Annotated in this window: 38 protein-coding genes (1 of these 38 only partly in view); 14 read left to right on the forward strand and 24 right to left on the reverse strand. The window is 62.9% G+C overall.

What is annotated here, in order from left to right; translation table 11 throughout:
* Both E8E68_RS17815 and E8E68_RS17820 read right to left on the reverse strand, forming a co-directional pair.
* A protein-coding gene (locus tag E8E68_RS17815) for an AMP-binding protein (RefSeq protein ID WP_280343283.1) crosses the window boundary here: on the reverse strand, positions 1-1,147 show its 5' portion. The gene continues 317 nt to the left of window position 1, outside the view; only the first 1,147 of its 1,464 coding nucleotides appear in the window; the start codon lies at positions 1,145-1,147; the stop codon falls past the left edge of the window.
* A complete protein-coding gene (locus E8E68_RS17820) occupies positions 1,137-1,814 on the reverse strand; it encodes a thermostable hemolysin (RefSeq protein ID WP_280343288.1) in 678 nt (225 codons plus the stop codon). The genes E8E68_RS17815 and E8E68_RS17820 overlap by 11 nt, the downstream gene beginning before the upstream one ends.
* Positions 1,815-2,086: 272 nt before the next feature.
* Between E8E68_RS17820 and E8E68_RS17825 the strand changes: the two genes are divergently transcribed.
* The 3 genes from E8E68_RS17825 (at position 2,087) to E8E68_RS17835 (ending at position 6,150) form a co-directional block, all read left to right on the forward strand.
* Complete coding sequence (locus E8E68_RS17825) at positions 2,087-2,392, forward strand: hypothetical protein (protein ID WP_280343291.1); 306 nt, start codon at positions 2,087-2,089, stop codon at positions 2,390-2,392.
* A gap of 280 nt (positions 2,393-2,672) precedes the next feature.
* Positions 2,673-4,430, forward strand: coding sequence for an OPT family oligopeptide transporter (locus tag E8E68_RS17830; RefSeq protein ID WP_280343293.1), 1,758 nt, complete (start codon positions 2,673-2,675; stop codon positions 4,428-4,430).
* A 199-nt stretch (positions 4,431-4,629) separates the two neighbouring features.
* Entirely contained in the window at positions 4,630-6,150 is a 1,521-nt protein-coding gene (locus tag E8E68_RS17835) for an NCS1 family nucleobase:cation symporter-1 (protein ID WP_280343296.1), read from the forward strand.
* Positions 6,151-6,243: 93 nt separating this feature from the next.
* On the opposite strand, the gene E8E68_RS17840 is transcribed toward E8E68_RS17835, so the two are convergent.
* The 3 genes from E8E68_RS17840 to E8E68_RS17850 form a co-directional block, all read right to left on the reverse strand.
* The gene (locus E8E68_RS17840) at positions 6,244-6,681 is read right to left on the reverse strand and encodes a MerR family transcriptional regulator (RefSeq protein ID WP_266029414.1); all 438 of its coding nucleotides are present in this window, start codon (positions 6,679-6,681) and stop codon (positions 6,244-6,246) included.
* Between the two features lie 114 nt (positions 6,682-6,795).
* Entirely contained in the window at positions 6,796-8,019 is a 1,224-nt protein-coding gene (locus E8E68_RS17845) for a M20 aminoacylase family protein (RefSeq protein WP_280343299.1), read from the reverse strand.
* Between the two features lies 1 nt (position 8,020).
* Positions 8,021-9,322, reverse strand: coding sequence for an MFS transporter (locus E8E68_RS17850; protein WP_266029410.1), 1,302 nt, complete (start codon positions 9,320-9,322; stop codon positions 8,021-8,023).
* A 372-nt stretch (positions 9,323-9,694) separates the two neighbouring features.
* On the opposite strand from E8E68_RS17850, the gene E8E68_RS17855 reads away from it, so the two are divergent.
* On the forward strand, positions 9,695-10,825 hold the full coding sequence (locus tag E8E68_RS17855) for a porin (RefSeq protein ID WP_280343304.1): 1,131 nt from the start codon (positions 9,695-9,697) through the stop codon (positions 10,823-10,825).
* Here the strand turns inward: E8E68_RS17855 and E8E68_RS17860 are convergent.
* From E8E68_RS17860 to E8E68_RS17870, 3 genes are all read right to left on the reverse strand, one after another.
* On the reverse strand, positions 10,802-11,740 hold the full coding sequence (locus E8E68_RS17860) for a LysR family transcriptional regulator (RefSeq protein WP_266029406.1): 939 nt from the start codon (positions 11,738-11,740) through the stop codon (positions 10,802-10,804). The two genes, E8E68_RS17855 and E8E68_RS17860, sit on opposite strands and share 24 nt — an antisense overlap.
* 88 nt (positions 11,741-11,828) lie before the next feature.
* Positions 11,829-12,329 carry a peroxiredoxin gene (locus E8E68_RS17865; protein ID WP_266029403.1) on the reverse strand — a complete coding sequence of 167 codons (501 nt, stop codon included), beginning with the start codon at positions 12,327-12,329 and terminating at the stop codon, positions 11,829-11,831.
* A gap of 103 nt (positions 12,330-12,432) precedes the next feature.
* The gene (locus E8E68_RS17870; protein ID WP_177410701.1) at positions 12,433-12,573 is read right to left on the reverse strand and encodes a hypothetical protein; all 141 of its coding nucleotides are present in this window, start codon (positions 12,571-12,573) and stop codon (positions 12,433-12,435) included.
* A gap of 396 nt (positions 12,574-12,969) precedes the next feature.
* Here E8E68_RS17870 and E8E68_RS17875 point away from each other — a divergent pair, with 396 nt between their 5' ends.
* The gene (locus tag E8E68_RS17875; RefSeq protein ID WP_280343308.1) at positions 12,970-13,953 is read left to right on the forward strand and encodes a DUF1852 domain-containing protein; all 984 of its coding nucleotides are present in this window, start codon (positions 12,970-12,972) and stop codon (positions 13,951-13,953) included.
* A gap of 26 nt (positions 13,954-13,979) precedes the next feature.
* Complete coding sequence (locus tag E8E68_RS17880; protein ID WP_266029399.1) at positions 13,980-15,014, forward strand: methionine synthase; 1,035 nt, start codon at positions 13,980-13,982, stop codon at positions 15,012-15,014.
* Between the two features lie 113 nt (positions 15,015-15,127).
* On the opposite strand, the gene E8E68_RS17885 is transcribed toward E8E68_RS17880, so the two are convergent.
* From E8E68_RS17885 to pedF, 11 genes are all read right to left on the reverse strand, one after another.
* Entirely contained in the window at positions 15,128-15,742 is a 615-nt protein-coding gene (locus tag E8E68_RS17885) for a hypothetical protein (RefSeq protein WP_280343392.1), read from the reverse strand.
* A gap of 559 nt (positions 15,743-16,301) precedes the next feature.
* Positions 16,302-17,966, reverse strand: a complete 1,665-nt coding sequence (locus tag E8E68_RS17890) for a NahK/ErcS family hybrid sensor histidine kinase/response regulator (protein WP_280343311.1) — start codon at positions 17,964-17,966, stop codon at positions 16,302-16,304.
* Positions 17,950-19,113, reverse strand: coding sequence for an alcohol dehydrogenase-like regulatory protein ErcA (gene ercA / locus E8E68_RS17895; protein ID WP_266029395.1), 1,164 nt, complete (start codon positions 19,111-19,113; stop codon positions 17,950-17,952). Before ercA ends, E8E68_RS17890 begins: the two co-directional genes overlap by 17 nt.
* An 89-nt stretch (positions 19,114-19,202) precedes the next feature.
* Entirely contained in the window at positions 19,203-19,475 is a 273-nt protein-coding gene (gene pqqD, locus E8E68_RS17900; protein WP_266029393.1) for a pyrroloquinoline quinone biosynthesis peptide chaperone PqqD, read from the reverse strand.
* A gap of 51 nt (positions 19,476-19,526) precedes the next feature.
* Positions 19,527-19,598 (reverse strand): pyrroloquinoline quinone precursor peptide PqqA, encoded by a 72-nt coding sequence (pqqA, locus tag E8E68_RS17905; protein WP_003243383.1) that lies wholly within the window; start codon positions 19,596-19,598, stop codon positions 19,527-19,529.
* A 231-nt stretch (positions 19,599-19,829) separates the two neighbouring features.
* Positions 19,830-21,350 (reverse strand): aldehyde dehydrogenase family protein, encoded by a 1,521-nt coding sequence (locus tag E8E68_RS17910; RefSeq protein WP_266029391.1) that lies wholly within the window; start codon positions 21,348-21,350, stop codon positions 19,830-19,832.
* A 126-nt stretch (positions 21,351-21,476) separates the two neighbouring features.
* Positions 21,477-23,264 (reverse strand): PQQ-dependent alcohol dehydrogenase PedH, encoded by a 1,788-nt coding sequence (gene pedH, locus E8E68_RS17915; protein ID WP_266029388.1) that lies wholly within the window; start codon positions 23,262-23,264, stop codon positions 21,477-21,479.
* A gap of 133 nt (positions 23,265-23,397) precedes the next feature.
* Positions 23,398-24,330, reverse strand: coding sequence for a quinoprotein relay system zinc metallohydrolase 1 (locus E8E68_RS17920; protein WP_266029386.1), 933 nt, complete (start codon positions 24,328-24,330; stop codon positions 23,398-23,400).
* Between the two features lie 40 nt (positions 24,331-24,370).
* Positions 24,371-25,138 (reverse strand): quinoprotein dehydrogenase-associated SoxYZ-like carrier, encoded by a 768-nt coding sequence (locus E8E68_RS17925; protein WP_280343318.1) that lies wholly within the window; start codon positions 25,136-25,138, stop codon positions 24,371-24,373.
* A 21-nt stretch (positions 25,139-25,159) separates the two neighbouring features.
* The gene (locus tag E8E68_RS17930) at positions 25,160-26,035 is read right to left on the reverse strand and encodes a transporter substrate-binding domain-containing protein (RefSeq protein WP_280343320.1); all 876 of its coding nucleotides are present in this window, start codon (positions 26,033-26,035) and stop codon (positions 25,160-25,162) included.
* Between the two features lie 5 nt (positions 26,036-26,040).
* Complete coding sequence (gene pedF, locus E8E68_RS17935; RefSeq protein WP_266029651.1) at positions 26,041-26,502, reverse strand: cytochrome c-550 PedF; 462 nt, start codon at positions 26,500-26,502, stop codon at positions 26,041-26,043.
* A 254-nt stretch (positions 26,503-26,756) separates the two neighbouring features.
* Here pedF and exaA point away from each other — a divergent pair, with 254 nt between their 5' ends.
* On the forward strand, positions 26,757-28,652 hold the full coding sequence (gene exaA, locus E8E68_RS17940; RefSeq protein WP_266029381.1) for a quinoprotein ethanol dehydrogenase: 1,896 nt from the start codon (positions 26,757-26,759) through the stop codon (positions 28,650-28,652).
* 66 nt (positions 28,653-28,718) lie between these two features.
* Positions 28,719-29,378, forward strand: coding sequence for a pentapeptide repeat-containing protein (locus E8E68_RS17945; RefSeq protein WP_280343323.1), 660 nt, complete (start codon positions 28,719-28,721; stop codon positions 29,376-29,378).
* 102 nt (positions 29,379-29,480) lie between these two features.
* Here E8E68_RS17945 and E8E68_RS17950 read toward each other — a convergent pair whose 3' ends face one another.
* Positions 29,481-30,119 carry a response regulator transcription factor gene (locus tag E8E68_RS17950; protein ID WP_280343327.1) on the reverse strand — a complete coding sequence of 213 codons (639 nt, stop codon included), beginning with the start codon at positions 30,117-30,119 and terminating at the stop codon, positions 29,481-29,483.
* The gene (locus tag E8E68_RS17955) at positions 30,119-31,393 is read right to left on the reverse strand and encodes a histidine kinase (RefSeq protein ID WP_280343329.1); all 1,275 of its coding nucleotides are present in this window, start codon (positions 31,391-31,393) and stop codon (positions 30,119-30,121) included. The genes E8E68_RS17950 and E8E68_RS17955 overlap by 1 nt, the downstream gene beginning before the upstream one ends.
* 150 nt (positions 31,394-31,543) lie before the next feature.
* Here E8E68_RS17955 and E8E68_RS17960 point away from each other — a divergent pair, with 150 nt between their 5' ends.
* The 6 genes from E8E68_RS17960 to E8E68_RS17985 all read left to right on the forward strand — a co-directional run bounded on the left by E8E68_RS17960 (position 31,544) and on the right by E8E68_RS17985 (position 36,735).
* The gene (locus E8E68_RS17960) at positions 31,544-32,737 is read left to right on the forward strand and encodes an ABC transporter substrate-binding protein (RefSeq protein WP_280343332.1); all 1,194 of its coding nucleotides are present in this window, start codon (positions 31,544-31,546) and stop codon (positions 32,735-32,737) included.
* 30 nt (positions 32,738-32,767) lie between these two features.
* Positions 32,768-33,757, forward strand: a complete 990-nt coding sequence (locus E8E68_RS17965; protein ID WP_266029372.1) for a YVTN family beta-propeller repeat protein — start codon at positions 32,768-32,770, stop codon at positions 33,755-33,757.
* Positions 33,754-34,494, forward strand: a complete 741-nt coding sequence (locus E8E68_RS17970) for an ABC transporter ATP-binding protein (RefSeq protein ID WP_280343336.1) — start codon at positions 33,754-33,756, stop codon at positions 34,492-34,494. The genes E8E68_RS17965 and E8E68_RS17970 overlap by 4 nt, the downstream gene beginning before the upstream one ends.
* On the forward strand, positions 34,491-35,282 hold the full coding sequence (locus E8E68_RS17975; RefSeq protein WP_280343338.1) for an ABC transporter permease: 792 nt from the start codon (positions 34,491-34,493) through the stop codon (positions 35,280-35,282). The genes E8E68_RS17970 and E8E68_RS17975 overlap by 4 nt, the downstream gene beginning before the upstream one ends.
* A gap of 168 nt (positions 35,283-35,450) precedes the next feature.
* Positions 35,451-36,011 (forward strand): PQQ-dependent catabolism-associated CXXCW motif protein, encoded by a 561-nt coding sequence (locus E8E68_RS17980; RefSeq protein WP_266029366.1) that lies wholly within the window; start codon positions 35,451-35,453, stop codon positions 36,009-36,011.
* Positions 36,012-36,069: 58 nt separating this feature from the next.
* The gene (locus tag E8E68_RS17985) at positions 36,070-36,735 is read left to right on the forward strand and encodes a response regulator transcription factor (RefSeq protein ID WP_110743084.1); all 666 of its coding nucleotides are present in this window, start codon (positions 36,070-36,072) and stop codon (positions 36,733-36,735) included.
* 45 nt (positions 36,736-36,780) lie between these two features.
* Here E8E68_RS17985 and E8E68_RS17990 read toward each other — a convergent pair whose 3' ends face one another.
* The 3 genes from E8E68_RS17990 to E8E68_RS18000 all read right to left on the reverse strand — a co-directional run bounded on the left by E8E68_RS17990 (position 36,781) and on the right by E8E68_RS18000 (position 41,139).
* Positions 36,781-38,679: a NahK/ErcS family hybrid sensor histidine kinase/response regulator gene (locus E8E68_RS17990; RefSeq protein WP_280343342.1), complete on the reverse strand. Its 1,899-nt coding sequence runs from the start codon at positions 38,677-38,679 to the stop codon at positions 36,781-36,783.
* Complete coding sequence (nosP, locus tag E8E68_RS17995) at positions 38,648-39,811, reverse strand: nitric oxide-sensing protein NosP (protein ID WP_266029361.1); 1,164 nt, start codon at positions 39,809-39,811, stop codon at positions 38,648-38,650. The genes E8E68_RS17990 and nosP overlap by 32 nt, the downstream gene beginning before the upstream one ends.
* 140 nt (positions 39,812-39,951) lie before the next feature.
* A complete protein-coding gene (locus E8E68_RS18000; RefSeq protein WP_280343346.1) occupies positions 39,952-41,139 on the reverse strand; it encodes a porin in 1,188 nt (395 codons plus the stop codon).
* Positions 41,140-41,590 lie beyond the last annotated feature (451 nt).

Raw genomic sequence — 41,590 nt, forward strand, 5'->3', positions numbered from 1 at the left:
GCCCGAAGCTGGTGATGAACTGGTGTTTCTTGCGCCCGTTCAGGTGCAGGTAGCCTTCATCATCGAAGAAACCCAGGTCGCCGGTGGCCCACCAGGCCTCCCTGGTCGGCGTCTCCCCCAGGTAGCCAAGCAGCAGGGAGCCGGCAACCAGCACCTCGCCATCCTCGGCAATGCGTACCTGCACATGGGGCAATGGCCGGCCAACGCTGCCTCGGCGCAGCGCACCGGGGCGGTTGAGCGACACCACCGAGGCACACTCCGACAGCCCATACCCTTCGAACACTGGCAAGCCGATGGCCTCGGCCCGCGCCAGCAGGCTGGGTGCCACCCGTGCGCCGCCCACCGCGACAAAACGCAGCGGGCCGACGCGCGTCAGCCCACGCTCGATCGCCGTCACCAGGCCCAACAGCAGCTGTGGAACCAGAATCAGGCTGTGCGCGCCGCTGAGCGCGATGGCACCCAGCAATCGCTTGAAATCAACCTGGCTGGCACCGCCCATGCCCAGCTGCGCCTGTGGGTAGAGCAACACGCTGGCCCCTGCCATCAAGGCGGCGTAGACACCCAGGTTTTCCAGCAATACGCCCAGCGGGAGCACCGCCAGGTAGCGCTGGGGCTGCGTGGGCCGGCTGGCCAGTTCCAGTTCATGGGCAACCCGCAGCACGGCATCCGCGCCCAGGCATACGCCTTTGGGGCTGCCCGTGCTGCCGGAGGTGTAGGTGATCTTGGCGGTACCTTGAGGCAGCGTGGCAGGGGGCTGTACTGCGCGGGCCCAGAAACCGTCCTGTTCGACAAAGCCCAGTTGGCTGAGCATGCCCTCCCAGGTCTGCGGGCAAAGCACCAGGCTGGCGCCACTCTGTTCGATGCAATGCTGCACCTGGGCTGTGCTGAAGAATGCTGGCACGGTCACGCAGGCGCGCCCCGAGACCAGGGCCGCCAAGTCCCAGAACAGCAGTTCGGGGCCGTTATCCAGCCCCAATAGCAACACGCCGGCCGGTCGTTGGCTCAACACCTCGGCACGCTGCCAAACCTCAGCCAGCAGTTGCTTGTAGCTGTAGCGGGCCGTGGCCCCTTCTATCGCCGGGGCGTCGCCCCGCTCACGCCCGTGCGCCAGCAACACCTGCCGGAAATGCTCAAGTTCATGCGGCATGCCCGGCCTCCTCGTCCAACGCCGGAAAGCCAAGGCGGCGGAACGCACCTGCGGTGCGCAGCAGGTCGAAGCCGTGATGGATTTCGCCAACGAACACTTGCGGATGTTGGGCGTAATAGCTGCCCCACTGCTCTGCAGGTTCGCCCAGGCGTGCCGGGTCGGCCTGCGCGAGCAAGGTGGGTACCAGCCCCAGGCGCTGGAAGCTGTTGATCAACGTAGAGGCACCGGTGAACGCCACCCACTGCAGCCCTCGCCTGGCAAGCAACCACGTCACGGCCGTTATCATGATGCGCGCGCTGCCAGCACTGAGTGACGCCAGGTTGCCCACCTCGACCATGCATTCACGTCCCAAGGGCTGGCTGGTGATGTGCGAAATTGCACTCTCCAGTGGCACGTCCAGGTAGCGCTCGAGAAACAGCGGGCCGCTGCTGGCGGGGCGTATTCCCGCTGCGGCAATCAGTTGGCCGTGGCTGTCCCGCAGGGCCAGCAACTCGGGCAGGTAGTGATGGACATCGGCATGGTGCACATCAGCGAAACAGCGGTGAATGAAGTGCTCGAGCTCATCACGGCCGGGCTCGCCCTGCAGGTGCAGGGACAGACAGGCGTGATGCTCCGCGTGGGTGCCAATGGGCAATGGGAGCAGGCTGCTCCACAGGGTATGGGTCATGAAACTCCCCCCGACTGGGTTAGTGAGGGTGAGTATCGGAGGCAAGTCTGAAGGGAATCTGAAGTTGCCTGAAAAAGTCGGTGTCGGCTCGCGAAGCGAATGACACCGTTGCGCAGGCCCGGTGTTGGCCTGGGTTTTCAGCCACTAAAGGTTTGCACCCTGTTACTTAAAGCGCCTCGTCCGAAAAACCCTAAACTTTTGCAGCGCCCGGAAATTTTCCCAAGTCACAACTGAACACAGACCTTCCTGTGTTTGACTTGAGGTAAGCGATCATGGCGAACAATCAAGACAAAGGCGGCCATCAAGGCGGTGCCGGCAAACCTGACATGGGCCAAGCCGGCCAGCAAGGAGGCCATGGATCGGGCGGTGCCGACGCTGGCAAGCACCAAGGCGGCCAGCAAACCGGGCAACGGCCTGAAGACAAGATGAACAAGGACTGGGACGCGTCCCAGGACAAAGGTCGCCAGGGTGGCCAGTCGGGCGACAATAGCCGCGACACGCAAACGGCTGACAAGACAGGCTCGATGGGCGGCAAGCAGGCCCGCGATGATCAGCAGGACATGGACAAGAACCGCTGATTGCATTGACTGAGCAGCCTTGCTGCGAAAGGGTCGTGACTGGCAAAGCACCGCTTTAGCCTTAGCGCCCACCGCTTTGCAGCACACGGCTGCTCCTGCCGCAGAACCTTGCCGGCCCTATCGTATGCTGGGGCCGGCCCTCCCCGCACTCATCCCGCGTCCCGCGTCCAAAGACAGCTGCATCCAGGCGCTATAACCGAAGTCGCTGCCGAAGCAGCACGGAACCTTCGTGGCTGTCAGTGCTCAGTTGTGCAAAGTGCTTGCGACACAAAGGATTGCCATGGAACACGTTGCATCCACTGCCCTCCCCGAAGTTCGCGTCGAACGGGAACTGAGCCCGCGAGCGGTGCTGACCGGCGCGGTACTGGGCATTTTGCTAACGCCGTCGAATGTCTATGCAGGGCTGAAGATCGGCTGGTCCTTCAACATGTCGATCATCGCCCTGCTGGTGGGCTTCGCGCTGTGGCAGAGCCTCGCTGGGCGCAGCAAGCACCGGCCCACATGGTCGCTGCATGAAAGCAACATCAACCAGACCGTGGCCTCGGCCGCAGCCTCCATCGTTTCCGGCGGGCTGGTGGCGCCGATCCCGGCCTATACCCTGCTCACCGGTCATCAGCTGGATCCGCTGCCGATGATGGCCTGGGTTTTCTCGGTGAGCTTCCTGGGCATCTGGATCGCCTGGTATCTGCGCCCCGCCTTGCTCAACGACCATGACCTGAAGTTCCCCGAGGGCATGGCGACCCTGGAAACGCTGCAGCAGATCTACCATCACGGCCAGGAGGCCATGACGCGGATCAAGGTGCTGTGCAGCGCCGCGTTGTTGTCAGGGCTGGTGAAATGGGTAGACGGTTTCGCCTGGGCAATACCCCGTTGGGCACCCACACCCATGCTTGAGCGCCTGACCTTTACTGTCGACCCCTCGCTGATGCTCATCGGCTTTGGCGGCATTATCGGTATCCGCGTGGGCCTGACATTGCTGCTGGGGGCCGCGCTGGCGTGGGGTGGGTTGGCACCGTGGCTGATCGATCATGCCCTGGTAGTACTGGCGCCCAACGCCAGCGGCCCGCAGTTCGCGGTACTGGTGGAATGGCTGTTGTGGCCGGGGGTCAGCCTGATGGTGTGTGCGACCCTGACAGCGCTTGCGCTGCGTCTGCTGCAAGTGACCCGCCGACCGCCCCACGACCGACGGGCTAACCAGGCACCACGGGCCAGGGGCCGGTGGTCACCGTGGCCGGCGTCGGGGTTGCTGGTTGCCAGCGCACTGGTAGTGAGCTTGCAGGTGCTGCTGTTCGGGATCGATGGGTGGATGGCGTTGTTGAGCATTCCGCTGGCGGTGTGCCTTGCCGTGGTCGCCGCACGCGTGGTCGGGGCCACCGGCATCGCGCCGATCGGCGCTATCGGCAAACTGTCGCAGCTGGGCTTCGGCCTGGTCGCCCCGGGCCAGGTAGCAATCAACCTGATGAGCGCCAACACCGCAGGCGGCGCGGCCGGGCAGTCCACCGACCTGATGAACGACTTCAAGGTCGGCCAGGCGATCGGCGCCACGCCACACAAACAGCTGATTGCACAGTGCATCGGGATTTTCATCGGCAGCGTGGTCGGCGTGCTGGTCTACCTCGTGCTGATACCCGACCCAAAGGCCCTGCTGCTCACCGAGCAATGGCCCGCGCCGGCGGTGGCGACCTGGAAAGCAGTGGCCGAAACCCTGACTCAGGGGCTTGGTGCACTGGCGCCCGAACTGCGCTGGGCCATTGCCGCCGGCAGTGCGGTGGGCGTCGTACTGGGCGCGCTGGACAGCCTGCTGCCGCGGCGCGCGGCGCGTTGGCTGCCAAGTACGGCCGCACTGGGCCTGGCGTTCATTCTGCCCGCGTCGATCAGCCTGATGATGGGCCTGGGCGCAGTCCTTACCTGGCTGGTCAGCTGCCGCTGGCCGAGTATCGCCGAGCGGTTTGCGATTACAGCGGCCGCTGGGCTGATTGCCGGTGAGAGCATCATGGGGGTCGGGGCATCGTTCTGGGAAATGCTGCGCGCGCTCTAGGGGTGCATCGTGCGGATGCAGCGGGTAACAACCGCGCACTGAAATGTGCACAAAATTCCCAGCCCCACCCTCATCAAGCCTTGCAGAAGCGGGCAGCAAAGCCAGACAGCCATGAAAACCGCCGAAATCCAAGGTTGGTACGAATCTTGTTTGTATACAAATACCAAGAATAAAAGTACACAACCATCATGGAGTTCCGATGGCGTCGATTTCGCGTTCCGATGTTAGCCAGCTTGATGTTCGCCCCGCCGATGAGGCCGAGGCCGCTCAGCTGGCGTTAAGCCCGCGCCTGTACAGCGCCGACCTGGCCCCAACCCGCGCGGCCAATCGAACCTGGGGCCGCTACAGCCTGTTCGCGCTGTGGACCAACGATGTTCACAACATGGCCAACTACTCCTTCGCCATCGGCCTGTTCGCCCTGGGCATGAGCGGTGCGCAGATCCTTGCCGCCTTTGCCCTCGGTGCGCTGGTGATCTATGGCTTGATGAACCTTTCTGGCTACATGGGCCAGAAAACCGGCCTGCCCTACCCGGTCATGTGCCGGATCAGCTTCGGCATCCATGGTGCACAGATCCCGGCACTGATCCGCGCGGTGATCGCCATCGCCTGGTTCGGCATCCAGACCTACCTCGCCTCGGTCGTATTGCGTGTCCTGCTCACCGCCATCGCGCCAGACCTCGCGGCGTACGATCAGAACTCGATCCTCGGCCTGTCGACACTGGGCTGGGTCACATTCCTCGGCATCTGGTGCGTGCAAGTGGCGATCTTCGCCTACGGCATGGAAATGGTCCGCCGCTTCGAATCCTTCGCCGGGCCTATCATCCTGGTCGCCTTCGCCGGTTTGGCAGGCTGGATGTACTGGCGCAGCGGCCTGTCGATTTCCTGGTCCAGCGGCAACGCCCCGAGTGGCGCTGCCATGTGGCTGAAGGTGTTCGGTGCAGCTGCGCTGTGGGTTTCGCTGTACGGCACCATGATCCTCAACTTCTGCGACTTCACCCGCAACTGCCCGGACCGCCGCACCATCAGCGTGGGCAACTTCTGGGGCCTGCCGGTGAACATGCTCGGGTTCGCGCTGATTGCCGTGGCACTGGCCGGCGCGCAGTTCAGCATCGACGGCAGGCTGGTACAGGGCCCGACCGAGATCGTCGCGGCCATTCCCAGCACCGCCGGGCTGGTGCTGGCGTGCCTGGCGTTCCTGATCGTCACCGTGGCGGTGAATATCATGGCCAACTTCGTTGCTCCGGCCTACGTGCTCACCAACCTGGCCCCGAACCTGCTCAACTTCCGCCGCGCCGGCCTGCTCAGTGCGTCCATTGCGGTACTGATCCTGCCTTGGCACCTGTACAACAGCCCGTCGGTGATCGTGTACTTCCTCGGCGGCCTGGGTGCCCTGCTCGGCCCGCTGTACGGCATCATCGTCACCGACTACTACCTGGTACGCCGCAGCCGGGTGAACCTGCCGCAGCTGTATAGCGAAAGCAAGCAGGCCACCTACCATTACAACGGTGGGGTCAACTTGCGCGCCGTAGCGGCATTCATCCCGGCGGCGCTGATCGCCATCGTGCTGGCGCTGGTACCGGCGTTCGAAACGCTGTCACAGTTCTCCTGGTTCTTCGGCGCCGGCCTGGGCGGCCTGATCCATTACGCCCTGGCCAACCGCAACGCCGGCTACCTCGAGGTCAGTGGCGAAAGCATTGCGGTGGAAAGCGCGCACCACTGAGGGGGCATCATGCGCCAGCCGCGTCTCTGCTGGCGCGGTGGCTGCCACCGGCTGTGCGTGGCCGCGCATAGGCGGCCTCGGGCCAAGCCGTGTTCATTTCCCGATAGCGTTGGGCTTGTGCGAGACAAGCCCTTCGCGCAGGCGGCCAAGCACACGTTGGCTGTTGTCCCCGCAGGGCATGTCGGCGGGCTTGTTTTCAATGCCGTCGATCACCATCAGCAACTGCGCCTTGTTGCGCGCCAGGCGTACCTGCAACGCCTCGATTTCCTCGACCTTGCGCTTCAGCCCGGACAGCAGCTGTTCATGGCGCCAACCGTTAGCGCTCATCGGCAGCAGGTGCCGGATCTCGTCCAGGGAAAACCCTGCAGCCTGGGCGCTGGTGATCATCTCCAGGGTCCACAGCGCATCCTCTGAATAGTCGCGGTAGCCGTTGGCCTTGCGTTCGACCGATTGAATCAGCCCGCTGGCCTCATAGAAACGGATTCGCGATGGGGCAAGCCCCGTGATTTTAGCTAGCTGTCCAATCCTCATACCGCACCTTCAGGAAGCATCGACCTTGAACCCACTTTAACGCCGCAGGCGCGAACAACCTATCGATTACTCGCGCCCGACGTTCAGGCGATGCTGCAACCTGGGCTGCGATGTCTACGGCTGCGGTGCTGGCTGCCCACGGCCGGACGGGGCCGACTGCAGGTAATCTTCGACCCACTTCACCCAGCAATCGGCACCGATCTTCACCAACGCATCGTTGAAGTCGTAGTGTGGATTATGCACCGAGCACCCATGGAACTCGCCCGTACCGTTGCCCAGCATGAAGTAACAGCCAGGCCGCGCCTGCAGCATGTAGGCGAAGTCCTCGGTGCCCATCACCTTCTTCGGCATCTTGTCCAGCAGCGCACCGTCGGCAAATAACGGCCGCAGGCTCTCACGCAGCCATGCGCTTTCGTGTTCGCTGTTGCACAACGCGGGTGCCAGCTGGGTGAATTCCACATCAATCTGCACGCCAAAGCTTTCGGCGTGGCCTTTGGCCAGGGCTTCGATACGGCTGTTGATTTTCTGCTGGGTCTCAGCCGTATCGGTGCGGACGCTCAGCAGCATGCAGGCTTCGTCGGGGATGATGTTGTAGACGGTACCGGCCTGGATCATGCCGATGCTGATGACCGCATACTCCTCGACGCTGAGGTTGCGCGACTTGATGGTCTGAATGCCACCGATCAGGCTGTTCAACGCCATCACCGGGTCGACCGAGAGCTCCGGCATCGCACCGTGGCCGCCCTTGCCGGTGATGCGCACGCTGACCCGTTCCGAAGACGCCATGGTGGGCCCGGCCTGCACCACGCAGGTACCCACTGGCATGCCGGGCATGTTGTGCAGCGCATACACCGAATCACACGGGAAGCGCTGGAAAAGGTCGTCGTCGATCATCGCCTTGGCCCCGGCCAGGCCCTCTTCGTCCGGCTGGAAGATCAGGTTCAAGGTGCCGTTGAAGTTACGCGTGGCCGCCAGCCGTGCGGCAGCGGCCAGCAAAATAGCGGTGTGCCCGTCATGACCACAGGCATGCATGCGGCCGGGGATCTTGCTGGCATGCGCGAAGGGGTTCTTTTCACTCATGGGCAGGGCGTCCATGTCGGCACGCAAGCCGATGCTGCGCGGGCTGTCGCCCACTTTAAGCACCCCGACTACACCGTGCCCGCCCACATTGCGATGCACTTCATAGCCCAAGGCCTGCAGCTTCTCGGCGACCAGGGCCGCGGTGTCCGGGGTTTCACCGCCCAACTCGGGCGCTGCGTGGATCTGCCGGCGCAGCATGACGAACTCGTCCAGCTCGGCGATCGGCTGCCGAGGTTGATTGCTCTGCACAATACCCATGTCATTCGCATCCTTTGTTTTCAGGGAAGTAGTTGAGGCAAGCCAGGCTGACAACGCCGCCAGCCACCAGGAACCAGGCCGGGGCCAAGGGAGTGCCCAGCGCCGCGATCAGCCAGGTTGCCACCAGCGGCGAGAAACCGCCGAACAGGGTCACCCCCAGGCTGTAGCTGACCGACGTGCCGAACGAGCGCCGGGCTTTCGGGAAACCCTCCATGATCAGTGCGAAGAACGCACCGGCACCGATGCAGGTCGGCAGGATCAGCAGCGCCACGCACATCATCGCCAGCGCCATGTGCTGCACATGGCCGAGCAGGTAGAACACCGGCAGGGTCAGCACCACCGGGGTGGCAACCGTCCACACCAGCAGGCGTTTGCGCAGCTGGTACTTGTCGGCGAACTTGCCCGCCAGCGGGCAGATGAGCGCCATGCAGCCGCTGCTGATACAGGCAATCGCCATCGCGCTGCCTGGCGGATAGTGCAAGGCTGTGGTCAGGTAGGTGGGCATGTAGAACACGAACAGGTACATGCCGATGGTTGAACTGGCCATAAGGCCGATGCCCTGGGCGATGCGCTTGATCAGTTCGGCGTCCAGCCCCTGTTGTGCCTGGTGTGCCGACGCCGCTTCATGGGTTTCCGGCAGGCGCGTGCGAATGTACCAGCCGACCGGGCCGATCAGCAGGCCGAAGATGAACGGGATCCGCCACCCCCAGCTGTCCAGGGCAGCGGGGTCGAGCAGTTGGCTGAGGGCCAGGCCAAAGCCGGCCCCCACCAAAGCGGCGTAGCCTTGGCTGGCGGCCTGCCAGCTGACGCTCTGGCAGCGTTTGCCGACCGTACTGGACTCCATCAGGAACACCGACGCGGTACCGATTTCCCCCCCGGCAGACATGCCCTGGATAAGCCGCCCGGCCACCAGCAACAGCGTGGCGAAAATGCCGATCTGCGAATACGTGGGGGCAAACGCGATCAATGCGGTACCCAGGGTCATCAGCCCGATGGTCAGGCTCAATGCCGCCTTGCGCCCATGCCGGTCGGCGTAGCGGCCAATGACCATCGCGCCGACCGGGCGCATCAGGAACCCGACACCGAAGGTTGCCAGCGACATCAGCAACGACGCCATCGGCGAGTCGGAGGGGAAGAAATGCTTGCCGATCAGCACAGCGAAAAAGCTGTAGATCGTGAAGTCATACATTTCCAGCGCGTTGCCCAACGAGCAGGCGATCAGGGTCTTGCGGGAGGAAGAGGCTTGCGCGGTCGAATGCGTGCCCGTCTGCAGGATCGGCGGTGCAGGTAGCGGTCTGGTCATTGTTATCTCCGTTGGCAAATCGCGGCATGCAGCGAATATCGGCCAATCAGGCCTTCAACACACTTGCAGTTTCGGCATATGGCTAACCAGTGGTTAATTGACCGATGCGGCCGCTGGCCAATTTGCCCTGAACTGGCGCACGGTTCGCCATGCCTCTGCGGCCTGCCCCGTAATCGCTCACAGATCCACAGCCACAAGGCGCCTTGCGGCAAGCGCGCAGCCTGTCTGGAACAGTCATGGTTGCCAGTCCGATTGCCGCGCAGGCCCCCAATTAACCAAACGGCATGGTCGGGCCAAATAGGCAATCACGCTGCAACGTGGAGTTCACCGACGCTACGGCCACCACATCACCGTGCTGGCCTGGAGTCGTGAATGATTACTCGCACTACGTCGTTGCTGTTGATGATCCAAGGGGCTTGTCTTGCCGCGCAGGCGCAGGCCGAGGGCTTTCCCACCCTAAACCGGATTGCCTCGGGGTTCGGCTATTACGGCGTGGACTACGGGTTCGATGACAAACTGAAGGTCTACGGTACCCTGGATGCCTTTGCCAGCTACCACAATTCGCAGCACCACTCGGGTTTCAAACTGGCCGGCGGCGGCGCCTGGACCAACAAACTCGGCCTCTATGCACGCAAGGCGCTGAACCCCGATACAGCACTGGAACTGGATGTCGAAGAGGGCTTCAACCTCAACGGCGAGGCCCTGGACGGCACCTGGGACAACATAGGCACCCTGCGCCTGGCGACAGTCGCCCTGCGCTCCCGGACCCTGGGCAAGCTGGAGTTCGGCAAGACCTACGGCATGAGCACGCCAACCTACGCTGACCCGTTCCTGGCAACCTACGGCTCGCCCTACACCTACCTGGCCATACCCGCCGCCGGCAAAGGGGCCTATTACCTCGACCTGCGCCCCAAGCACACCCTGGCCTACAGCAGCCCGAATCTCAATGGGTTCAGCCTGGGAACTGCCTTAACCTTCGGCTTCGACGACGTGGCAAGCCAGGGGCGCACCGTACGCGGCGGTGGTGCAAAGCTGCAGTACCGCAACAGCCGGGTGATGCTGCTGGCCTCGTACAACCTGTACTACAGCGACCCGTGGGACGACAACGGCAGGTCACGCCAGACCGCCAACCACTTCAAGAGCCTGTCGGCGTTCTACGACTTCGGCCCGCTGGCTACCAGCCTGACCTGGCAACGCCAGGACGTGGACCAGGCTGGCACGCCCAGCACCACGCTGTACACCTTCGGTGTAATGGCCCCGGTCGGTGAGCTGGACGTGCTACGCCTGGCGCTGATGCAACGCCAGGTCACGGCCGAGGACAAGGACGCATTCGGGGTAATGATCGGCTATGACCACTTCATTACCCCGCGCTGGGCCGTGTATGGCCGGCTGGGCATGATCGCCAACCAGCGGGCATCGTCGGTCACCTACGCCGGCACCCCGTTGGACCAGGTGGGCGACAACCCAACCAACCTCGCGCTAGGCATGTACTACCACTTCTGAGGCGACCGCGCGGGTTTGCCTCAGCACCTGCCCGCGCAAGCTGTGGAACAGCTCCTGGGCAGGTGCCGTGAGGCTGTGGCGGTCTATGCAGACCAGGTTGATCGGATAGTCCGGAATCAACTCCTGCACCGCCATGGCCACGTACTGCGAATCGAGGCCGAAGGTGAACCCCTGGTCTACTGCCAGCTCACTGATGGTCATCAACGACTCGGTATTCTTCAACAGCTTGAGCGCCATCATGATCGACGTGCACTCAACGGTGTTCTGCGGGACCCGCAGGCCGTTGGCTTCGAACAGCTGGTGAAATTGCGAAGCCTGGTCGGACAGCTCGTCCAGGCTGATCCAGTGCCCGTACTGCAAGGTCCGCAGCGATTTGGCGAACTTGTGCTGGTTCGATGCATGGCAGATCACCCGGCCCTTGATACTGCCCAGGGCTTCCCAATCCAGGCTCAGCCGGCTCAGCGGTTGCTGCGAGGTAATGGCAAAGTCCAGGCTGCCGTCGCGCAGGCGCTGCAGGATCTGGCTGGGCCGCAGGTCGGTGATGGTCAACTTCACGCGCGGGTACTTGCGCCGAAAGGCCAGGATGCTTTCATCGACACCGTCCAGCATCGCCGTCAGCGCGGTGACGCCGATCGTAACCGCCCCCAAGGCCGCATCCTGGATGCTTGCGGCTTCGATCTGCAGGCGGCGTATGCTCTCCACCACCAGGTTGGCATGGCGGATCACCCGCTTGCCCTCCTCGGTAAGGGCCATGCCCTTGTGCGAGCGCTGCAACAAGCTAAAGCCTACTTCCCGTTCCAGCTCCTTGATCGAGCGGCTCAGCGCCGGCTGGGTAATGTGCATGAGCTTGGAAGCTTCGAGGATACTGCCTGCGTTATGGATGGCGACCAGCGCCCGGAGTTGGTGAAGTTTCAACCGTCTGTACCTTATTCTTAGCGGGGGCGGTTCGAAATGGGCTTCGGTGGCCCGACACGGCCTGGGTGCAAGGGCCGGGGACGTGGAGCTAGCGCAATGCTGCCAGCAGGCTCGCCGCATCACTGACTTCGAACTTGCCAGGTGCTTCAAGCGCAACGTAAGTGACCACCTGATCGTCGACCACCATCGCATAGCGCAGCGAACGGCGGCCCATACCGCGCGCAGAAAGGTCCTGGAGCAGCCCCAACGCGTCGCTGAAATCGCCATTGCCGTCGCCAATCATGCCCACTGCATCGGCTACCTGCAGGCTGTTGCCCCAGGCGTTCATGACAAAGGCGTCGTTCACCGAGACACAGAGGATTTCGTCAATGCCAGCTGCCGACAACGCTTGCGCCGCAGCGACATAACCGGGGACGTGGCGTTCGGAGCAAGTAGGCGTGAACGCTCCCGGCAAACCGAAAATCAGTACTTTTTTCTGTTTGCACCGCTCGCGGATGGAAAAGGCCCTGGGCCCGATCGCGCAGGCCCCCGCGTCGTTGTTGTACTGGTAAAGGGTGACGTCGGGCAGCTGATCGCCAACTTTGATCATCGCGGTATCCTGGGTAAGTTGATGGCCGAGCGTCACATGATGCCGCAGGTCACCAAGGCAGGTACACAACGCTCTCGCCAGAACCGCTGCACCAGCCTGCAATTCACAGCAGCAGAATCGCCTGGTCATGGTCGATGGCGGGAACAGGCACCTGACCACGGGTAACCGCCAGCCATGCGCGCATGCGCTCGGTATCGAAAATCTGCCCTTCCTCCATCATCACCAGGATGAGCGATTGGGACATTCGGTAACACCCGCATCGGGCACAACGCCGCTCTTCCCATCCAAGGGTGCACTCAACGGATTCCGCCTGCCCTGCACAGATCAGACAACTCATGTAAGCCCCCTTTTATTGTTCTTCCATGGGAGGTGGGTACGAACGCATGAGCCCGTAATGGCTCTCGTTTGACATGAGATATTCATGCCAACTCAAAATTCCCTCCCTTTTATCAGGAAATAATTCGCGAAGGCTTCATGAGGAAAACTAAATGTTTTCTGAATCATCTTCAATTTCATTCATGCACTGACCCTGCCTAGAATAGGCCTCGATCACGGACAACAGACGACCGAGCCTTCAGCCTTGCGCATGCCGCCGCGCAGCAATGAAGCATCTCGGCGCAGGTATCAGGACACCGAACACATGAACGAAGCACCGACATTCATCGTCACGCGCACCCCTTTCGATGAGCACTACCACCCCGGCGAAAACACCCGCATCACCACCAATTTCGCCAACCTGGCGCGGGGTTCGAATCGCCAGGAAAACCTGCGCAACACCCTGAAGATGATCGACAACCGTTTCAACGCCCTGGCGCACTGGGACAATGCCGACAATGATCGCTACAGCGTTGAGCTGGACATCATTTCGGTCGCACTGCATATGGGTGCCGAGCATCACGGTAGCGCCCTGCCGCTGATCGAGATCTTGAAGACCCATATTGTCGACCACAAGACCGACACCCGCCTCGAGGGTATGGTCGGTAACAACTTCTCCTCGTACGTCCGCGACTACGACTTCAGCGTCCTGTTGCTGGAACACAACAAGGGTCGGCCAACTTTCAGCACACCTGAGAACTTTGGCGAGCTGCATGGCAACCTGTTCAAGTGCTTCATCAACTCGCCAACCTACAAGCAGCACTTCAACAAACCACCGGTCATCTGCCTGAGCGTGTCCAGCAGCAGGACCTACCACCGCACCGAAAACCAGCACCCGGTCCTGGGCGCTGAATACCTGCAGGACGCCTACTCGCTGACGGACGACTACTTCAACAAGATGGGCCTGAAGGTGCGCTATTTCATGCCGCCGAACAGTGTGGCGCCATTGGCCTTTTACTTTGCCGGTGACCTGCTGGCCGACTACAGCAACCTTGAGCTGATCAGCACCATCAGCACCATGGATACCTTTCAGAAAATCTATCGCCCCGAGATCTACAACGCCAACTCGGCAGCCGGAAAGTCCTACCAGCCCAGCCTGAAACACCAGGACTATTCCCTCACGCGCATTGTTTACGATCGCGAGGAACGCAGCCGCCTGGCGATCGAACAGGGCAAGTTTGCCCAAGAGCAATTTGTCAAACCGTACCAGGCCACGCTCGAGCAATGGTCCGCTCGATACGCCCGCTGATCACTTCACGTACAAGGTTACCGTTGATGAACACCCTGCTTCCCACCTCCACTGCCGGCAGCTTGCCCAAACCTTCCTGGCTGGCCGAACCGGAAACACTCTGGTCACCCTGGAAGTTGCAGCATGCGCAATTGATCGAAGGCAAACAGGATGCCTTGCGCCTGGCCCTGCAAGAACAACAGCACGCCGGCATCGATATCGTCAGTGACGGCGAGCAGACACGTCAGCATTTCGTCACCACGTTTATCGAGCACCTTGCCGGGGTAGATTTCGCCAAGCGTGAAACAGTCCGAATTCGCGACCGCTACGATGCCAGCGTCCCGACGGTAGTCGGCGCTGTCGCCCGCGAAAAACCGGTGTTTGTCGAAGATGCGCGGTTCCTTCGGCAGCAAACCACCCAGCCGATAAAGTGGGCGCTGCCCGGCCCCATGACCATGATCGACACGTTGTATGACAGCCATTACAAAAGCCGGGAAAAGCTCGCTTGGGAATTCGCCAAGATTCTCAATCAGGAAGCGCTGGAACTGGAAGCGGCCGGCGTCGATATCATCCAGTTCGACGAACCCGCCTTCAATGTGTTCTTTGACGAAGTGAATGACTGGGGCGTGGCTACCCTAGAACGGGCCATTCAAGGCCTCAAGTGCGAAACGGCCGTGCACATCTGTTACGGCTACGGCATCAAGGCCAATACCGACTGGAAAAAGACCTTGGGCTCGGAGTGGCGGCAATACGAAGAGGCCTTCCCCAGGTTGCAGCGATCCAGCATCGACATCATTTCGCTGGAGTGCCACAACTCACAGGTGCCGATGGACCTGCTTGAACTGATTCGTGGCAAGAAAGTCATGGTCGGCGCCATTGACGTCGCCAGCCATGGCATCGAAACACCCGAGGAAGTTGCCCACACCCTGCGCAAGGCCCTGCAGTTTGTCGACGCCGACAAACTCTACCCGTGCACCAACTGCGGCATGGCGCCCCTGCCACGCCGGGTCGCCAGCGGCAAGCTCAAGGCGCTGAGTGCAGGGGCAGCCATCGTCCGCGCAGAGTTGGCGAACCGCCGCTGAAGGCAATGCAGCCACAAGACGTCGGCGGTGCAATTCATCACCCGTCATCAACCACGCTGCGAACCAGGCGACCGGTTCGCAGCGTATGAGCTTTCACGCTTGGGTTCACGCATTCAGCAAGGGATACCCGCCAGCGGCCATGCCGGTGCTTGGGTTTCTTGGGCTTGGGCGCGTTGACGTGCCCACTGGGTCAGGGCTGCCATCAGGGCAAAGCCCAGCAGGATCATGACCGGATAGGCCAGCAACAACTCGGTCAGCGAATACTTCCAGGCCAGCGGCCGGCCAACCCCCAGCATCGCTGCGTACAACCAGGAAACACCCGACAGGGCGCCGGAGAACAGGGCGAACAGGCGCACGCCGATATTCAAGTCGATCAAAGAACCGGCCTTGAGCAAGGCAGGCAAGACATAACGGTGCAACAACAGGCCATTGAACGTCAGCAACAGGACAATAATGACCTTGGCGTGAAGTTTGGGATTGGCAAAATAGTTCATGCCTTTCTCAAGGTAGTCAATACCAATCACGGCAGCGCCGGTCAGCCACAACCCTAACAAAGCATAGGTCACAGACTTCTGTAACCGCGCCATGTGCTGACCGTCATGGCCGGCCTGTTTGTGGCCTTTCAATAAGTCCCTGACCATCTCGGCATCACTGGTAAACACCAGGCCGATGGCAATGCAACAGGCCAACAGATGAACATAAATCACCGACAGCCGCACCAGTTCCATGGATTCTTTTTGCCCGAACAGGCTAATAATTGTATTAAACTCCACGTCGAATTCTCCACGTAATACATCAGCGCCCCATAGCCGTGCGACAGGCGTGCGAACCCCTTGATCGCAGCGGCAAACGCCAAATCATATCGTTAGTTTGAACAGCGGATTGTTTTACCTAGGCGTACAGCGGCTCAACCGGATGAGCCTCGGTTGGGCATGGGCATTACTCCACTTTCAACGGTAAAAAAAAGCCCCATGTGCATCCCTGCGATGCAGATGAGGTTGAACATCCTTTACTTTCTGGGGAGTGTGCAAAGTGCAGTTCCAGCGGAACACACCTGCTGGCAAATAAGAGCCGCCAGCGAGCGAATCGTTCATATTTCATACAGCACCACCGACCAGCGGTATTTAAAGTCGCGTTAGTTAGTTTGCTAACTTCTTGCAAGCTGACCGATTGGGTAATTTTTTGTCGGTAGTTGGATCCAGAACAGGCAGCGACTACAAATTGCTCTAACCCGCTGCATACAGAACGCCGCCCCGGAAAGAACAGCGCCAACCTGCCCCATGGCACTTACCCCAACAGCTGGCTCAACACCGCGCGCAATTTGCCTGGTTTCACCGGTTTGTTCAGTAAGGGTGCGCCAAGTGTCAGCAGGGCCTGTCGGCATTGATCACTGCGATCGGCAGTGATGATGACTGCCGGTATCGGGGTGGCAAAATGCTCGCGTAAATGCCGCACCACCTCGCAACCCACTACGCCGTGATCGAGATGGAAGTCGGCCAGGATCAACTCCGGTGCCCGCCCCTGGAGCGCCTGCATGGCCGCCGCCTGGTCGGTGGCCGTAACCACCTCGCACCCCCACTGCCCCAGCAGCGCACCCATGCTTTGGAGGATGCTCACTTCGTTGTCCAGCACCAGCAGGCGCCGGCCCGGCAGCGGGTTGCCGGCGCTGGGCTGCGGCGCGGCCTGGTGTGCCGCCTGCGGTACTTCTTGGCCAATCGGCACCTCGATGCTGAACATCGAACCACGCCCCGGCCACGAGCGCACTTCGATCCGGTAGCCGAGAATCTTGGCGATCCGCTCGACGATCGCCAGGCCCAGGCCCACGCCCTTGCGGTCCGCCGCACGGCCAACGTCCAACTGGTTGAACTCGAGGAAGATGGCTTGCAACCGGTCCTGCGCAATGCCCCGCCCGGTGTCCCATACCTCCAGGCGCAGGTGTTTGCCGCGGCGCCTGGCGCCTAGCAAGATCCGACCCTGATCGGTGTAACGGCAGGCGTTGCTGAGGAAGTTACGCAAGATGCGCGTCAGCAGCCGCAGGTCAGTGCTGATGGCGTAGTCGCCAATGCGCGCATGCAGCTTCAGGCCTGCCGCGTCGGCCACGGAACGAAACTCCGAAACCAAAGGCGCGTACAGTTCGTCGAGGCGGTACACCGCCACATCCGGCTTGACCGCTGCCTGGTCGAGTCGGGAAATGTCCAGCAGGTCGGTCAGCAAGTCCTCGGCACCCTCCAGGGCCTGGTGGGTACGCTCCACCAATATGTGCTCGGCGTCTGGCAAGGGCCGTTCACGCAAGGTCGAGATCAGCAGGCGGGCGGCATTCAATGGTTGCAGCAGGTCGTGGCTGGCGGCCGCAAGGTATTTGTCCTTGCTGCGGTTGGCGGCTTCGGCGGCATCGCGGGCCTCGAGCAATTCGTCCGTTCGCGCAGCGACCCGTTGCTCCAGTTCGTCATTGAGTTGTTGCAAGCGCTGCTGCGCCTGCTTGCGCTCAGTGATGTCGGCGACAAAGCCTTCCACCAGGCCTTCCTGGCCGGGCTTGAGCAACAGGTTCATCAGCACATCGAGGTAACTGCCGTCCTTGCGCCGCAAGCGGGTTTCATAGCCATGCAGGCTGTGCTCACGGGCGAGTACCGCCGTGATGGCGTGCAGCTCCTGGGCACCGCCATCGAACAAGTGAGCGGCCAGGTCAGTTAGCGAAAACAGCACTTCCTGCGGGTCGTCGTAGCCCAGCATGCGTGCCAGTGCCGGGTTGGCGGCACGCATGCCGTCTTGCAGGCTGGCCTGGAAAATCCCGTGCACGGCGTTTTCGAACAGCCATTTATAGCGGTTGCGCTCGGCCTCCAGTTCATCCAGGCGTGCGGACAGTTCCGGGTAATGGCTTTTGCGCGCCGAGTGATCACCCAGCCCCAGCAGCCCGGCCAGCGCCCGTTGCTGGTCGTCAGAGGGCCTCGCCATAGACCACCTCGACATCCCGCTGGCTGGACGCGCGGGGGTTGGTGAGGATGCACGGGTCATCCATCGCATGTTGCGACAAGAACGGAATATCGGACGTGCGCACCCCATGCAGGCCCAAGGTTTCATGGAAGCCGATGGCATGTTTCAGGGCAATCAGGTGCTCCACCAGGCGCCCGCAGATCTGCCGGTGGTTGAGCCCACGGCAGTCAATGCCGAACACTTCGGCAATTACCTTGAAACGCTCCGGCGCCGAGCTGTAGTTGAACGCCACCACATGCTCCACCAGCACCGCGTTGCACAAGCCATGCGGCAGGTCGAGGAACCCGCCCAGGCTGTGCGACATGGCGTGCACCGCGCCGAGGATCGCGTTGGAAAACGCCAGCCCCGCCTGCATGCTGCCGAGCATGATCTTCTCGCGCAGGGCGATATCGTGGGGGTTGGCGATCATCTCCACCAGGTTGCCATTGATCAGGCGCATGGCTTCCAGCGCATGGGGGTCGGTCAGCGGGCCGTGACCGGTGGACACAAAGGCCTCGATGGCGTGCACCAGCGCATCGATGCCGGTGCACGCCGACAGGAACGGGTCCATGCTCAGGGTGGTTTGCGGGTCGATCAGCGACACGTCCGGCACCACCGCCTTGCTGACGATGGAGAACTTCATGCGTTCCTGCTGGTTGGAAATGATCACGAATTGCGACACATCGGCCGAGGTGCCGGCGGTGGTCGGGATCAGGATCAGCGGCGGGCTCGGCACGCGGATCATGTCCACGCCTTCGAACTCGAGGATGCTACGCCCGTGGGCGACCACGATGCCGATGGCCTTGCCGCAATCCATCGGGCTGCCCCCGCCCACAGCGACGATCACATCGCAGTGGTTCTGCCGATAGATCTCGGCGCCGAGCATCACCTCCTCGACCCGGGGGTTGGGTGATACGGCAGTGTAAAGGCAATAGTCGATACCCTGCCCCTGCAGGCTGGCCTCGACGTCGGCCACCCAGCCAGCAGCGATCACGCCGGGGTCGCTGACTACCAGGACCTTGCGCGCACCAAAGGTCTTGGCGTAGTTGGCAACATTGTGTCGGCAGCCGGCACCAAAGATGATTTCAGGCGAAACGAACTTGCGAAGCGGGCTGAAACTCTGGCTCATCGTAAAGCCTGTTTTTATTGTTCTGGAAGGTAACCGCCAGCGTAAAGCATCCCGCAGCGAAAGCAACCAGACCAAAGCGGGGCAAGCGCTCATTCGATCCACGCCTTGGCGCGGGCCACCTCCAGGAACGCCAGGACGTCCTCGTCAAGGCCGGGTACCCCCGGGAAACGCTGGGCCAGGCGGTCGATGATCATTGCCACGCTACGCTGGCCATCCAGCAGCTCCAGTACCCAGCCGGCACTGGGGTTGAGCTCGATGATGCCGCCGGGGTACAGCAGCACATGACGCGCCTGCAAAGGCTCCCAGTGCAGGCGCAGGCCTTTGCCCAGGGCCAAGGCCTGCTGGCGATCGATCAAGTTCACAGGGGCATCCGGTTTGAAGATCCGGCCATCGCAAGGATGGCCGGAGGGGCATCAGCGATTGGCGAAGTACATCGTCACTTCGAAGCCAATGCGCAGGTCGGTGTAGGCGGGTTTGGTCCACATAGGGGCTAGTCCTCTTCTTGTGCCGGAGGATTCCGGTAGAAGCATTAATGCACGTGGGGGAACTGGGGCGAATGCTACTTTGGAACGAGCTTGCGGGGTGCGATGGTACGGGTAGGCATTGGCGAGTGCCGGCCTCTTCGCGGATGAACCCGAGCCCACAGGTCCTGCGCCGGTTCTGGAACCAACGGTGAACCTGTGGGAGCGGGCGAGCCGCGAAGGCCCCGACCCGGCTTAGAAGAAGCCCAACGGGTTGATGTCGTAGCTCACCAGCAGGTTCTTGGTCTGCTGGTAATGGTCCAGCATCATCTTGTGCGTCTCACGCCCCACACCCGACTTCTTGTAGCCCCCAAACGCGGCATGCGCCGGGTACAGGTGGTAGCAGTTGGTCCATACCCGACCGGCCTTGATCCCACGGCCCATGCGGTAGGCGCGGTTGATGTCGCGGGTCCACAGGCCGGCACCAAGGCCGAATTCACTGTCGTTGGCGATTGCCAGGGCTTCAGCTTCGTCCTTGAAGGTGGTGACGCCCACCACTGGGCCGAAGATTTCTTCCTGGAACACGCGCATCCGGTTGTGGCCCTTCAGCAGGGTCGGCTGGATGTAGTAACCGCTGGACAGGTCGCCCTGCAGGCGCTCGGCAGCCCCGCCGGTCAGCAACTGTGCACCCTCCTCCCGGGCGATCTGCAGGTACGAGAGGATCTTGTCGTACTGCTGCTCCGAAGCTTGCGCCCCGACCATGGTCTCGGTATCCAGCGGGTTGCCGCGGGTGATCCTGGCGATCTTCTTCATCACCTCGGCCATGAACGGTTCGTAGATCGACTCCTGGATCAGCGCCCGCGACGGGCAGGTGCAGACCTCGCCCTGGTTGAAGAACGCCAGCACCAGGCCTTCGGCCGCCTTCTCGATGAACGCAGGCTCGGCCTGCATGATATCTTCGAAGAAAATGTTGGGCGATTTGCCGCCCAGTTCGACGGTGGACGGGATGATGTTCTCGGCTGCGCACTTCATGATGTGCGAGCCCACCGGGGTGGACCCGGTGAAGGCGATCTTGGCAATCCGCTTGCTGGTGGCCAGGGCCTCGCCCGCTTCACGGCCAAAGCCCTGGACAATGTTCAACACGCCTGCCGGCAACAGGTCGGCAATCAGCTCGGCAAACACGGTGATCGACAGCGGCGTCTGTTCAGCTGGCTTGAGCACCACGCAGTTGCCGGCGGCCAGGGCCGGGGCAAGCTTCCAGGCCGCCATCAACAGCGGGAAGTTCCACGGGATGATCTGCCCGACCACACCCAGCGGTTCATGGATGTGATAGGCCACAGTGCCTTCGTTGATCTCGGCAGCCCCTCCCTCCTGCGCGCGAATGCAGCCAGCGAAATAACGAAAGTGATCCGCCGCCAGCGGCACGTCGGCGTTCAGGGTTTCGCGCACGGCCTTGCCGTTGTCCCAGGTTTCGGTAACCGCCAGCACTTCCAGGTTCTGCTCGATGCGGTCGGCGATCTTCAGCAGTACCCGGGCACGGTCCTGCACCGAGGTCTTGCCCCAGGCGTCGGCCGCGGCATGCGCGGCATCCAGCGCACGCTCGATATCCTGGGCGGTAGAACGGGGGAATTCGGCGATCGGCTGGCCATTGACCGGCGAGCTGTTGGTGAAGTACTGGCCAGCCAGCGGCGCCACGAACTCGCCATTGATGAAGTTGCCGTAGCGGGGTTTGAAGGATACGACGGCACCTGGAGTTCCGGGTTGTGCGTAGATCATGCTGAGCCTCTGCGGGTCGATGCCTGTCCCACGACAGGCGATGCTTCAATGGTAGAAAGCCCCGCGTGCCGGGCGAATGCATCGTTGGCAGCGGGGCTCTCGTCATTTGGTAGTAGGGTCTGGGCCTCAGCGCTTGGCGCTTGCGGTGTGCTGCAACTGCTTGGGCAATTTGAAGGTCCAGAGCATGCCGCCTTGGTTGAAGTCCTTCACCCGCTTGGCCACTTCACCGCCCCACAGCGGCACCGCGCCGCCCCAGCCGGACACCACCGAAACATACTGCTCGCCGTCCATTTCCCAGGTTACCGGCGAGCCGAGCACGCCAGAGCCGGTCTGGAATTCCCAGACCTTGTCGCCGGTCTTGGCGTTGAACGCCTGCAAGAAGCCCTCCGGCGTGCCGGTGAACACCAGGTTGCCCTTGGTGGTCAGCACACCGCCCCACAGCGGCGCGTAGTTCTTGTGCCGCCACACTTCCTTGCCGCTGACCGGGTCGATGGCACGCAGCACCCCGATGTAGTCCTCGTTCAGCGGCTTGATGGTGAAGCCGGCCCCCAGGAACGCCGCGCCCTTCTTGTAGGCGATGCCTTCGTTCCAGATGTCCATGCCCCACTCGTTGGACGGCACGTAGAACAGCCCGGTGTCCTTGTTGTAGGCCATCGGCATCCAGTTCTTGGCACCGAGGAAGGCCGGGGCGACGAATACCGAGCTGCCCTTGGCTTCACTCCCCGGCGCGCCCGGGCGGCTGGCTTCGTTGTAGATTGGCCGGCCATCCTTGTCCAGGCCGGTGGCCCAGGTGATCTTGTCGACGAAGGGGAAGCCGCGGATGAACTTGCCGTTGGTGCGGTCCAGCACGTAGAAGAAGCCGTTGCGGTCGGCGGTGGCGGCGGCCTTCACCTCCTTGCCGCCATCTTTGTAGTTGAACGAGATCAGCTCGTTGACGCCGTCGAAGTCCCAGCCATCGTGCGGCGTGCTCTGGAAGTGCCACTTGATGGTGCCGTCATCCGGGTTCAGCGCCAGGCGCGACGAGGAATACAGGTTGTCACCCGGGCGCAGGTGCGAATTCCACGGCGCCGGGTTGCCAGTGCCGAACAGGATCAGGTTGGTTTCCGGGTCGTAGTAGCCGCCCAGCCAAGGCGCGGCGCCGCCGGTCTTCCACAGGTCGCCAGGCCAGGTCTTGCCCGCCTCACCGCCGGAAATCCCGTTCTCGATCGCCTTGCCGTCCTTGTACACATAGCCCATGTGCCCTTCCACGGTCGGCCGCATCCACAGCAGTTCACCGTTCTCCGGGTTGTAGGCCTGGATCTTGCCCACCACGCCGAACTCGCCGCCGGCCACGCCGGTAATCAGCTTGCCATTGACGATCATCGGCGCGGCGCTGATCGAGTAGCCTTCCTTGTGGTCGGCCACCTTCTTGCTCCACACCACCTTGCCGGTGTCCTTGTTCAGTGCCACCAGCTTGGCGTCCAGGGTGCCGAAGAACACCAGGTCGCCGTACAGCGCCACGCCCCGGTTGATCACGTCACAGCACGGGCGGATGTCGTCCGGCAGGCGGGCATCGTACTGCCAGAGTTTCTTGCCGGTGCGGGCGTCCACGGCGAACACCCGCGAATAGGAGCCGGTCAGGTACATCACGCCGTCCTTGACCAGCGGCTGGGCCTGCTGGCCGCGCTGCTTCTCACCACCGAAGGAGAATGCCCAGACCGGCCGCAGCTCCTTGACGTTGTTGCTGTTGAGCATGTCCAGCGGGCTGTAGCGCTGACCCTGCACGCCCAGGCCGTTGGTGACGATCTGCTGCGGGTTCTTCGGGTCCTGGAGGATTTCTTCATTGCTGACGGCGGCGTGGGCCGCGCCGGCCAGCAGCAAGGCGCTGAGCACCAGGCTCTGGGCGAACGCGGGACGACGTGCGGATCGGGTCATGTCGGCTACCTTTGGTTTTTTTGTTGTGTCCGGGAAAATTTCCCGGTGTGCCGAGAATTCTTGGTCGCGGCCTGTTCGCCAACAATTGCCAGGAGTGCGGAGTTTTCTAGTTCCTTGGTACAGGGCAGGCGCGTCAGTGCCTGGCGTCAACGCGCCGGAATTGTTGGCGCTCGTAACGCGGATACAGATGGCTGACACTGCGAATCAGCTCATACCGGGTCAGGCTGACCCCGGCAAACCGCTCGGGGATCGGGCTGCGGATCATCTCGGCCATGTCATCGCCACGCGCAGCGCCCTCACGCAGCAGGCTATCCAGCCAGCCCAGGTAATCGCGCATCTGCGTAAACGGCCGGGTGTCGCTGGCCACCGGGCCATGCCCGGGCACCAGCTGCTTCCAGGGCAGCGCCTGCAAGGTCTCGAGGTCCTTGAGCCAAACGTCCAGCCCCGGGCTGTTGGGCGTCGTCAGGGCACGCTCGTAGAACACCAGGTCGCCAGCGAACAGCACCCCGGTCGATTCATCGAGAATCGCCAGGTCAGCGCCGGTATGCCCACTCAGCCCGAGCAAACGCAGGCGGTGCCCACCGACTTCACGGATACCGGGCTCCACTACCCGGCTCGGCAACACCACCTCGGTGCCCCGCATCCAGTCACCGACCAGGCGGTACATGTTTTCGGCCATGGCATCCCCCTGCTGACGCAGCAACTCAGCGGTACCTGCCAAGGCGCCAATGGGCACATCGGCAAAGGCCTGGTTGCCCAGCGCGTGGTCTGGGTGATGATGGGTCAGCAGCACTTCGAGCACCGGCTTGTCGGTGACGGTGGCAATGGCTTGGCGCAACGCCTCGCCATAGCGCTTCGACGGCCCGCTGTCGATCACCACCACACCCGCGTCGGTAATGATGAACGCGGTGTTGACCACATTGCCGCCATTGGCCTTGGCAAAATTGTCGGTACTGCCTTCCAGCAACCAGGTGCCCTCGGCAATCTGCCGGGGCACCAGCCCGTATTCCAGGTTTGCCTGGGCCGGCAGCCCCAGGCACAGCAGCAACAGCAGGATCCAGCGCATGGCAGGTGCCTCGGGTCGGGTAAAGGGTCAGGCCTGGCGCTCAGGGCAGCGCCGCCTCGAACTGGTTGCCGCTGTTGTCCTGCAACAGCAGCCGGGTTGGCCCGGGGCCCAGGACATCGAAGCCCAGATTGGGGTTTTCGCTGACCGCCGGGTACAGTTCCAGGCTGGCCAGGGGCTGGCCATCGGCGCCTTGCAACTGCGCATGGTTGAGGAAGAATTCGGGAATACCACTGACCAGGCCGTTGTCCATCGGGTGGCTCACCTGCAAGCGCAAGCGGCTGCTATCGCCGCGTCTGTAGCGCCCACCCAGCACCTCGCCGAGGTGTTCCTCCCAGCCGGCTTGGGTGCGCACCACGCTGGGCGCAGTACAGCCGCCGCCGGCAGCATCGATCAGGGTAGAGCCGACATGCCACAGGCCGTCGCGGGTAAGCACGGCCGCGCGCAGCGGCGTGGCCTGCTCGATACGGATACGGATCGACAACCAGGGCAGCACACGCTCGCCGGGCCGAAAGTCGACAATGCGCGGCAACGGGTTGAGCTCCGCCCAGGCGATGATACGCACCACCTCGCCGGTATACGCCCGGGCATCGATCTCCAGCGGCACCTGGCGTGCGTCCTCGGCAAAGGGTGGGGCCAGCAGCTTGACCCGGTCATCGAACACGAACGGTGCCTGGCCGAGCAGTTGCTTATGGTAGAAGTCCCACATCACCGACGGTACCGGGTCCTTGCTGGCACTGGGCTCGCTGGCCAAGGCCTGGGCGGCCCAGGGCATCCAGCACACCAGCAGGACAGTCGCTCGCCAGTTCATCGTCCACTCCTTTGATGAGCACTACCGATACATTTCCGGCGTCTGATAGCGCAGGCCGTAATGGCCATATATCGCCTGCATCCGCCCATCCCGGATCAACGCCTCTAGCGCCTCCTCCACCGCATAGGCCAGTTGCCGGTTGCTCTCATGCACCGCCATGCCGATCTCCCAGGCTTGCTTGCCAAGGTTCGGGTAAGCGTTTTCCGCCAACGCCAGTTGCGGGTCAGCGGCCTGGTGCAGTTGCCAGTCAACTTCACCACGCATCGCCATCACCGCATCCACCTGGCCGGCGTGCATGGCCGCAAAGGCCTGCTGAACGCTGGGGTAATGATGGGTTCTGGCGCTGAGCATGCCGTTGAAAACCGAGGTCAGGTAGAACGACGGCACACTGTCTACCTCGACGCCGATCGGGTGCTGCTGGAACACGGCGACACTGGCCACCGAGGCCAACCGGCGGCGGTCGTAGGCCACTTGCCAGCGCTCTTCCTGATAAGGGCCGAACATCACCACCTGGCCGTTTTCCAGCTCACCCAGTTCGTTGCGCTTCTGTGTGTAGTCGTGGTCGTACGGCACCCGCATCATCAGGTCGGCCAACTGCTGGTGGCGCAGCGGGCTGCCGCGCCAAATGTAATCGCGCAGGTCGTCGTCGAGCTTTTCCCCAGGGGGGGCCCAGATCAATTGCAGGCGCACGCCCATGGCCTCGGCCAGCGCCTGGGCCAGCTCCACATCCACACCACGCGGCTGGCCCTGGTCCTGGAAGCTGTAGGGCGCAAAGTCCTTGTACACCGCCACCTTCAGCTCACCGGCAGCGATGATCGTGTCGTAGTTGCGCACCTGCGCCTGGGCCGCTGCACAGCACAGCAACAGGCCCGTGAACAGCACCGCCATCAGGCGCATGGCCGTCACTCCTCGACGTGCACGCTGTCCAGGTAAGTGCGCACCGCCCACAGGGCTTCCTGGCTCAGGTAATCGGCCATCTTCGGCATGTACACGCGGCCGTCGCGGACCGCGCCGTGGCGCACGCGCTCGACGAACCATTCATCGCCGGCGTCACCGGCATCGAGCAGGCGCAGGTCGGGGGCAATACCGCCAGATTTGGCTTCCAGGCCATGGCAGGCCGCGCAGTTCTGGTTGTAGGCCGAGGCGCCGATCTCCACCGCTTTGTCGTGCTCAGGCGAACTGCGGTAAGGGTTGACCGCTGCCCAGCCGTCACCGTCCAGGCTCACGCCAGCGTCCTTGATCGGGGTCAGGCCCTGGGTCTCCACCGCCTGCGGGACCACATTGCCATGGGCCCAGGCCGTGCCGGTCAACACAGCCCCGGCCAACAGACCTGCAGCAAGCAACACATTGGGTTTTATTGTCATTGTCATGCCCTCACCATTGCACGCAAAGCCTCAACCACAGAGGCCGTGCCGCCATCTTAAAAACACCTCGCAGGCGGCCGAATGCTGCTTTGGTGGCCGGGCGTTACTCCCTTGGTAGTAGGGCTTGTGGCGAACGGCCAAATGAGGTGCCGGCCGGGAACTCTTCCCGGCAAGGGCGGGACATTTTCCCTATCCCGCAAGCGCCACTGCGCCCCACCCTGTGCAGGCCAAAACCTCCATTGGGAACTGCAACCATGACAATAAGATCGCTACCCGCCCTTTCCCCTCTGGCCCTGAGCGTGCGCGTGCTGCTGATGGCCGGTAGCCTGGCCCTGGGCAGCGTGGCAACAGCGGCCACCCCCCCAGCGGCACCTGCCGGCAAGAATGTCACCTGGGAAGACATCGCCAACGACCACCTCACCACCAGCGACGTGCTGCAGTACGGCATGGGCACCAATGCCCAGCGCTGGAGCCCGCTGGCCCAGGTCAATGACAAGAACGTGTTCAAGCTGACCCCGGCCTGGTCGTACTCCTTCGGCGATGAGAAGCAGCGCGGCCAGGAGTCCCAGGCCATCGTCAGCGACGGCGTGGTCTACGTCACCGGCTCGTACTCGCGGGTATTCGCCCTCGATGCCAAGACCGGCAAACGCCTGTGGACCTATAACCACCGCCTGCCCGACAACATTCGTCCGTGCTGTGACGTGGTCAACCGCGGGGCGGCGATCTACGGCGACAAGATCTACTTCGGCACCCTCGACGCGCGGGTCATTGCCCTCGACAAGCGCACCGGCAAAGTGGTGTGGAACAAGAAGTTCGGGGACCACAGCGCCGGCTACACCATGACCGGTGCGCCAGTGCTGATCAAGGACAAGACCAGCGGCAAGGTGCTGCTGATCCACGGCAGCTCCGGTGATGAATTCGGCGTGGTCGGCCAGCTGTTCGCGCGGGACCCGGACACCGGCGAAGAGGTGTGGATGCGGCCCTTCGTCGAGGGCCACATGGGCCGCCTGAACGGCAAGGACAGCACCCCGACCGGCGACGTCAAGGCGCCGTCCTGGCCGGACGACCCGACCACCGAAACCGGTAAGGTCGAAGCCTGGAGCCATGGTGGCGGTGCCCCTTGGCAAAGTGCGAGCTTCGACCCCGAAACCAACACCATCATCGTCGGCGCCGGCAACCCAGGCCCTTGGAATACCTGGGCGCGCACGTCCAAGGACGGCAACCCGCATGACTTCGACAGCCTGTACACCTCTGGCCAGGTCGGTGTCGACCCGAGTACCGGCGAGGTCAAGTGGTTCTACCAGCACACCCCCAACGATGCCTGGGACTTCTCCGGCAACAACGAGCTGGTGCTGTTCGACTACAAGGACAAGGACGGCAAGCTGGTCAAGGCTACCGGCCATGCCGACCGCAACGGTTTCTTCTACGTGGTCGACCGCAACAACGGCAAGCTGCAGAACGCCTTCCCCTTCGTCGACAACATCACCTGGGCCAGTCACATCGATCTGAAGACCGGGCGCCCGGTGGAGAACCCCGGCCAACGCCCAGCCAAGCCGCTGCCGGGGGAAACCAAGGGCAAGCCGGTTGAGGTGTCGCCGCCGTTCCTGGGCGGCAAGAACTGGAACCCCATGGCCTACAGCCAGGATACCGGCCTGTTCTACATCCCCGGCAACCAGTGGAAAGAGGAGTACTGGACCGAGGAAGTGAACTACAAGAAAGGCTCGGCTTACCTGGGCATGGGCTTCCGCATCAAGCGCATGTACGACGACCACGTGGGTACCCTGCGCGCCATGGACCCATCCACCGGCAAGCTGGTGTGGGAACACAAGGAGCACCTGCCGCTATGGGCCGGGGTGCTGGCAACCAAGGGCAACCTGGTGTTCACCGGTACCGGCGATGGCTTCTTCAAGGCCTTCGACGCCAAGACCGGCAAGGAATTGTGGAAGTTCCAGACCGGCAGCGGCATCGTCTCGCCGCCCATCACCTGGGAACAGGACGGCGAGCAGTACATCGGCGTGACCGTGGGCTACGGCGGTGCAGTACCACTGTGGGGCGGCGACATGGCCGAGCTGACCAAACCGGTGGCTCAGGGTGGTTCGTTCTGGGTGTTCAAGATCCCGAGCTGGGACAACCAGACTGCACAGCGTTGACCTGCAGCGGGGAGCGGCCTGCGCCCCTCCCCGTTTCTGACCTTGACCTGCCCAGAGGCTTTCACCATGAATTACCTGCCCTTTACCTTGCTGCTGGCGCTGTCCCCTGCCCTGGCAGTGAACACCGACGACGCCGGCAACGATGCCCCCTTGGTCATCAACGGCTGCGTGATCGCCGAAGCCAGCCAGTGCCCAGGGGCCAACCTGCGCGGCGCCAACCTGGCCAACCAGGACCTGCGCAAGATGAACCTGGCCGGTGCCGACCTGCGTGAGGCCGACCTGCGTCATGCCCAGCTGGACCTGGCAAATCTGGAAAAAGCCCGCCTGCAAGGTGCCAACCTGACCCGCGCCAGCCTGCAACAGAGCAATCTGCGCCTGGCCGACCTGAGCAACAGCAAGCTGGTAGCTATTCAAGGCTGGGGCTTGTTCGCCCAGGGCGCACAGTTTGCAAAGGCGGACTTGCGCGCAGCCTACCTGCAGTTCGCCAGGCTGTCCGGGGCAAAGCTGCAGCAGGCCAACTTGCAGGCGGCGGACCTGGAAATGGCCTGGTTGAGCAAAGCCGATCTGCAAGAGGCCAACCTGGGCGATGCCAACCTGCAGGAGGCCAAGTTTGGCCAGAGCAACTTGGCACGCGCCGATTTGCGCGGGGCGCGGCAGCATTACGGGAACTTTCAGGAGGCCAATATGGAGGGGTGCAGGGGTTGCCCTGAGACCTGGGATAAATGAGTGGGGGGTTCGCCGTGGCAGGTTCAGGGCCTGTGAGATCGAGCACCGCGCGGGCGGCGCTCGATCTCACAGGCCCTGAACCTCCAAAGCCAGGCGCTCACCTCACCCCACCACCCGCACCACTCCCAGGTCAATCCCCAGATGCACCAGCTCGGCATGCGAGCTGACCTGCATCTTGCTCTTGAGCAAGGTCAGGTGGTTGGACACGGTCTTGGCACTGATGCACAACTGCTCGGCAATTACCCGCGCCGGGGTGCCCTTTGCCAGCATCGTGAAGATCTCCAGTTCGCGCTGGGTCATGCGCTGTAACCGCGGGTCACCGGTGCTTTGCTGTGACCTGCAAGCCAGCTGTGTGGCCAGGGGCTGTTCGATGTAGGCATGCCCGGCCAATACCCGCTGCACCGCCTCGATCAGCACCTCAGGCGCCGAGTTCTTGGTCAGGTAGCCCGAAGCCCCCGCCTCCAGCGCCTGGCGCACCAGCGGCAGCTCGTCGTGCATGCTGAAAAACAACACCCGCAACTGCGGAAGGCGCTGGCGCAGGCGACGGGTGGTTTCCAGGCCACTGATACCGGGCAGGCCAAAGTCCATGATCACCAGGTTGGGTACCTGCTCCTGCACCCTGGCCAGCGCTTCTTCACCACTGGCGGCCTCACGCACCTGCACCAATGGCAGCACCGCCCGCAGCAGGCTGGCGTAGCCCTGGCGGACCACGGCGTGGTCATCGACCAACACGATATTCATCACACCTCCTCCGGTATGTTAAGGGCCAGCGCCCAGCCAGCCCCCGGGCGGCTGAAAATGCGTAACTCCCCCCCAAGGCTGCGGGCCCGCTCCGCCATCGAGTGCAGGCCTACCCCTGGACGACGGGGCTGGCAAGCGCCACAGCCATTGTCGCGAATGAACAGGCGCAAGCCCTTGGTACTGCGCTGCAGGCGTACCCGCACCTGGGTGGCACCGGCATGCCGGGCGACGTTGGTCAGCGCCTCCTGCAGCAAGCGGTACAAATGCGTTCTGCTCGCCCCAGGCAGCGCCGGCAGATGCTCACCAACCCGCAGCCGGCATTCGATGCCCTGGCTGGCCTGCCACTGGCTCACCAACAGCCCGAAGGCCTCGGCCAGCGGCATGTAATGCAGCGCCACCGGATACAAGTTGTGCACCAGCGCGCGAAAGCCTTGCTGCAGGCGCTCGCAATTGACTTCAAGGGCGTGCGCCGTCTGTGTCACCCGTTCAGGCTGTTCGGCCACCATACGCAACAGGCACAGCTGGGCACGCATGCCTGCCAGGTATTGCCCCAGATCATCGTGCAGGGTCTGCGCCAACTGGGTACGCTCCTGCTCCTGCACTGCCAGCAGAGCCTGAGTCAGTTGGGCATTGTCGGCCTGGGCCTGCTCCAGGGTTGCGGCCATGCGGTTGAAGTGTTTCGCCAACTGGCGCGCTTCCGGCAAGCCGGCCTCGCGCAGGCGCGCCGTCAATTGTCCGCCCGACACCTGGTGCAAGGCCCCCAGCAGCTCATCCAGCAGGCCCCTGGCCCGCCGCACCGCCCAGCGGATGGTCAACAGGCTCAACAACAATGCCAGCCCACAAACGCCTAGCAGTTGCTGCAGGGAGTCCCAGACTTCATCGATTTCATCCCGCGCATCCACGGCAATCAACACGCGGCGGCCATCAGTCAAGTCCAGCAACCGGCTGCCCTGGTAACGCTCACCGACCAACTGGCGGCCAAGCCAGGCATCCATACCGGCCTCTTGCGGCAGCGTTGGCACCTCACCCGGTGCCACCCAGTGCACACGCACATGGCGCAGGCTCTTGGTCAAACCGGGTTGCAGGCTTGCCGGGTCGCGCTCAGCGGTTTCGCCCAGGTACGCCACCACAGCTTCGGCTGACTGCAACTCACGCTCGACGTCGGCCACTGCCTGGTGCAACAGCACCCCGGCACAAGCCAGCGTCACCAAGGCGAAGCATAACGTGACCCAGAGGTTGACTCGCCACAGGGCCGACAAGTTGACAAGGCGCACAAGCGGTTCTCCTCAGGCCGTTGGGGACCATCGTAAAACTGCGGCCCCTGCACGGAATTACTACCTTGGTACCGGCCGAGCGCTACTTTCTGCATATTTCCCGCTGCCGAAGGGCTTCCTATGCTGGCGCCATCTGCCGTGGAGTGTGTCATGCGCCAGCCAGCCCACCTTGCCCTTACCTGCCTACTGGCCCTGGCCGCCGCTCTGGCTGCGCCCCTGACGCCTGCCGCGCAGGGCCAGCCCGCAGAGACGCTGCAAGTACGCATCGGCTACCTGGGCTATCGCCCCGACCCAGGTCCGCTGCTGTCCAACATCATCCCTGAACCCGGCGATGCCGGGTTGCAAGGCGCCGACCTGGCCATTGTCGACAGCAACAGCACCGGGCGCTTCCTGAAGCAGCAGTTCCAGCTGACCCACGCCAACGTCGACAGCCCCGAGGCGCTGCTGCAGGCGGCCAAGGCCCAGCATGACCAGGGCCTGCGCCTGTTCGTGGTCAACGCCCCGGCCACCAGCCTGCGCGCACTGTCTGCCGCCCTGCCCGACAGCCTGCTGTTCAATGCCGGCAGCCCCGACGACAGCCTGCGCAGCAGCCAGTGCCTGGGCAATGTGCTGCACAGCCTGCCGGGCCGGGCCATGCTCGCCGATGCCCTGGTGCAGTTCCTGGTGCTGCGCAAATGGCAGCGGGCGTTGCTGGTGGTCGGCCAGACGCCAGACGACCAGGCCTACGCCGCCGCCCTGCGCCGCTCGCTGAAACGCTTTGGCGTGCAACTGATCGCGGAAAAGGCCTGGACCTTCGACAACGACCAGCGCCGCAGCGCCCAGGCCGACATGCCGCTGTTCACCCAAACGGCCGAATACGACGTGGTGCTGGTGGCCGACGAGCGCGGCGACTTTGGCGAATACCTGCCCTACCAGACCTGGTACCCGCGCCCGGTGGCCGGCACCCAGGGCCTGACCCCTACCGGCTGGCACAAGACCGTGGAAACCTTCGGCGCGGCACAGCTGCAAAAGCGCTTCGAAGCCCAGGCCGGGCGCTGGATGAACGACCGCGACTTCGCCGCCTGGATGGCCGTGCGCAGTGTCGCCAGCGCGGTCAGCAAGTTGCACCAGGCCCAGCCGCGCGCGGTGCAGCAGCTGTTGCTCAGCGAGCAGTTGCCGCTGGACGGGTTCAAGGGCCGCAAGCTCAGTTACCGCCCGTGGAACGGCGAACTGCGCCAGCCAATCCCGCTGGTGCAGCCACGCGCCCTGGTCAGCACGTCGCCGCAGGAAGGCTTCCTGCACCCCTTCAACGAAATGGACAGCCTGGGCTATGACAAGCCCGAAGTGACCTGCAGCTACCCCTGAGCCGATAACCACAACCATAAGGATTTCGCCATGCGCCGCCCCGTCTTCCCCCGGGCCCTGCTCTACCCCAGCCTGCTCTCGGGCGCCTTGGCGCTGGCCTGCGGGCACGCCGTGGCCGCCACTGCCTGGGTGTCCAACGAAAAGGACAACAGCCTCAGCCTGATCGACATGCAAACCCTGGAGGTCATCCAGACCCTGCCGGTGGGCCAGCGTCCGCGGGGCCTGCTGCTGTCGCATGACAACAAGCTGCTGTACATCTGCGCCAGCGACTCCGACCGGGTGCAGGTGATGGACGTGGCCACGCGCCAGATCATCAAGGAGTTGCCCTCCGGCAAGGACCCCGAGCAGTTCGCCCTGCACCCCAACGACCGCTGGTTGTATGTGTCCAACGAGGACGACGCGCTGGTGACGGTGATCGACACCGTGACCGACAAGGTCCTGGGGCAGATCGATGTGGGCATCGAGCCCGAAGGCATGGCCGTGAGCCCCGATGGCAAGTGGGCGGTGAACACCAGCGAAACCACCAACATGCTGCACTGGATCGACACCAGCACCCAGACCTTGGCCGACAGCACCCTGGTCGACCAGCGCCCGCGCTTCGTCGAGTTCAGCCAGGACGGCTCGAAACTGTGGGCCTCGGCGGAAATCGGTGGCACGGTGACCATCCTCGACGTGGCAACGCGCCAAGTGCTGAAAACCCTGAACTTCCAGATCAAGGGCGTGCACCCGGACAAGGTCCAGCCGGTGGGTATAAAGCTCAGCGCCGATGGCAAATACGCCTTCGTCGCGCTGGGGCCGGCCAACCATGTGGCAGTGATCGATGCCAAGACCTATGAGGTGCTCGACTACCTGCTGGTCGGGCGGCGGGTCTGGCAACTGGCATTCACCCCCGACCAGAGTCGCTTGCTGGCCACCAACGGCGTCAGTGGCGATGTGTCGGTGATCGATGCGCAACACCTCAAGGTGCTCAAGTCAGTGAAAGTCGGGCGCTACCCCTGGGGTGTGGTGGTGACCCCATGAACGCGCTGGAAGTCAGGGACGTCAGTTTTGCCTACGGCCAGCGCGAGGCACTCAGGCAGGTTGGCTTCCGCCTGGCACCTGGGCGTTTCGCCGCGCTGTTGGGCCCCAATGGCGCCGGCAAATCGACCTTGATCGCCCTGCTTACCCGCCTGTACGACCTGCAACAGGGCGACATTGACGTGTGTGGCCATTCTTTGCGCACCAGCCCGCGCCCGGCCCTGCGCCAGCTGGGCGTGGTGTTTCAGCAAAGTACCCTGGACCTGGACCTGAGCGTCGAGCAAAACCTGCGCTACCACGCCGCCCTGCATGGCCTGTCGCGGCGCCAAGGCAGCCAGCGCGTCGAGGCGGAACTGGCTCGCCAAGGCCTTGGCGAACGCCGTCATGATCGCGTGCGCGAGCTGAACATTGGCCATCGCCGCCGGGTGGAAATTGCCCGCGCGCTGCTGCATGAGCCGCGCCTGTTGCTGCTCGACGAAGCCAGCGTCGGCCTTGACCCGGCCAGCCGCCTGGCGCTCAACCAGCACCTGCGGCTGCTGTGCGTCGAGCAGCAATTGAGTGTGCTGTGGGCCACCCACCTGCTGGACGAAGTACAGCCCAGCGACGACCTGCTGATACTCCACCAAGGGCGCCTGGTGGCCAGTGGTACGGCCGATGCGTTGAGCCAGGAGCATGGTGGCGACCTCGACCACGCCTTTGCCCGCCTGACCCGCACGCCTTCAGGAGCCAACGCCCAATGAACGCTTACTGGCAATGTTTCAACGGCATCATGCAGCGCGAATGGCTGCGCTTCGTGTTGCAGCGCACGCGCCTGCTCAGTGCCCTGGTGCGCCCGCTGCTGTGGCTGCTGGTATTCGCCGCCGGGTTTCGCGCAGCGCTGGGCATCGCGATCATCGAGCCCTACGACACGTACATCCCCTACGAGGTGTATATCATTCCCGGCCTGGCCTGCATGATCCTCTTGTTCAACGGTATGCAGGGTTCGTTGTCGATGGTCTATGACCGCGAGATGGGCAGCATGCGGGTGCTCCTGACCAGCCCCTTGCCGCGGCCGTTCCTGCTGGGCAGCAAGTTGCTGGCGACCTCGCTGATTTCCCTGCTACAGGTGTATGCCTTCCTTGCCATTGCCTGGCTGTACGGTGTGCAGCCACCGGCTGCGGGGCTGCTGATGGCCCTGCCGGCATTGCTGCTGGTGGCTTTCATGCTCAGCGCCCTGGGGCTGTTGCTGTCGAACGCCATCCGCCAGCTGGAGAACTTCGCCGGGGTGATGAATTTCGTGATCTTCCCGCTGTTCTTCCTGTCGTCGGCGCTGTACCCGTTGTGGAAGATGCGCGAGGCCAGCGAATGGCTGTACGGGTTGTGCGCAGTAAACCCGTTTACCCACGCCGTCGAGCTGGTGCGCTTTGCCTTGTACGAGCGGCTGAACCTGCTGGCGCTGGCGGTGTGCCTGGGTTTGACCGGGCTGTTCACGCTGCTGGCGATCCTCACCTTCAACCCCCAGCATGCAGCGCTGCGCAAGCCGCGCTGAAAACCTGGCGTGTAACGCGGAGAGTGTGTGGGAGCGGCCTTGGGCGTCTCCATGCCTTCAGGCGCCCGGCCATCTACTACTTTAGTACTGCATTTACTGTCTATCGTCGCATTCACAAAGCACCGCCACTGGCATGTAATGAGTCCATAACAAAAAGGAACAACCTCCATGCCACGTGCCCTGCCCCGGCTGCCACGCCCTTTGCTGGCGGTACTTTCGCTGAGCCTGACGCTAGGCATCGCCCAGGCTGACACGGCGCCGCTGTTCTCCGCCGACGGTTACCGCACCAGCCTCTACCGCAGCCCGACCCCAGCCCAGGTCGAAGGCGGCCAGGTTATCGACACTGCCGCGCTGCAACGCCTGCTGGGCCAGAACCCGCCGCCGGTACTGATCGACGTCTACCGCCGGCAATGGCTGCAGGGCCGCTTCATCGAAGACGAGCCCCACGCCAACCTCCCTGGCAGCCTGTGGCTGGCCAACACCGGCGACGGCGAACTGAGCCCGGCCTGGCAGAACTACTTCGTGCATAACCTGGAAAAAGCCACGGCCGGGCACCCGGAACAACCGGTGGTGTTTTACTGCCGCGCCGATTGCTGGCTGAGCTGGAACGCGGTAAAACGCGCTAAAGCCCTGGGCTATGCCAACCTTTACTGGTACCGAGATGGCCTGGACGCCTGGCAGCAGGCCGAGCTGCCATTGCAGCCGGCGCAACCGGTGCCCTTTCCCTGATTTGCTTGCCTGCAACTGCGTGCCCTGCTCCATCCAATAAAAACAAGGTGAAAAGGCCATGTACAAAATTCTGATTGCCGACGATCACCCCCTGTTTCGTGAAGCCATCCACAATGTCATCAGTGATGGCTTCAAAGGCAGCGAGGTCATGGAAACCGCCGACCTGGACAGCGCCCTGGCCCTGACCCAGGCGCATGACGACCTCGACCTGATCCTGCTCGACCTGAACATGCCCGGCATGCACGGTCTCAATGGCCTGATCACCCTGCGCAACGAAGCGCCGACCACACCTGTGGTGATCGTATCGGCCGAGCAGGAAAAGCAGATCGTGCTGCAGGCCATCACCTACGGCGCCGTGGGTTTCATCACCAAGTCGTCACCGCGCTCGCAGATGATCGAGGCGATCGAGCAGATCCTCAACGGCAATGTCTACCTGCCGCCAGACATCATCCGCGCGCAAAAAAGCAGTACCAGCCGGCGCCATAACGATGCCCCAAGCTTCCCGCCAGAAATGCTCCAGGCCCTGACCCGCAAGCAACTGCTGGTGCTAGAGCGCATGACCAAAGGCGAATCGAATAAACAGATCGCCTACACGCTGGACATCGCCGAAACCACGGTCAAGGCGCATGTGTCGGCGATACTGCGCAAACTCAATGTGCACAACCGGGTGCAGGCCATCCTCAGTGCTGGCGATATCGATTTTGCTGATTATCTACGCCGTTGACCTGTTCCGGCGGCTTCGCGGGTAACCCCGCGAAGCCGCCAAACGCTATGCCACGCCACTGGCCAGCAGATGACTCATCGCCGTCTTGAGTTTCATCGGCCTTACGGGCTTGTGCATCAGCGTGTGACCCAGCTCGCGGATTTGCTGCTTGAGATCGTTGCTGTAGTTGGCAGTGATCATCAGCGCCGGTAGCGGCTGGGCGCGGCGGGCATTGATCCGCGCCACGGCGTCGACACCATTGCAGTCGTTGTCCAGGTGGTAGTCGGCAATCAGCAGGTCGGCCTCGGCGTGGTAGTTGTCCACCTGGCGCGCCAGGTCTTCCTCCGACAGCGCAGTGACCACCCGGCAGCCCCAACCTTCCAGCAAGGTACGCATGCCCGCACAAATCGCCGCATCGTTATCCAGCACCCACACCCGCGCCCCGCGCAAGCGTTCGAGCATCGGCTCGCAGATCGCCGGGCTCGGCTGGGCCTTGGGTGCAGTGGCGCTCAGCGGCACCTCGACAGCGAACACCGAGCCTTTGCCCAGCCATGACCGCACGCGGATCCGGTGGCCGAGGATGCCGGCGATTTTCTCCACGATTGCCAGGCCCAGGCCCAGCCCACGGTCCTGGTCCGGGCGCTGCACATCACCCCGCTTGAACTCCAGGAACATGTCTTCCAGGTGCTCTTCGGCAATGCCGATGCCGCTGTCCCATACTTCAATACGCACGCCACCGCGCTGGCGCCGACACCCCAGCACGACGCGCCCGCTGCGGGTGTAGCGGATGGCATTGCTGAGCAGGTTGCGCAGGATGCGTGCCAGCAGCTGGATGTCACTGCGCACGACGGCAGAACACCCCACAAAATGCAGCGCTAACCCTTCGCTACGCGCCACCTGGGCGTATTCGGCAGCCAGGTTGTCCATCAGTTCGTGGAGGGCAAACGGGGCGACATCGGCCTTGATCACCCCGGCATCGAGCTTGGAAATATCCACCAGGGTACCCAACAGGTTTTCCACATCCTCCAGTGAATTGCTGACATTTCGCACCAGGTGGGCAGCGTTTTGCGGTTCGTCGCGCTCAAGCAATGCACTGGTGAACAGCCGCGCCGCGTTCAGCGGTTGCAGCAAGTCATGGCTGACCGCAGCAAGGAACTTGGTTTTCGACAGGTTGGCCTGCTCGGCCTCGCGCTTGGCCTCGCGCAGACGCGACTCGGCCTGGCTGCGCTCTTCGATCTCGCGCAGCAACTGGTCGTTGAGGCTGGTCAGTTCGGCAGTGCGCTCGCGCACCCGTTGCTCCAGGTGCTGATACGCCTGGTGCAACGCCTGTGCGGTGTTGCGGCGCTCGGTGATGTCGCGGATCAGCACGAAGATACCCACGATTTCGCCACTGGCCAGGCGGTTCGGTACGTAGGAACGCAACATGTAGCGTTCTTGGCCGTTGATATTGGTCTCGGCAAACTCAAACGTTACGCTCTCCCCCGCCAGCGCCCGCGCCACGTAGCCTTCCAGGCGCTGGTAATGCTGCTCGCTGTGGGCCTCGCGCAGGCTCTGGCCCAGCATCACGCCATGCGGCCAGCAATACCACTCTTCGTAAACCTTGTTGGTGAATTCGTAGACCAGATCGGCGTTCAGGTAAGCGATCAGCGCCGGGACGTTGTCGGTAATCAGGCGAATCTGGTGCTGATGGGCCGTCTCGGCCCGCTGCCGGGCCTCGCTGAGCAGGCGGTTGACGGCCTTGAGCTCGGCCATGGCCTGGTTCAACGCATCGGTGCGCTCGCGCACCTGCTCGGCCAGCACCACTGAATGCTGGAACGCGGCGTATGGGTCGTTGCCCCGGGTCACGCCCGATTCGATGCGCTCGATCAGTGCGTCATTGATGCGCTGCAGCTTGTGGTTCTGGTGCTGCAGCCGGGTCAGCTCGGCCTGCAGTTCAGCGACCGACAGGAGGCCGGTTGCGGGCAATGGCGACCCCGGTGAAGGTCTGGTTGATGTGCATGCCATTGAACTGTTCTCCGTAGGTGTTGAAGCCGATCACCCGTTGCTCGCGCAGGAACGCGCCGACCGGCTCCAGGCCGTGGTGGGCTTCCAGTTCCAGCCGCCGCAGGAAACAATCACAACCGATGGTCAGCAGCAACGGTCCGAGACGCTGGTGCAGGCCATCGAACAGCTGGTGCAGGTTCGGCAACAGCGGGCCCGGGGTCATGGCCGTGAGCACGATGCCGTTCTCCACCGCGCAGTAGAAGCTCAAGCTGAGGTCAGGATGCATTTGCTGGATCGCCCGCACGTAGTACTGATCATGAATGCGCACGGCCAGCGGGTGGGCGGCGAACACCCGGTGATCGAGCGCAGCCACGGGTACACCGATGTGGCGGGCATATTCCTCGGCCGCCGGCTCGGCATTCAGTTCGAAAACCCGGCGCTGGGCGCTGTCGGCACCGGTTACCACCAGCTTTTCCTGGCGCGGCAGGATGTGATGCGTGGTGAACACTTCGAAGTCGAGCCAGGTGTTGACCAGCACCACCACGGCTGCGCCGTTGTGAAATGTACCGCCGAAATACACATGGGTGCGGTTCAGGTAGTTGTCGTCACCGGCCGAGCCGCCGAAGTGCGGGATATCGCCCAGTGCTGCGCTGAGTGCGGCAAGCACCATCTCCTCGCGGCTGGACAAGCCATCGAGCAGCGTGAGTGCAAAACTGTGGCCCTTGATTGGCGCCAGGGTATTGCTGCGGCAGGTGCCGACCAGCCGCTCGACCATCTGCTGCGCGTCGATCAGGCTGAATCGCTCCATCTCATCGATCAACGCGGTGGCGATCGAAAAGTGCCGGTGATCGAAGCCCACCGCCGTCACGCAATTGCGGCCGTAGCCCAGCGGGGTGATTTCACCGGCGCTGGTGCAGCCAACCAGGCGTATGCCGCCAAAGTCCTGTTCCAATGCTTCGCCTAAAGCCTGCAAGTCGTACTCGGCGGAGCAGAAGAACAACACGAAACCCAGGTGCGGGTGCAGCAACTGCCGCGCCAGGTCCTGAGCGGCCAGCCGTGCGTCGGTAGCCTGAGACATGGCACTGACCACACCGTCGTTATGAGCCTGCTGCATCGTGGTCTCCGGCACGGGGTGGCTGAGTGTTCAGTTTAAGGAGCGGGTGGCGGGTGACGAATGCTACTTGGGTAGCGGGTGGGCGGTTCCATGGGCGTAAAAGACCGCGTCATTCGGGGCCGCCTTGCGGCCCCGGCCACTTACCAGGTCAACACCGCGCCCACCGCAAAGGTATCGGTGTCTTCGTTCTGCGCACTGGTGTCATGCCCGTCGATGGAAAACTGGTTGTACTCGGCAACCAGTTTCAGGTTGTCGTTGATGTCATGGAACAGCGCCACACCCCGGGTCTCGTAGTCCGCGCCGCTGCCAACCGCACCGTTGCCATCGTCCTTGGTCTTGCCATAGGACAGCGCCACGCGGTTCTTGCCAAACTGGTACGAGCCCTGCAGCAGGTAGCCGTCACTGTCCACATTGCGCAGCACCGGCTCACCCGCGTTGTTGGTGAAGAACGGGTTGATGCCCTTGGCCTGGAACCCCGAGCCGGTCAGCGACCAGCCGCCCATCTTTGCCTGCACCCCGTAACCCACCCCCTTGGAAGTGATCGTTTCTACCGTGGAGTCCGTATTGTCCGAGGTCTGGTAACTGCCGTTGACCCAGCTGTAGATCTGCGCCCCACCCAGGTCGAACTGGTAGGTGATCTCGCTCTCGGTGCGCGGGTTTTCCTGGTAAGCCTTGCCGGTCGGGCTGCTGTCGTTGGTGTCCACCGGGTCCATGATGCCCACCGCCACCCGCAGGCCGTCCATCACCGGCGTGCGGTAGGTGATCTGCGAGGTGGGGAATGGGTACGGATAGCCGCTGCCGATGTTGCCGAACGACACCCCGCCGCCGTCCACCAGCCCCAAGGTGTCGCTGACCTGGCCATAGCCGGCCAGCAGTTCGTCGAGCAGGATGTTGGAACGGGCGAATAGCCCGAAATCCTTGCCGATCAGCACCTCGCCCCATTCGGGGTTGGCCACCGTGCCGTAGAACTGACGCACATCGATGGCCGTGTCGGTGCCATTGGTTTCGCTGTCGTTAATGGTGACCCAGAACGAGGCGCGTGCACCGAGTTTCAGGTCATCCACCTGCTTGCCCATGTTGAAGCCGAGGTAGTTCGGCAAGAAGCCCATCTTCACCCGCGACTGGCGGCGGTCAAACTGCTCGCCCTCGCGGTCGACCTCGCTGTTGACGTAGAAGGCGTTGATATAGCCATCGGTGGAAAACGTCGTCTGGTCCTTGTCGTACAGCATGATCTCGGCTTCGGCGACGCTGCTCAGGCCTAGGGCAGAAAAGCTGGCGATAGCAGCAGCGAGGAAACGAGGCGGCAGGTGCTTATTGTTGTTGTGCATGGCGCGCTCCAAACGGGGACGGGATGTCGGAGGCGATTATCAGAAGTGGGCAAATTGCCAGAAACGCTGCTTTGGCGTGGGGTGATGGGTGCTTTGGGGTGGGAGGGTGTGGCGCGGTGATTTGGTCCCGATACCTGCCTGGGTCTGGGTTCGAGACTTAGGGCTTAGCCAGGAGTGGTAGGCAGGTATCAGTACTGCTGCATGAACGGGAGAATCTAGCGCAATCCCTGTGGGAGGGGGCTTGTCCCGTGAACACGGGCGAAGCCCGTGCCATGCACCGTGTTGGATTCTTCGCGGGACAAGCCCGCTCCCACAGGTACCCCCGTAGGTTTGAGGCTGATGCAGTACCTGGGGAAACAACTGGCTTGCTCAATTTTTAGAATCTAGCGCAGTGACCATTGTGGGAGCGGGCTTGTCCCGCGAACACCGGCAGAGCCGGTGCCATGCACCG

Source organism: Pseudomonas sp. BN607 (assembly GCF_029871175.1).
GTDB lineage: Bacteria > Pseudomonadota > Gammaproteobacteria > Pseudomonadales > Pseudomonadaceae > Aquipseudomonas.

What these genes read in the sequence shown, in the direction of transcription:
- E8E68_RS17965 (WP_266029372.1), top strand. Translation starts at nt 32,768, where the DNA reads ATGCGCCGCCCCGTCTTCCCCCGGGCCCTGCTCTACCCCAGCCTGCTC.
- E8E68_RS17920 (WP_266029386.1), bottom strand. Translation starts at nt 24,330, where the DNA reads ATGCGCTGGATCCTGCTGTTGCTGCTGTGCCTGGGGCTGCCGGCCCAG.
- exaA (WP_266029381.1), top strand. Translation starts at nt 26,757, where the DNA reads ATGACAATAAGATCGCTACCCGCCCTTTCCCCTCTGGCCCTGAGCGTG.
- E8E68_RS17835 (WP_280343296.1), top strand. Translation starts at nt 4,630, where the DNA reads ATGGCGTCGATTTCGCGTTCCGATGTTAGCCAGCTTGATGTTCGCCCC.
- E8E68_RS17925 (WP_280343318.1), bottom strand. Translation starts at nt 25,138, where the DNA reads ATGAACTGGCGAGCGACTGTCCTGCTGGTGTGCTGGATGCCCTGGGCC.
- E8E68_RS17950 (WP_280343327.1), bottom strand. Translation starts at nt 30,119, where the DNA reads ATGAATATCGTGTTGGTCGATGACCACGCCGTGGTCCGCCAGGGCTAC.
- E8E68_RS17980 (WP_266029366.1), top strand. Translation starts at nt 35,451, where the DNA reads ATGCCACGTGCCCTGCCCCGGCTGCCACGCCCTTTGCTGGCGGTACTT.
- E8E68_RS17960 (WP_280343332.1), top strand. Translation starts at nt 31,544, where the DNA reads ATGCGCCAGCCAGCCCACCTTGCCCTTACCTGCCTACTGGCCCTGGCC.
- ercA (WP_266029395.1), bottom strand. Translation starts at nt 19,113, where the DNA reads ATGAGCCAGAGTTTCAGCCCGCTTCGCAAGTTCGTTTCGCCTGAAATC.
- E8E68_RS17850 (WP_266029410.1), bottom strand. Translation starts at nt 9,322, where the DNA reads ATGACCAGACCGCTACCTGCACCGCCGATCCTGCAGACGGGCACGCAT.
- E8E68_RS17945 (WP_280343323.1), top strand. Translation starts at nt 28,719, where the DNA reads ATGAATTACCTGCCCTTTACCTTGCTGCTGGCGCTGTCCCCTGCCCTG.
- E8E68_RS17825 (WP_280343291.1), top strand. Translation starts at nt 2,087, where the DNA reads ATGGCGAACAATCAAGACAAAGGCGGCCATCAAGGCGGTGCCGGCAAA.
- E8E68_RS17870 (WP_177410701.1), bottom strand. Translation starts at nt 12,573, where the DNA reads ATGTCCCAATCGCTCATCCTGGTGATGATGGAGGAAGGGCAGATTTTC.
- E8E68_RS17845 (WP_280343299.1), bottom strand. Translation starts at nt 8,019, where the DNA reads ATGGGTATTGTGCAGAGCAATCAACCTCGGCAGCCGATCGCCGAGCTG.
- E8E68_RS17910 (WP_266029391.1), bottom strand. Translation starts at nt 21,350, where the DNA reads ATGATCTACGCACAACCCGGAACTCCAGGTGCCGTCGTATCCTTCAAA.
- E8E68_RS17840 (WP_266029414.1), bottom strand. Translation starts at nt 6,681, where the DNA reads ATGAGGATTGGACAGCTAGCTAAAATCACGGGGCTTGCCCCATCGCGA.
- E8E68_RS17930 (WP_280343320.1), bottom strand. Translation starts at nt 26,035, where the DNA reads ATGCGCCTGATGGCGGTGCTGTTCACGGGCCTGTTGCTGTGCTGTGCA.
- E8E68_RS17820 (WP_280343288.1), bottom strand. Translation starts at nt 1,814, where the DNA reads ATGACCCATACCCTGTGGAGCAGCCTGCTCCCATTGCCCATTGGCACC.
- E8E68_RS17985 (WP_110743084.1), top strand. Translation starts at nt 36,070, where the DNA reads ATGTACAAAATTCTGATTGCCGACGATCACCCCCTGTTTCGTGAAGCC.
- E8E68_RS18000 (WP_280343346.1), bottom strand. Translation starts at nt 41,139, where the DNA reads ATGCACAACAACAATAAGCACCTGCCGCCTCGTTTCCTCGCTGCTGCT.
- nosP (WP_266029361.1), bottom strand. Translation starts at nt 39,811, where the DNA reads ATGCAGCAGGCTCATAACGACGGTGTGGTCAGTGCCATGTCTCAGGCT.
- pedF (WP_266029651.1), bottom strand. Translation starts at nt 26,502, where the DNA reads ATGACAATAAAACCCAATGTGTTGCTTGCTGCAGGTCTGTTGGCCGGG.
- pedH (WP_266029388.1), bottom strand. Translation starts at nt 23,264, where the DNA reads ATGACCCGATCCGCACGTCGTCCCGCGTTCGCCCAGAGCCTGGTGCTC.
- E8E68_RS17880 (WP_266029399.1), top strand. Translation starts at nt 13,980, where the DNA reads ATGAACACCCTGCTTCCCACCTCCACTGCCGGCAGCTTGCCCAAACCT.
- E8E68_RS17890 (WP_280343311.1), bottom strand. Translation starts at nt 17,966, where the DNA reads ATGGCGAGGCCCTCTGACGACCAGCAACGGGCGCTGGCCGGGCTGCTG.
- E8E68_RS17865 (WP_266029403.1), bottom strand. Translation starts at nt 12,329, where the DNA reads ATGATCAAAGTTGGCGATCAGCTGCCCGACGTCACCCTTTACCAGTAC.
- E8E68_RS17970 (WP_280343336.1), top strand. Translation starts at nt 33,754, where the DNA reads ATGAACGCGCTGGAAGTCAGGGACGTCAGTTTTGCCTACGGCCAGCGC.
- E8E68_RS17830 (WP_280343293.1), top strand. Translation starts at nt 2,673, where the DNA reads ATGGAACACGTTGCATCCACTGCCCTCCCCGAAGTTCGCGTCGAACGG.
- E8E68_RS17855 (WP_280343304.1), top strand. Translation starts at nt 9,695, where the DNA reads ATGATTACTCGCACTACGTCGTTGCTGTTGATGATCCAAGGGGCTTGT.
- E8E68_RS17885 (WP_280343392.1), bottom strand. Translation starts at nt 15,742, where the DNA reads ATGGAACTGGTGCGGCTGTCGGTGATTTATGTTCATCTGTTGGCCTGT.
- E8E68_RS17875 (WP_280343308.1), top strand. Translation starts at nt 12,970, where the DNA reads ATGAACGAAGCACCGACATTCATCGTCACGCGCACCCCTTTCGATGAG.
- E8E68_RS17975 (WP_280343338.1), top strand. Translation starts at nt 34,491, where the DNA reads ATGAACGCTTACTGGCAATGTTTCAACGGCATCATGCAGCGCGAATGG.